At 59.6% G+C, this 56,695-nt stretch carries 53 protein-coding genes and 2 pseudogenes (1 of these 55 running past the window's edge); 27 read left to right on the top strand and 28 right to left on the bottom strand.

Annotated features, from left to right (window positions below; translation table 11 throughout):
* Positions 1–495 carry the 5' end (the start) of an acyl-CoA carboxylase subunit beta gene (locus tag SLH49_RS06400; protein WP_320268301.1) on the bottom strand. Its footprint begins 1,035 nt before the window's first position, so only the first 495 of its 1,530 coding nucleotides appear in the window; the start codon lies at positions 493–495; its stop codon lies off the left edge, out of view.
* 179 nt (positions 496–674) lie between these two features.
* Here SLH49_RS06400 and SLH49_RS06395 point away from each other — a divergent pair, with 179 nt between their 5' ends.
* The 3 genes and pseudogenes from SLH49_RS06395 to SLH49_RS06385 all read left to right on the top strand — a co-directional run bounded on the left by SLH49_RS06395 (position 675) and on the right by SLH49_RS06385 (position 3,894).
* On the top strand, positions 675–1,886 hold the full coding sequence (locus SLH49_RS06395; RefSeq protein ID WP_320268300.1) for a multidrug effflux MFS transporter: 1,212 nt from the start codon (positions 675–677) through the stop codon (positions 1,884–1,886).
* A 52-nt stretch (positions 1,887–1,938) separates the two neighbouring features.
* Entirely contained in the window at positions 1,939–3,339 is a 1,401-nt protein-coding gene (locus tag SLH49_RS06390; RefSeq protein ID WP_320268299.1) for a helix-turn-helix domain-containing protein, read from the top strand.
* A gap of 86 nt (positions 3,340–3,425) precedes the next feature.
* A pseudogene (locus tag SLH49_RS06385) lies at positions 3,426–3,894 on the top strand (CoxG family protein).
* On the opposite strand, the gene SLH49_RS06380 reads toward SLH49_RS06385, so the two are convergent.
* The 5 genes from SLH49_RS06380 to betI all read right to left on the bottom strand — a co-directional run bounded on the left by SLH49_RS06380 (position 3,895) and on the right by betI (position 9,938).
* Positions 3,895–4,134: a YdcH family protein gene (locus tag SLH49_RS06380; RefSeq protein WP_320268298.1), complete on the bottom strand. Its 240-nt coding sequence runs from the start codon at positions 4,132–4,134 to the stop codon at positions 3,895–3,897. It abuts the pseudogene before it with no gap.
* A 572-nt stretch (positions 4,135–4,706) separates the two neighbouring features.
* Positions 4,707–6,365, bottom strand: a complete 1,659-nt coding sequence (gene betA / locus SLH49_RS06375; protein WP_320268297.1) for a choline dehydrogenase — start codon at positions 6,363–6,365, stop codon at positions 4,707–4,709.
* The gene (gene betB, locus SLH49_RS06370; RefSeq protein WP_320268296.1) at positions 6,366–7,817 is read right to left on the bottom strand and encodes a betaine-aldehyde dehydrogenase; all 1,452 of its coding nucleotides are present in this window, start codon (positions 7,815–7,817) and stop codon (positions 6,366–6,368) included. It abuts the gene before it with no gap.
* A 46-nt stretch (positions 7,818–7,863) separates the two neighbouring features.
* On the bottom strand, positions 7,864–9,372 hold the full coding sequence (gene betC / locus SLH49_RS06365; RefSeq protein ID WP_320268295.1) for a choline-sulfatase: 1,509 nt from the start codon (positions 9,370–9,372) through the stop codon (positions 7,864–7,866).
* Positions 9,369–9,938, bottom strand: coding sequence for a choline-responsive transcriptional repressor BetI (betI, locus tag SLH49_RS06360; RefSeq protein ID WP_320268294.1), 570 nt, complete (start codon positions 9,936–9,938; stop codon positions 9,369–9,371). Before betI ends, betC begins: the two co-directional genes overlap by 4 nt.
* A gap of 82 nt (positions 9,939–10,020) precedes the next feature.
* Here betI and choX point away from each other — a divergent pair, with 82 nt between their 5' ends.
* A complete protein-coding gene (gene choX, locus SLH49_RS06355; protein WP_320268293.1) occupies positions 10,021–10,947 on the top strand; it encodes a choline ABC transporter substrate-binding protein in 927 nt (308 codons plus the stop codon).
* 37 nt (positions 10,948–10,984) lie between these two features.
* On the opposite strand, the gene SLH49_RS06350 is transcribed toward choX, so the two are convergent.
* Complete coding sequence (locus tag SLH49_RS06350) at positions 10,985–11,611, bottom strand: glutathione S-transferase family protein (RefSeq protein WP_320268292.1); 627 nt, start codon at positions 11,609–11,611, stop codon at positions 10,985–10,987.
* 50 nt (positions 11,612–11,661) lie between these two features.
* Here SLH49_RS06350 and choW point away from each other — a divergent pair, with 50 nt between their 5' ends.
* From choW to choV, 3 genes are read left to right on the top strand one after another with little or no spacing between them, the layout of a single operon-like run.
* A complete protein-coding gene (gene choW / locus SLH49_RS06345) occupies positions 11,662–12,495 on the top strand; it encodes a choline ABC transporter permease subunit (protein WP_320268291.1) in 834 nt (277 codons plus the stop codon).
* Positions 12,495–12,902, top strand: a complete 408-nt coding sequence (locus SLH49_RS06340; protein ID WP_320268530.1) for a GFA family protein — start codon at positions 12,495–12,497, stop codon at positions 12,900–12,902. Before choW ends, SLH49_RS06340 begins: the two co-directional genes overlap by 1 nt.
* Positions 12,899–13,915 carry a choline ABC transporter ATP-binding protein gene (gene choV / locus SLH49_RS06335; protein WP_320268290.1) on the top strand — a complete coding sequence of 339 codons (1,017 nt, stop codon included), beginning with the start codon at positions 12,899–12,901 and terminating at the stop codon, positions 13,913–13,915. Before SLH49_RS06340 ends, choV begins: the two co-directional genes overlap by 4 nt.
* On the opposite strand, the gene SLH49_RS06330 is transcribed toward choV, so the two are convergent.
* Positions 13,912–14,640, bottom strand: a complete 729-nt coding sequence (locus SLH49_RS06330; protein WP_320268289.1) for an alpha/beta hydrolase — start codon at positions 14,638–14,640, stop codon at positions 13,912–13,914. The two genes, choV and SLH49_RS06330, sit on opposite strands and share 4 nt — an antisense overlap.
* A 14-nt stretch (positions 14,641–14,654) precedes the next feature.
* Positions 14,655–15,557 (bottom strand): DMT family transporter, encoded by a 903-nt coding sequence (locus SLH49_RS06325; protein WP_320268288.1) that lies wholly within the window; start codon positions 15,555–15,557, stop codon positions 14,655–14,657.
* 86 nt (positions 15,558–15,643) lie between these two features.
* On the opposite strand from SLH49_RS06325, the gene SLH49_RS06320 reads away from it, so the two are divergent.
* From SLH49_RS06320 to SLH49_RS06310, 3 genes are read left to right on the top strand one after another with little or no spacing between them, the layout of a single operon-like run.
* On the top strand, positions 15,644–16,459 hold the full coding sequence (locus SLH49_RS06320; protein WP_320268287.1) for a TIGR00282 family metallophosphoesterase: 816 nt from the start codon (positions 15,644–15,646) through the stop codon (positions 16,457–16,459).
* Positions 16,456–17,376 (top strand): DMT family transporter, encoded by a 921-nt coding sequence (locus SLH49_RS06315; protein ID WP_320268286.1) that lies wholly within the window; start codon positions 16,456–16,458, stop codon positions 17,374–17,376. Before SLH49_RS06320 ends, SLH49_RS06315 begins: the two co-directional genes overlap by 4 nt.
* On the top strand, positions 17,369–19,150 hold the full coding sequence (locus SLH49_RS06310; protein ID WP_320268285.1) for an SLC13 family permease: 1,782 nt from the start codon (positions 17,369–17,371) through the stop codon (positions 19,148–19,150). The genes SLH49_RS06315 and SLH49_RS06310 overlap by 8 nt, the downstream gene beginning before the upstream one ends.
* Positions 19,151–19,171: 21 nt before the next feature.
* On the opposite strand, the gene SLH49_RS22315 is transcribed toward SLH49_RS06310, so the two are convergent.
* Complete coding sequence (locus SLH49_RS22315; protein ID WP_413785268.1) at positions 19,172–19,501, bottom strand: ClpX C4-type zinc finger protein; 330 nt, start codon at positions 19,499–19,501, stop codon at positions 19,172–19,174.
* A gap of 210 nt (positions 19,502–19,711) precedes the next feature.
* Here SLH49_RS22315 and SLH49_RS06300 point away from each other — a divergent pair, with 210 nt between their 5' ends.
* Positions 19,712–20,461, top strand: coding sequence for a YebC/PmpR family DNA-binding transcriptional regulator (locus SLH49_RS06300; RefSeq protein WP_320268284.1), 750 nt, complete (start codon positions 19,712–19,714; stop codon positions 20,459–20,461).
* Positions 20,462–20,480: 19 nt separating this feature from the next.
* Here the strand turns inward: SLH49_RS06300 and SLH49_RS06295 are convergent, their stop codons facing one another.
* The 3 genes from SLH49_RS06295 to SLH49_RS06285 form a co-directional block, all read right to left on the bottom strand.
* Complete coding sequence (locus tag SLH49_RS06295) at positions 20,481–21,905, bottom strand: amidase (protein WP_320268283.1); 1,425 nt, start codon at positions 21,903–21,905, stop codon at positions 20,481–20,483.
* A 35-nt stretch (positions 21,906–21,940) separates the two neighbouring features.
* Positions 21,941–22,762, bottom strand: a complete 822-nt coding sequence (locus SLH49_RS06290) for a cyclase family protein (RefSeq protein WP_320268282.1) — start codon at positions 22,760–22,762, stop codon at positions 21,941–21,943.
* A 149-nt stretch (positions 22,763–22,911) separates the two neighbouring features.
* Positions 22,912–24,081, bottom strand: a complete 1,170-nt coding sequence (locus tag SLH49_RS06285) for an iron-containing alcohol dehydrogenase (protein ID WP_320268281.1) — start codon at positions 24,079–24,081, stop codon at positions 22,912–22,914.
* Positions 24,082–24,375: 294 nt separating this feature from the next.
* Here SLH49_RS06285 and SLH49_RS06280 point away from each other — a divergent pair, with 294 nt between their 5' ends.
* The 3 genes from SLH49_RS06280 to SLH49_RS06270 all read left to right on the top strand — a co-directional run bounded on the left by SLH49_RS06280 (position 24,376) and on the right by SLH49_RS06270 (position 25,973).
* Positions 24,376–24,837: a hypothetical protein gene (locus SLH49_RS06280; protein ID WP_320240489.1), complete on the top strand. Its 462-nt coding sequence runs from the start codon at positions 24,376–24,378 to the stop codon at positions 24,835–24,837.
* Between the two features lie 193 nt (positions 24,838–25,030).
* Entirely contained in the window at positions 25,031–25,600 is a 570-nt protein-coding gene (locus tag SLH49_RS06275; protein ID WP_320268280.1) for a DUF2087 domain-containing protein, read from the top strand.
* Positions 25,593–25,973, top strand: a complete 381-nt coding sequence (locus SLH49_RS06270) for a GFA family protein (protein WP_320268279.1) — start codon at positions 25,593–25,595, stop codon at positions 25,971–25,973. The genes SLH49_RS06275 and SLH49_RS06270 overlap by 8 nt, the downstream gene beginning before the upstream one ends.
* Before the next feature lie 43 nt (positions 25,974–26,016).
* Here SLH49_RS06270 and SLH49_RS06265 read toward each other — a convergent pair whose 3' ends face one another.
* Positions 26,017–26,565, bottom strand: a complete 549-nt coding sequence (locus SLH49_RS06265) for a 5-formyltetrahydrofolate cyclo-ligase (RefSeq protein WP_320268529.1) — start codon at positions 26,563–26,565, stop codon at positions 26,017–26,019.
* The gene (mgtE, locus tag SLH49_RS06260; RefSeq protein ID WP_320240496.1) at positions 26,562–27,935 is read right to left on the bottom strand and encodes a magnesium transporter; all 1,374 of its coding nucleotides are present in this window, start codon (positions 27,933–27,935) and stop codon (positions 26,562–26,564) included. The genes SLH49_RS06265 and mgtE overlap by 4 nt, the downstream gene beginning before the upstream one ends.
* Before the next feature lie 98 nt (positions 27,936–28,033).
* Here mgtE and guaD point away from each other — a divergent pair, with 98 nt between their 5' ends.
* The 6 genes and pseudogenes from guaD (at position 28,034) to SLH49_RS06230 (ending at position 34,586) form a co-directional block, all read left to right on the top strand.
* The gene (gene guaD, locus SLH49_RS06255) at positions 28,034–29,350 is read left to right on the top strand and encodes a guanine deaminase (protein ID WP_320268278.1); all 1,317 of its coding nucleotides are present in this window, start codon (positions 28,034–28,036) and stop codon (positions 29,348–29,350) included.
* Between the two features lie 55 nt (positions 29,351–29,405).
* Positions 29,406–30,503 carry a class II histone deacetylase gene (locus SLH49_RS06250; protein ID WP_320268277.1) on the top strand — a complete coding sequence of 366 codons (1,098 nt, stop codon included), beginning with the start codon at positions 29,406–29,408 and terminating at the stop codon, positions 30,501–30,503.
* A 97-nt stretch (positions 30,504–30,600) separates the two neighbouring features.
* Positions 30,601–31,986 (top strand): annotated as a pseudogene (locus SLH49_RS06245) (IS1182 family transposase).
* 148 nt (positions 31,987–32,134) lie between these two features.
* Positions 32,135–33,121: a hypothetical protein gene (locus tag SLH49_RS06240; RefSeq protein ID WP_320268276.1), complete on the top strand. Its 987-nt coding sequence runs from the start codon at positions 32,135–32,137 to the stop codon at positions 33,119–33,121.
* 200 nt (positions 33,122–33,321) lie between these two features.
* Complete coding sequence (locus SLH49_RS06235) at positions 33,322–33,900, top strand: nitroreductase (protein ID WP_320268275.1); 579 nt, start codon at positions 33,322–33,324, stop codon at positions 33,898–33,900.
* Complete coding sequence (locus tag SLH49_RS06230) at positions 33,897–34,586, top strand: EI24 domain-containing protein (RefSeq protein WP_320268274.1); 690 nt, start codon at positions 33,897–33,899, stop codon at positions 34,584–34,586. Before SLH49_RS06235 ends, SLH49_RS06230 begins: the two co-directional genes overlap by 4 nt.
* Here SLH49_RS06230 and SLH49_RS06225 read toward each other — a convergent pair.
* Positions 34,573–34,860, bottom strand: a complete 288-nt coding sequence (locus SLH49_RS06225) for a DUF1467 family protein (protein ID WP_320268273.1) — start codon at positions 34,858–34,860, stop codon at positions 34,573–34,575. The genes SLH49_RS06230 and SLH49_RS06225 overlap by 14 nt on opposite strands.
* A 78-nt stretch (positions 34,861–34,938) precedes the next feature.
* Positions 34,939–36,225 (bottom strand): vWA domain-containing protein, encoded by a 1,287-nt coding sequence (locus tag SLH49_RS06220; RefSeq protein WP_320268272.1) that lies wholly within the window; start codon positions 36,223–36,225, stop codon positions 34,939–34,941.
* Positions 36,226–36,304: 79 nt separating this feature from the next.
* Here SLH49_RS06220 and SLH49_RS06215 point away from each other — a divergent pair, with 79 nt between their 5' ends.
* Together SLH49_RS06215 and SLH49_RS06210 are read left to right on the top strand one after the other, a co-directional pair.
* Entirely contained in the window at positions 36,305–37,060 is a 756-nt protein-coding gene (locus SLH49_RS06215; RefSeq protein WP_320268271.1) for a DUF6502 family protein, read from the top strand.
* Positions 37,057–37,257, top strand: a complete 201-nt coding sequence (locus SLH49_RS06210; protein WP_320268270.1) for a hypothetical protein — start codon at positions 37,057–37,059, stop codon at positions 37,255–37,257. Before SLH49_RS06215 ends, SLH49_RS06210 begins: the two co-directional genes overlap by 4 nt.
* A 3-nt stretch (positions 37,258–37,260) precedes the next feature.
* On the opposite strand, the gene mce is transcribed toward SLH49_RS06210, so the two are convergent.
* The gene (mce, locus tag SLH49_RS06205; protein ID WP_320240513.1) at positions 37,261–37,665 is read right to left on the bottom strand and encodes a methylmalonyl-CoA epimerase; all 405 of its coding nucleotides are present in this window, start codon (positions 37,663–37,665) and stop codon (positions 37,261–37,263) included.
* Between the two features lie 126 nt (positions 37,666–37,791).
* On the opposite strand from mce, the gene SLH49_RS06200 reads away from it, so the two are divergent.
* Complete coding sequence (locus SLH49_RS06200; RefSeq protein ID WP_320268269.1) at positions 37,792–38,505, top strand: response regulator; 714 nt, start codon at positions 37,792–37,794, stop codon at positions 38,503–38,505.
* A gap of 92 nt (positions 38,506–38,597) precedes the next feature.
* Here SLH49_RS06200 and SLH49_RS06195 read toward each other — a convergent pair whose 3' ends face one another.
* Genes SLH49_RS06195 through bchE form a run of 4 tightly spaced genes read right to left on the bottom strand, consistent with a single transcriptional unit; the run spans position 38,598 to position 43,350 of the window.
* Positions 38,598–39,089, bottom strand: a complete 492-nt coding sequence (locus SLH49_RS06195) for a DUF1993 family protein (RefSeq protein WP_320268268.1) — start codon at positions 39,087–39,089, stop codon at positions 38,598–38,600.
* On the bottom strand, positions 39,089–41,041 hold the full coding sequence (gene aspS, locus SLH49_RS06190; protein ID WP_320268267.1) for an aspartate--tRNA ligase: 1,953 nt from the start codon (positions 41,039–41,041) through the stop codon (positions 39,089–39,091). Before aspS ends, SLH49_RS06195 begins: the two co-directional genes overlap by 1 nt.
* Before the next feature lie 58 nt (positions 41,042–41,099).
* Positions 41,100–41,693 (bottom strand): bacteriochlorophyll 4-vinyl reductase, encoded by a 594-nt coding sequence (gene bchJ / locus SLH49_RS06185; protein WP_320268266.1) that lies wholly within the window; start codon positions 41,691–41,693, stop codon positions 41,100–41,102.
* Entirely contained in the window at positions 41,686–43,350 is a 1,665-nt protein-coding gene (gene bchE / locus SLH49_RS06180) for a magnesium-protoporphyrin IX monomethyl ester anaerobic oxidative cyclase (protein WP_320268265.1), read from the bottom strand. Before bchE ends, bchJ begins: the two co-directional genes overlap by 8 nt.
* Before the next feature lie 171 nt (positions 43,351–43,521).
* On the opposite strand from bchE, the gene carB reads away from it, so the two are divergent.
* Positions 43,522–46,839 carry a carbamoyl-phosphate synthase large subunit gene (gene carB, locus SLH49_RS06175; RefSeq protein ID WP_320268264.1) on the top strand — a complete coding sequence of 1,106 codons (3,318 nt, stop codon included), beginning with the start codon at positions 43,522–43,524 and terminating at the stop codon, positions 46,837–46,839.
* A gap of 362 nt (positions 46,840–47,201) precedes the next feature.
* Here the strand turns inward: carB and SLH49_RS06170 are convergent, their stop codons facing one another.
* Positions 47,202–48,470: a DEAD/DEAH box helicase gene (locus SLH49_RS06170; RefSeq protein WP_320268263.1), complete on the bottom strand. Its 1,269-nt coding sequence runs from the start codon at positions 48,468–48,470 to the stop codon at positions 47,202–47,204.
* Positions 48,471–48,791: 321 nt separating this feature from the next.
* Between SLH49_RS06170 and SLH49_RS06165 the strand changes: the two genes are divergently transcribed.
* Entirely contained in the window at positions 48,792–49,601 is an 810-nt protein-coding gene (locus tag SLH49_RS06165) for a division plane positioning ATPase MipZ (RefSeq protein WP_320268262.1), read from the top strand.
* Here SLH49_RS06165 and SLH49_RS06160 read toward each other — a convergent pair.
* Positions 49,585–49,923 (bottom strand): helix-turn-helix domain-containing protein, encoded by a 339-nt coding sequence (locus SLH49_RS06160; protein ID WP_320268261.1) that lies wholly within the window; start codon positions 49,921–49,923, stop codon positions 49,585–49,587. The genes SLH49_RS06165 and SLH49_RS06160 overlap by 17 nt on opposite strands.
* Before the next feature lie 84 nt (positions 49,924–50,007).
* Between SLH49_RS06160 and SLH49_RS06155 the strand changes: the two genes are divergently transcribed.
* Entirely contained in the window at positions 50,008–50,661 is a 654-nt protein-coding gene (locus SLH49_RS06155; protein ID WP_320268260.1) for a hypothetical protein, read from the top strand.
* Positions 50,662–50,823: 162 nt separating this feature from the next.
* The gene (locus tag SLH49_RS06150; protein ID WP_320268528.1) at positions 50,824–52,404 is read left to right on the top strand and encodes an FMN-binding glutamate synthase family protein; all 1,581 of its coding nucleotides are present in this window, start codon (positions 50,824–50,826) and stop codon (positions 52,402–52,404) included.
* A 2-nt stretch (positions 52,405–52,406) separates the two neighbouring features.
* On the opposite strand, the gene SLH49_RS06145 is transcribed toward SLH49_RS06150, so the two are convergent.
* From SLH49_RS06145 to fabA, 4 genes are all read right to left on the bottom strand, one after another.
* A complete protein-coding gene (locus tag SLH49_RS06145) occupies positions 52,407–53,372 on the bottom strand; it encodes a DMT family transporter (protein ID WP_320268259.1) in 966 nt (321 codons plus the stop codon).
* A 28-nt stretch (positions 53,373–53,400) separates the two neighbouring features.
* On the bottom strand, positions 53,401–53,865 hold the full coding sequence (locus SLH49_RS06140) for a GNAT family N-acetyltransferase (RefSeq protein WP_320268258.1): 465 nt from the start codon (positions 53,863–53,865) through the stop codon (positions 53,401–53,403).
* A complete protein-coding gene (leuB, locus tag SLH49_RS06135) occupies positions 53,862–54,965 on the bottom strand; it encodes a 3-isopropylmalate dehydrogenase (protein WP_320268257.1) in 1,104 nt (367 codons plus the stop codon). Before leuB ends, SLH49_RS06140 begins: the two co-directional genes overlap by 4 nt.
* A 1,077-nt stretch (positions 54,966–56,042) precedes the next feature.
* Positions 56,043–56,552 carry a bifunctional 3-hydroxydecanoyl-ACP dehydratase/trans-2-decenoyl-ACP isomerase gene (gene fabA / locus SLH49_RS06130; protein ID WP_320268256.1) on the bottom strand — a complete coding sequence of 170 codons (510 nt, stop codon included), beginning with the start codon at positions 56,550–56,552 and terminating at the stop codon, positions 56,043–56,045.
* Between the last annotated feature and the right edge of the window lie 143 nt (positions 56,553–56,695).

The raw sequence follows: 56,695 nt of genomic DNA, 5'->3' as shown, positions 1-56,695 counted from the left end.
AGGTCCCATGATCACGCTGATCTGGGGCACCACGCCCGACGCCATGATATTGCGCTGGAACACGTCGCCATAGGCCGCAAGGCTCGCCACACCCTCCTGAATGCGGGCGCCACCGCTGTCATTGAGCCCGATGATGGGTGCACCATTCTGCACCGCCATATCCATGATCTTGCAGATTTTCTGGCCATGGGTTTCTGATACCGACCCGCCCATGACGGTGAAATCCTGACTGAAGACATAGACGAGGCGGCCGTTGATCGTGCCCCATCCGGTGACAACGCCGTCGCCTGCGGGACGCTCCTTGTCCATGCCGAAATCGGTGCAGCGGTGGGCGACGAACATGTCAAACTCTTCGAATGAGCCCGCATCCAGCAAAAGCTCAATCCGCTCGCGCGCGGTCAGCTTGCCCTTGGCGTGCTGCGCCTTGATCCGGCGCTCTCCGCCACCCAGGCGGGCCAGTTCGCGCCGGTTTTCAAGTTCCTGCAAAACATCCATGTGATCACACCCCGATTATTTGCGTTGAACATAACGGCTCTGCCCGCATGGCTGAAGGGCAATAGAGCATATTTGCAAAACTTACAGTTCGCTAAACGGAATGATTGCAAATCTGCAAAACACGCATGACATGCATCACGGTCATGGACATGCCCCCGCACCCCGCTTACTCCTAATGCATGAGTTCTTATCCGACGATCCGTTTTTTGGATCGTACCACGCCGCCACATATTATCACGCTGGTCCTGATCACGGGCATGTCGGCGCTCAACATGTCGATCTTTCTGCCGTCGCTGACAGCGATGACCACCTATTTCAACACCGAATACGCAATCATGCAGATCGCGTTGTCAGGTTATCTTGCCGCGACCGCGATCCTGCAGATCTTTATCGGACCAATCTCGGACCGTTATGGGCGGCGCATTCTTGTGCTGGGATCACTGACGCTATTTGTGCTCGCGACATTGGGTACGCTGATCGCGGAAACGGTCGAGGTGTTCCTGTTCTTTCGCATCATGCAGGCCGCAGTCGCCACATCCATGGCGCTCAGCCGCGCGATTGTGCGCGACATCGTTCCGCAGGAAGAGGCGGCATCGATGATTGGCTATGTCACAATGGGCATGGCGCTGGTGCCGATGTTCGGGCCGATGATCGGCGGGTCGCTCGATCAGCTTCTTGGCTGGCAGGCGACATTCGTCTTTCTGGCGATCGCAGGCACTGGCACGCTTATCCTGTGTTACTTTGATTTAGGAGAAACCGTCGCCAAAGGTGGCATCGGCTTTCGCGAGCAGGTCCGCACCTACCCCGAATTGCTGCGGTCCCCGCGGTTCTGGGGCTATGTGATGTGTTCGGCCTTCAGCTCAGGAGCTTTCTTTGCACTTCTCGGGGGGACCTCGTTTGTGGGCAGCACGCTCTTTGGCCTGACACCCTTCTGGTCGGGTGTCGCACTGGGCGCACCTGCCATTGGATACGCCTTGGGCAACTTCTTTTCGGGCCGCTTCTCGGTCCGGATGGGCATCAACCGCATGGCCCTGATCGGAACAAGCGTGACCGTCATCGGCATGGCCGCCTCGCTCATCCTTACATTGGCTGGCGTCAACCATCCGCTGAACTTCTTTGGCTTCTGTACGCTTCTGGGCGTCGGCAACGGCATCGTCCTGCCCAATGTCATGGCAGGCTCCATCTCGGTCAGGCCGCATCTGGCGGGCACGGCGAGCGGGTTGGGCGGGGCCATCATGATCGGGGGCGGTGCCGCGCTTTCGCAATTTGCAGGCACGATCCTGACCGAAGAGACGGGCACGGTCCCGCTGCAAATACTCATGCTCACCGTGGCCGTGCTGGCCATGATTGCGATTCTGCTGGTGATGCTGCGCGAACGACGGCTGGCTTGACGCGCGCTTTGCAGTCGCTAAACCGGCATAGCAAATCTGCAAAGAGATCACGATGCCCGTCCAGAAACTTTATGCCGGGGCCAAGTTGCGCGAGTTGCGCGGACGCCTTTCGCTCACACAAAAGGACTTTGCTGGAAAGCTTGGCGTGTCCCTGCCCTATCTCAACCAGATGGAAAACAACAATCGCCCGGTCTCGACCGCGGTTGTTCTGGGCCTGGCGCAGGAATTCGGTTTTGACGTCACCGAACTCCAGTCGGGGGACGAGGCGCGTCTGGTCGGCGATATGCGCGAGGCCTTGGCGGACCCTGTCTTTGCGGGGGACGCCCCTGCCCTCGCGGATTTGCGCTTGACTGCAGCCAATGCCCCCGCGCTCGCGCGCGCCTTTCTCGACCTGCACGCGGCCTATCGGCAAACGCATGAACGTCTCGCCTCGCTGGATGAGGCATTGGGCCGTGAAGACGCGCGCCTGCAACCCAGCCCATGGGAAGAGGTGCGCGATTTCTTCCACTACTGCGACAATTACATCGATGCGGTGGATCGCAGCGCCGAACGCTTTTCCGCCAGCCGCCAGCCCGGCGAGACAATGGCCGAAGCCGCCATGCGCGCGCTCGATGCGGCGGGAATCAAGGTGGTGTTTTCCAACATCGACACGATCCGGCGCTTTGATCCGGAGACACGCACACTTGCCATGTCGCAACGCAGCAACAAGGCCACGCAGACCTTTCAGTTGCTGCTACAACTGGCGCTGGAGACGAAAGGCAAGCTGCTGGACGCCACACTGGATCTCGCCCGTTTTCAGTCGGATGCCGCACGTGATGTGGCGAAGGTGGGGCTCGCCAACTACTTTGCCGGTGCGGCCCTGATGCCCTACGCCGCTTTTCTGAACGCCGCGCAAAATACGCGGCACGATCTGGAGGTGCTCGCCACGCAATTCGGCGCATCGCTTGAGCAGGTGGCTCACCGGCTATCGACATTGCAGCGACCGGGCGCGAAGGGCATACCGTTCTTTTTTGTGCGGGTGGATCAGGCAGGTACGATCACCAAACGACACTCCGCCACCACATTGCAGTTCGCACGCTACGGTGGCGCTTGCCCTTTGTGGAACGTCCATCAGGCCTTTGAAGTGCCCAGCCAGTTCCTTCGCCAGTTGGCGGAAACACCTGACGGCGTGCGCTATTTCTGCCTCGCACGCGATGTCAGCAAATCGGGCGGCGCCTACGACACACCCACCCGGCGCTATGCGATCGGACTGGGTTGCGAGGTCAAACACGCCCATGCGCTTGTCTATGCAGACCACATGGATATCAGCGCCGCGCAAGCCTATGCGCCCATCGGGATTTCCTGTCGCATCTGCGAAAGACGCAATTGCCACCAACGCTCCGTCCCACCGCTCGAACGGCACCTTCGCGTTGACCCCAACCAGCGCGGGACGTTGCCCTATCAGCTGGACTAAGGCGACATCGGAAACAAGGCGCGGAAAACCATTGCCATTCAGGGATTTGCCACCGAATATCCGGCAAGATCAGGGGAGGATGAGTTATGGAATTGGCAGGCACCAAGGTGATCGCGGCCGATATTGAAACGGTCTGGGCGCATCTGAACGACCCCGACACCCTGCATACCTGCATACCTGCATACCTGCATTCCCGGATGCCAGGAACTGACAGGCTCACCAGAAGAAGGCTTTGCCGCTGTCGTCACACAAAAGGTCGGTCCGGTGTCGGCCACATTTAAAGGTGCGGTGACGCTTGAAAACGTTGTGCCGCAACAAAGCTACACGATCACCGGCGAAGGCAAGGGCGGTGTGGCCGGTTTTGCCAAGGGCAGTGCGGATGTCAGTCTTGAAACGGTGGAGGGCGGAACCGAACTCACCTATCACGTCGATGCGAAGGTGGGCGGCAAGCTCGCCCAGCTTGGCAACCGGATCATTGGTGGCTTTGCCCGCAAGACGGCCGATCAGTTCTTTGAACGCTTTCAGACCACGTTTGAGGGCAAAGACACGACCTGATCAGGCGTCCCGCAGGATTGCCGCGATCTTGTCTTTCAGCATCATGCGCTCTTTGCGCATTTCCGACATATGCATATCATCGGTCGGCTCTACATCCGTCTCGGCCCGGTGAATGGCGCGGTTGATTGTATGATAGTCATCGTACATCCGCGCGAAATGGGCATCCTCGCCTTTCAGCCGCTGCATGGCTTCCGTTTTCTCGGGGAACTCTTCCAATAACTCGTGGGGCGTATGCGACATCTGCGCTGTCCTTTGCTGTCGTTTCTTCGCTGTTTGACAGGTCGCGATGGGTTGAGCTTGAGTCAATCGCCTTCAGCACCTTCATTACCTAGCTAAGGGCACACGTATTCTCGCGCTTCAGACTGTACATCTGCAATTCTCAAGCCTGCACGGATACTGCCGCAATGGCTCTATGCTAGTCGGCCAGAAGCCGTTCGAAAGAGGCGTCGATTACGGCCAATTCCATATCAGAGACGCAGTCCACAAATGATTATCAAGCACACTCACACCAATACACCTTCACCAAACATCATATCTTTAGCACGGCACATCCATTGCCCTGTTGATCTGTATCAACCGGAAATCACTGGTTGCCACATGCATCGTGAGCCTCAAATTGTGGCGAAAAGTCACCCCAGGCATAGGTGTCGGCACCTCTCAGCTACATGGTGTTTTGGGGTACCGTCGCATCACAAATGGACCGGCAAGAAATTGGGCGAGGGCTACAGAAGAACTACGTTTGTCGCAGTTTTAGGCGCTCCTGCGCGGCAATCAAGGCACCCCTTGGGTAAGCCCGTCATAACTTTGATCCTTTAGCGCTGCGCGTCTTGCCAGTTGGGATTGATCCATGGAGTATCATTTGCTGGCGGTAGCGGGTGGCGTTGCAGGATATGATCCGCCACCTTCTCACCCACCATGATCGACGGCGCATTTGTGTTGCCGTTGGTGACTCGCGGAAAGATCGAGCTGTCGGCGACCCGCAAGCCATCAACACCGATCACTTTCGCCTGAGGATCGACAACGGCCATCGGGTCATCTGCCACGCCCATCTTGCAGGTACCGCACGGGTGATAGGCGCTTTCGGCGTGTTCGCGGATGAAGTCATCCAGCGCATCATCGCTCTGCGCCGCCGCGCCGGGCTGGATCTCGTGCCCGCGAAATTCGTCAAAGGCGGGCTGCGCAAAAATCTCGCGCGTCAGCCGGATGCATTGCCGGAAATCGACCCAATCCTGCGGATCGGACATATAGTTGAACTGGATGCATGGGTTATCACTCGGATCGCTAGAGCGGAGCGTGACCTGCCCGCGTGAGGCCGACCGCATCGGGCCCACATGGGCCTGAAACCCATGCCCCTCGGGTGCGACCTTACCATCGTAGCTGACCGCAATGGGCAGAAAGTGGAACTGGATATCGGGGTAGTCCACGCCCGCGCGCGACCGGATGAACCCCGCGCTCTCGAACTGGTTGGAACTGCCCAACCCGGTTTTCCACAACAGCCACTCTGCCCCGATCCGGGCCTTGCCGCGCAGGTTCCAGTAGGAAAAGAGCGACACCGGCTTGGTCGCCGCCATCTGGATGTAAAGCTCCAGATGATCCTGCAGGTTCTGCCCGACCCCGGCCCGGTCTGCCACGACCTCGATGCCATGTTCCGCCAGATGAGCACCGGGCCCGATCCCGGATAGCATCAGCAATTTCGGCGAGTTGAGCGAGGAGGCCGCGACGATCACTTCGACATTCGCGCCGATCACCTCGACCTTGCTGCCCCGGCTGACCTCGACCCCGGTCGCCCGTCCGTTCTCCATCACGATCCGGCGGGCAAAGGCGCGGGTCAGCGTGCAGTTGGGGCGTTTCAGTGCGGGGCGCAGATAAGCATTGGCCGCCGACCAGCGGCGCCCTTTGTAGATGGTCGCATCAAAGGGGCCGAAACCCTCCTGCTGTTCGCCGTTGTAGTCGCCGGTCACGGGATAACCTGCCTGCCGTCCCGCCTCGACAAAGGCGCGGGTCAGAGGGTTCTTTCGCGGGCCGCGCGTGACATGCAACGGCCCGTCCTTTCCGCGCCAGTCGGGGTCGCCACCATGGCCGCCATCATGCCAATGCTCCATCCGTTTGAAGTAAGGCAAGACATCCGCATAAGACCAACCTGCCGCCCCGCTCTCCGCCCAGTGGTCATAGTCGCGCGCGTGTCCGCGCACATAGATCATCCCGTTGATCGAGGATGAACCGCCGATCACCTTGCCGCGTGGGGTCACCAACTGCCGCCCGCCCAGATGCGGCTCGGGCTCTGATTTCATGCCCCAGTCATACATCCGCATGTTCATCGGATAGGACAGCGCGGCGGGCATCTGAATGAAGGGGCCACGGTCGCTGCCGCCATGTTCAATGATCAACACCTGCTTGCCCGCCTCGGCCAGGCGGTAGGCGATGGCGCAGCCGGCAGAGCCCGCCCCGATGATTACGTAATCAGCACGCATTCAGAACGGCGCCTCTACATCACCCATCGCAACGTAGACGCCTTTGAGCTGGCTGTAGTGCTCAATGGCTGCCTTGGAATTCTCGCGCCCGACGCCGGAGAGTTTCGATCCGCCAAAGGGTGCTTCGACCGGGGCCAGATTGTAGGTGTTGATGTAACAGGTCCCTGCTTCGAACCCCGCGACCATGCGATGGGCGCGGGTCAGATCGGCGGTAAATACGCCAGCGGCAAGGCCGAATTCGGTCGCGTTGGCCCGCGCTAACACCTCTTCTTCAGTCTCGAAATCGAGCACTGACATCACTGGACCGAAAATCTCATCCCGCGCGATGGTCATGTCGTCGGCCACATCGGCAAACACGGTCGGTTCCAGAAAATACCCGTCGCGGTTAACGCGTTTGCCGCCGGTGACCAGTGTGGCGCCTTCCGCGACGCCTTTGGCGATGAAGCCCTCAACGATGTCGCGCTGGCGTTCCGAGACCATGGGACCAAAATTGACCTCCGGGTCTTGTGGGTCGCCCATTTTGACCTGTGCCAGCCGTTCGGTCAGGCGGGCGAGAAAGGCATCCCTGATGCCACTCTGCACAAAGACGCGCGTGCCGTTGGAACAGACCTGACCGGAGGAATAGAAATTCCCGAGGATCGCGCCAGACACCGCGTTTTCCAGATCGGCGTCGTCAAAAATGACGAGTGGCGACTTGCCACCCAGTTCCATGGTCACATGCCGAATGCCTTCGGCAGCGGCGGCGTAGACCTTGCGACCCGTCGGGACGGAACCGGTGAGAGACACCTTATCGACGCAGGGATCGCTGATCAGCGATGCACCCACAGCACCGTAGCCCTGAATGACGTTGTAGACCCCGGCGGGGGCGCCCGCCTCATGCAGGATTTCGGCCACTTTCAACGCGCAGAGCGGTGTTGTCTCGGACGGTTTGAACACCATCGCATTGCCGCAGGCCAGAGCGGGCGCGCCTTTCCAGCAGGCGATCTGTGTGGGGTAGTTCCACGCGCCGATACCGACGCAGACACCCAGCGGCTCTCGCCGCGTGTAGACAAAATCATCGCCCAACTGGATATGTTCGCCGGTCAGAGAGCCTGCCAGACCACCGAAATACTCCAGCGCATCGGCGCCGGAGGTTGCATCGGCCACGCTCGTCTCCTGATAGGGTTTGCCGGTGTCATAGGTTTCCAGCACCGACAGGTGGTGGTTCCGCTCCCGCATGATCTCGGCCGCGCGGCGCAAAACCCGCCCCCGCTCCGTTCCGGTCCAGCCTGCCCATTCCTTTTGCGCGCGCGTGGCAGCGGCGAGGGCTTTTTCGATGATCGCCGGGGTGGCGGCGTGCAGCGTCGCGATCACCGCCCCAGTCGCGGGATAGATCACGTCAATAATGTCGCCGTCTTTGTCTTCGACATAAGCGCCATCGATAAAGTGGCTAGCTTTGGGCTGTGTGTTCATCGGGCAGGAACCTCCGGCGGAAGTATTTGTCAGAAATAAGAAAGGGTTATTCGCCACGCGGGAAGCGCTGCGCTTCTTCCAGAACGTTCAGGTCCATGTGATTGCGCATGTAGCGTTCGGACGCTTTCTGCAGCGGCTGATAGTCCCAGGGGTAGTAGTTGCCGTTGCGCAGCGCCTCATAAACCACCCAGCGGCAGGCTTGGGAGTGCCGGACATCGGCATCGAACTTCTCGAGATCCCAGCGCGCCTCGGATTTTGCACGCAACTGAGTCAACGTGCCTTGATGCGCGGGCACCTCCGCCAGGTTGGTCAGCTCGTGCGGGTCGGCCTCAAGATCGAAGAGCTGATCGGGGTCGAGCGCGCAGCGATTGTATTTCCACTTGCCGTAGCGGAGAGAGACGAGCGGTGCATATGACCCCTCGGCAGCATATTCCATCGTGACCGGCGTGTCGCGCTCCCCGCCTTGGCCCAGATGGACAAGGCTTTCGCCATCAGTCCAGGGCATGACCTCGCCCATGTCCACACCGGCCAATTCACAGAGCGTCGGTGTGACGTCGATGGTGCTGACCGGCGCGGTGTTTAGGCCAGCCGCCATGTCAGGAGCCGCGATCATCAGGGGCACCCGCGCGGAGCCCTCAAAGAAAGACATCTTGAACCATAGCCCACGCTCCCCCAGCATGTCGCCATGGTCAGAGACAAAGAGGATCACCGCCTCTTGCCGCGTATCCTCAAGCGTTTGCAAGACTTCTCCGATCTTGTCATCGAGGTACGAGATGTTAGCGAAATAGGCCCTACGGGCGCGCCGGATGTCTTCATCGGTGATGTTGAAATTGTCGCGGTCATTTGCATCGAGAATGCGTTTGGAATGGGCGTCCTGCTCTGCGTAAGGGATCGGGCCGACCTCTGGCATCAGATGCTCGCAATCTTCGTAGAGGTCCCAGTATTTCTTGCGCGCCACATAAGGATCGTGCGGATGGGTGAAGCTGACCGTCAGACACCATGGCCGGTCATCATGTCCGCGCGACAGGTCATAAAGCTTCCGCGTCGCGTGGTAGGCAACCTCGTCATCATATTCCATCTGGTTGGTGATCTCGGCAACACCGGCCCCGGTCACCGAGCCCATATTGTGATACCACCAGTCGATCCGCTCGCCCGGTTTGCGATAATCGGGGGTCCAGCCGAAATCGGCGGGGTAGATATCAGTGGTCAGCCGTTCTTCGAACCCGTGCAGCTGGTCGGGCCCCACGAAATGCATTTTACCCGACAAGCAGGTCTGATACCCCGCCCGGCGCAGATGGTGGGCATAAGTCGGTATGGAAGAGCCGAATTCGGCAGCGTTGTCATAGACGCCGGTGCGCGATGGCAGCTGCCCCGACATGAAAGAGGCCCGGCCCGGCGCACAAAGAGGCGAGGCGGTGTAGGTGTTCGCAAAGCGAGTGGACCGCGCCGCCAGCGCCTTGAGGTTCGGCGCATGCAGCCACTCTGCCGGACCATCGGGGAACAATGTGCCGTTGAGCTGATCGACCATGATGATCAGGATGTTGGGCTTGGTCATGCGGCCCCCTCTGTCAGAATCGTCAGCAGTTTCAGCGTTTTGACCTGCGCGTCGGCATCCGGGACTGCCAAGGCGGCGCGGATGTAAAAGCCATCGATCAGCGCGGCGAGCATATCGGCTGCCTCTTCCGGATTGGCCGAGATCGGACGCAGTGCATGGGTCAGGTTTCTGCGCAACCGCCGCTGGTAAAGGCGCAAGAGGCGCAGCGCATCCGGGCTGGTCTGTGCCTGGACGTAGAATGTCATCCACGCACTGACGGTCGCCGGATCAAAGCAGGATGGCGCGAAATTGGCCGCGATAATAGCGCGCGCGCGTGCTGCGGGATCGGGGGCGGCCTTTAGTGCGGCAACCACCTCTGCCCCGTAGTCCCGCAGAATCTGGCGCATCGCCGCCTCGAAAATCTGCTCCTTACCGCCGAAATAGTGATGGGCCAGCGCCGAGGACATGCCCGCACGCTTGGCAATCTTGCTCACCGTCACGTCGAGCGTGCCCGCCGCCCCAATCTCATCAATCGTGGCTTTCACTAGGGCGGCGCGGCGGATAGGTTCCATCCCAAGCTTTGGCATTTTCTCCTCATGGGTGGTTGCCACAGCAGATAAATCGTTCTTTATTGACTCGTCAATCAAGAAAAACTGGGAGAGTACATTCATGTTGAAAACAACGATATCCACGCTGGCGATCTGCGCGGCATTGCCTGCCTTGGCCGATTGCGACACGGTCACATTCTCTGACGTGGGCTGGACGGACATCACCGCGACAACCGCAGCCACTTCCACCGTTCTGGAAGCGCTTGGATATGAGACGGACATCAAAGTGCTGTCCGTCCCCGTCACCTATATCAGCCTGGCCGAAGGCGATGTGGACGTGTTCCTGGGCAACTGGATGCCCACGATGGAGGGCGACATCGCCGCCTATCGTGAGGCTGGTACGGTCGACACGGTCCGGGCCAACCTAGAGGGCGCCAAATACACACTCGCCGTCAATAGTGTGGCCGCCGAGATGGGCATCGCCGATTTCGCTGATCTCGCCGCGAATGCCGATGCGCTGGAGGGCAAGATTTACGGCATCGAACCCGGCAATGACGGCAACCGGCTGATCATGGACATGATCGCGGACAATGCGTTTGGCCTTGGGGATGCGGATTTCGAGGTCGTCGAAAGCTCCGAACAGGGCATGCTCGCGCAGGTCGACCGCGCCTCTGGCCGGGATGAGCCGATTGTGTTCCTCGGCTGGGAGCCACATCCGATGAACGCCAATTTCGAGATGTCCTATCTGACCGGCGGCGATGATTGGTTCGGCCCGAATCTGGGTGGTGCGACCGTATTCACCAACACAACAGCCGGGTTCGTTGACGCCTGCCCAAATGTCGGCAAGCTCCTTACCAATCTGGAATTCTCGCTCGCCATGGAGAATGAGATCATGGGCGCGATCCTGAATGACGGCAAGGATCCTGCCGATGCCGCTAGCGCGTGGCTTGCGGCCAACCCTGACGCATTTATGGGGTGGCTTGACGGTGTGACCACGAAGGATGGCGGCGACGCGGTTGCGGCCGTCAAGACATCATTGGGCATGTAACCCATTGCCCAACCGTCAAAACATGCGACGGGGCCCCTTATCCGGCCCCGTCCTGCGGCATCAACGCATTATCCTTTTCTGTGGCGCGCTGCTTGGCAGGACGCGCATCAAGGCGGGCCGCGTAATCGGCGAAGCCGGGCCGTGCCTCCATCGTGCCAAAGGCCAGCCCCCAGCCGATCTGGGATCCGACATGGACGTCGGCGGCAGAGAACTCCTCGCCCAGTACATAACTACGCCCATCGGCGAGCAACCCTTCCAGCGCATCCAGCACGCGGGTCAGGGCACCATATCCAACAGTCGCCTCCTTCTCAGTGGGCAGGTCGAAGCCCATCGCCGCATTGGTCACCGCGGCCTCAACCGGTCCCGCACCAAAGAACATCCAGCGATAGTAGGCACCGCGCCGATCAGCCGGCGGTGCCAGCCCAGCTTGCGGAAACGCATCGGCCAGATAGGCGCAGATCGCCGCACATTCGGTTACAACTTGATCATCATGCTTGATGGCAGGCACCTTGCCCATAGGGTTGATCGCGAGATATTCCGGCGCCTTCATCGTCGTAGCGTAGTCCAAAACAACGGTGTCATAATCGCAACCCACCTCCTCCAGCATCCAGCGGACGATCCGCCCGCGCGACATCGGATTGGTGTAGAACGTCAGATCGGCCATGGCCGCCTCTCCCCTCACAATTTCCAAGGCATTACAATGAAAGCATATCCATGGATTGGCTGACCGAGAACAAGATTCCCATCGGTGACTGGGCCGAGATCGGGTTTGATTGGATGAACGACAATCTGGCGTTCTTCTTTGATTGGCTGGCTGATGCGATGGAGGCGCTGATTGACGGTATTCTCTGGGTCCTTGAAACGCCGCATCCCTTGATTGTCATCGCGGGTTTTGCCGCACTCACCTGGGCGCTTCAGCGTAGCTGGAAGACCCCGCTTTTCGTCGTGATCGGCTTTCTGTTCATCCTCAATCAGGACTATTGGGAGGAGACGATGCAGTCGCTCACGCTTGTCCTGTCCGCCTGCGTAGTCTGCATGGGGATTGGTGTGCCCATCGGGATTGCTGCCGCCCATCGGCCCCGGCTTTATCGCGCGATGGTGCCGGTGCTGGACTTGATGCAGACGCTGCCGACCTTTGTCTATCTCATCCCCGCAATCGTATTCTTCGGCATCGGCATGGTCCCGGGCCTGATCGCCACGGTGATCTTTGTGCTGCCAGCGCCGATCCGGCTGACCCATTTGGGCATCTCATCCACGCCAAAGGCGTTGCTCGAAGCGGCTGAGGCCTTTGGGGCCACGAAAACGCAGGTTCTGTTCAAGGTCGAATTACCCTCCGCCTGGCCGCAGATCATGACGGGCCTCAATCAGACCATCATGCTGTCACTGTCGATGGTCGTGATCGCGGCCCTTGTTGGGGCAAGCGGGCTGGGCGTGCCGGTCATCCGCGCGCTGAATACCGTGAACACATCGCTGGGCTTTGAGTCCGGCTTCGTCATCGTTGTCGTCGCCATCATGCTCGACCGGATGCTGCGGGTGAAACAGAAATGATTAGGGGAAGCTGTCATTGTGGTGCCGTGCAATTCACGGTGCAGCTGAGCGACGGGATCAACACCGCGTCCCGCTGCGATTGTTCATTCTGTGCTAAACGCGGGGCGGTCGCGGTGACTGCGCCCAAGCACGGGATCACCTACACCGCCGGGCAGGAATATCTCACGCTCTATCAATTCAATACCGGTGTGGCGAAGCACTACTTTTGCAAGATCTGCGGTATCTACACCCACCACAACCGTCGCTCAAACCCCGATGAGATCGGGGTGAACCTAGCCTGTCTGGAGGGGCAAACGCCTTATCTGCCAGAAATTCCGGTGCATGACGGGCAAAACCACCCTTCCGATGTCGGTGAGGAACAGCTTGCGGGAACTTTGCGGTTCGCGGCACAGGAGAGATCGTCATGAACGCCGTTGAGTTTGACAATGTCTCCATCGTCTTCGGCAGCAGACCCCAGACTGCCTTGCCCCTCATGGATGAAGGACAGGAGCGGCCAGAGATCCGCGAACAGACCGGGCAGATCCTTGGCGTGCACGATTGTTCTTTGAACGTTAAAGTGGGCGAGATCTTGGTGCTGATGGGTCTGTCAGGATCAGGAAAATCCACGCTCTTGCGCGCAGTGAACGGGCTGAACCCCGTTATTCGAGGCGAGGTGCGCATCAACGATGGCGACTGGTCCTGCAATGTCGGCCAAAGCTCTGCACAAGACCTGCGGCGGGTCCGGCGCGAATGTGTGTCGATGGTTTTTCAGCAATTCGGGCTGTTGCCTTGGCGCAGCGTCCGCGACAATGTCGGCCTCGGGCTAGAACTGGCGGGCCTCGGCAAGGCCGAGCGTCTGAAACGTGTGGATCATGAGCTTGAGATGGTGGGGCTTGCCGACCGCGCCGACGCGCTTGTGGGCGAGTTGTCCGGCGGGATGCAACAGCGCGTGGGCCTCGCGCGGGCCTTTGCCACAGATGCGCCGATCCTTTTGATGGATGAACCCTTTTCGGCGCTCGACCCCCTGATCCGCACAAGACTGCAGGACGAACTGCTGGACCAGCAAAAGGAACGCAACAAGACGATCATCTTCGTGAGCCACGATCTGGACGAGGCGTTCAAGATCGGCAATCGCATCGCCATCATGGAGGGCGGGCGGATCGTGCAATGCGGCACGCCGCGCGAGATTTTCACGGATCCCGCCAATGATTATGTCGCAGACTTCGTGGCGCATATGAACCCGCTGGGTGTCCTGACAGCACGGGATGTCATGATCGAAGGCGCAGGAACCGGCCCCAGCATCGATGTTGAGACGCCATTGCATGAGATAATGCAAAAGATCGATGCCCAAGCGTTGCAGGTCACCGAAAACGGCCAGCACATCGGGCAAATCACGCAAGGCTCGCTTCTCGCACGGCTGACACCGCTCGACGCAGATTAGGTCCTTGTGATGTTGCGCAAGAAGTCGTCAATCGCGCCGCGCAAGCCCTGCGGGTTGTCAGTGTGCAACATATGCCCACCATCGAGTTCGAGCAGCATGGCGCCGGGGATCGTCTCGGCCATCAGCTTTGCGCCGTGATGCGTGGCCTTGTTTTTGCGTCCGACTATCGCCAGCGTCGGCGCGGCAATCTGCGATAGATGCGGTCGCCCATCGTAGTTCGCGGCGGCGTCCAATGCTGCCCCAATATGCTGCCGGTCAAGCCGCGCGAATTGTCTTTGAAGTTCAGCGCGTGTTGCAGGACACTCTCCCACACCAGAGAGGCTGGCAAACCAGGACGCGGGAAGTCTCTTGAACAGCGCCACTGCAATGCCCGCAGCGATCCTGCTCGAAAGGCGGTCGCGGACCGTCGGCACGGCCTCAATCATGATCAGCGCGGTCGCATCCTTACCGAGTTGTGCTCCAAGTTCCAATGCCACCATGCCGCCTAGAGAGTGACCGATCAGCACTGGGTCGGGCGGCAGATTTTCTTTTAGCGCCTGAGCATAGGCCTCCACCCTTGGAGGCTCCACCATTGGCGCACCTCCATGCCCGGGCAAGTCAGGCCGTTGCGCATTCGGAAGATCTTTGGTGAGCGTATCCCATGTATCACCGGCCAAACTCGCCCCGTGAAACCAGACGCTGTTGCAGCGGGCCAAATGAGAAACCGGCTTAATCGAATGACCCATCCCAGCAACCCGTTCTAGACTTTTGTCTCCGAAGCCGTTGGTGTCAAGGCACGTCGCGCCACGGCTTCGCGCCACGTGATAAAGCTGACCGACGCCATGATCACCGCGCCACCAAAGATCACCCAGCCGTCCACGGCCTCACCAAAGACCAGTGCACCCAAGAGCACGGCCCAAACGAGTTGCAAAAACGTGACCGGCTGCGTCACCGTCAGGGGTGCCGCGGCAAAGGCGAGCGTCATCGAATAATGGCCCGCTGTGGCAAAACAGGCGACGAGGAAGAGCCATCCAAGGTCTTGCCAGCTCGGTGTCACCCACACGGCCAGCGCAAAGGGCGCCAAACCGATTGTCACCGTGATCGACAACATCCCCACCACGACGGCGGCAGACACCTCCCCCGACAGCTGCTTGGCAATAAGATACCCGGCCGCAAAACAGATCGCGGTACCCAGCATCGCGATGTGTCCGGGCTCGATTGCCTTCACGCCGGGCCGCAGGATGATCATCGCGCCGATGAGCGCCAGGATCACCGCTGCCAATCGCCGGGGCGGCAGACGCTCCCCCATGAACAGGGCCGCACCCAGCGAGACATAGACAGGTGAGAGATAATTCATCGCCGTCACCTCGGCGATGGGAATGCGGGCCATGGCGTAAAACCACAGAATCACCGCAATCGTATGGACCAGGCCGCGCCAGCCGAAAAGCTTGATCTGTCGCCTGGTCAGTCGCGCCGCAAGGATCGGTTTGATCATCGGGAGCAGGAATACGAGGCCCAGCACGTAACGCAGAAATGCGGCCTGTGCGGCGGGCACATCGTCGCCCACATGTTTCACAATTGCCGTGACGGCAACAAAGTTGAACCCCGTCATGATCATCCAGAAAATGCCGACAATAGGCCGCGATGTGTTGGGTGGTTCCATGCCCCATCCGTCGCACCTTGCCCCGCCAAAGGCCAGCCCTGAAATTGCCACTGGTGCACCCGCCCGCAAGCGCATACGAAAAGGCCATGAAGATACTCTTTCTTGGCGATGTCATGGGGCGTGCGGGCCGCGCCGCGATCAGCGAGCACCTGCCGCGTTTGCGCGAGGCGTGGCGGCTTGATTTCGTGGTCGTCAATGGCGAGAACGCCACGTCCGGTGTGGGACTATCAGGCGATCACGCAAAGGTATTGCTGGATGCCGGGGCGGATGTGATCACGCTGGGTGATCATGCGTTCGATCAGAAGGATATGCTGACATTCATCGCAAACGAGCCGCGCATCATCCGGCCCCTGAACTTCTCCAAGGCGGCACCGGGTGCCGGTGCGCGCGTTTTCAAAGCACCCGGTGGGCGCAAAGTGCTTGTCGCCCAGGTGCTGGGGCAGGTCTTCATGAAGCGTCCCTTCGACGATCCCTTCTCGGCCCTTGATGCGCTTTTGCGGCAATACCCCCTTGGCGGCCAGATCAGCGCGAGCCTGATCGACATCCATTGCGAGGCCACGTCCGAAAAAATGGGCGTCGGGCATTTCTGCGATGGGCGCGCAAGCATCGTTGTTGGCACACATACCCATGTGCCGACGGCTGACGTGATGATCCTGCCGGGTGGCACAGCCTATCAAAGCGATGCAGGCATGTGCGGTGACTACAATTCAGTCATCGGCATGGAAAAAACCGAGCCGATGCGACGCTTCGTGACCGGCATGCCCAAGGGGCGCTTTACCCCCGCAATGGAAGAGGCCACCTTGTCGGGCCTCTATGTCGAAACCGATGACCGCACGGGCAAGGCGCTGCGGGTGCAGATGGTCCGACAAGGTGGAAGGCTCAGCCCTGCGGGGCCTGAATGATCCACGAACGCGCGCGTCTGACGGCGCTATTGCTGCTTCTGGGCTGCGGCTGGGGGCTGACGCAGCCGCTGATCAAAATCACGGTCACCGCGGGTTACCAGCCGCTCGGGCTGGTCTTTTGGCAGCTTCTCATCGGCGCTGTCCTGTTGGGCATCTTGCGTTGGCGCCAGATGGGGCGGCTACCCTTCACGGCGAGGACCTTTGCCGTCTGGCTGATGATCGCGACCATTGGCACCCTGATCCCCAATACGACAGGCTATCGCGCGGCGTTCCATCTGCCGTCGGGCATCATGTCGATTGTCATTGCGACGATCCCGATGATGGCCTTTCCCATCGCTCTTGCCCTTGGCAATGACAGGTTTTCCTTGCGGCGTCTTGGCGGGCTGGCATTGGGACTGATTGGTGTCAGCCTGATCGCCTTGCCAGAGGCGAGCCTGCCCGACCGCGCCATGATCGCCTTCCTGCCTTTGGCGTTGGTGGCACCCTTTTGTTACGCTTGCGAGAGCAATATCGTGGCCCGCTGGGGCACGGCCGGGCTTGATCCGTTTCAGGTGCTCTTCGGCGCCTCTGCGTTAGGGACCGTCATAGCATTGCCACTTGCCCTTGGTTCGGGCCAATTCTTCATCCCCCGCCCACCGTTTATCCTCGCCGATCTGACCATGACGCTGAGTGCCATCATCCATGTCCTCGTCTATTCTGGCTATGTCTGGCTGATCGGGCGGGCCGGTGCGGTCTTCGCTGGGCAGGTCAGCTATCTGGTCACCGGTTCAGGTGTGCTTTGGGCGATGTTTCTGCTTGGCGAAAGCTACAGCCTTTGGATCTGGCTCGCCCTGCTTTGCATGGGTGCAGGTCTTGCCCTTGTCCAACCTCGGCTTGCGCCAGCGCTAGCGCTCAGCAAAACTGGCGCGCATGGATAATTGGCTGGCCCTCACGCAAACGCAAAGCGCGGTGATCACGATGTTGGTTGTCGTGGCCATGTTCCTGATGTTCCTGCGCGAGGCATTCCCAACCGAAGTCGTGGCAATGATCGGCGTGTCGTTCCTGCTCGCCATCGGCATCCTGCCTTACGAAGACGCTGTCATGGCGCTGGCCAATCCGGCGCCATGGACCATTGCCGCGATGTTTATCATCGTGGGCGCTCTGGTGCGGACCGGGGCTTTGAATGCGATGACACAACTGGCAGAGCGCCAGGCCAAGGTTAGCCCGGCTCGGGCCATCGGCGGCGGCCTTGTCTTCGTAGCCTTTGCAAGTGCGATCATGAACAACACACCACTCGTGGTTGTGATGATCCCGGTTTTTGTGCAATTGGCCCGCACATTGGGGACATCCGCCTCAAAGCTGCTGATCCCGCTGAGCTATGCGGCCATCGTCGGCGGTACGATGACGTTGCTGGGGACCTCCACCAACCTGCTTGTTGATGGCGTTGCAAGGGCATCGGGGCTGGAACCGTTTGGCATCCTTGAGATTCTTCCCGTCGGCCTCATCGTCGTCGCCTGGACCTTCACCTATCTCTATTTCATGGCCCCACGACTGCTGCCCGACAGACAAAGCATGGCGACGATGCTGTCGGATCGGTCCAAGAAAAAGTTCTTCTCCGAAGCCGTCATCCCCCCGGACAGCAACCTGATCGGTCGCGAGGTGACAGGTGTACAGCTTTTCAAACGCGACGGTGTGCGTCTGATCGACGTTGTGCGGGGCGACACCTCGCTGCGGCGCAACCTCAAAGGCGTGGAACTACAGGTGGGCGACCGCGTTGTGTTGCGCACCGAGATGACCGAGCTTTTGTCTTTGCAAGCGAACAAGGAGCTGCGCCGTGTCGATCAGCTTTCGGCGGTTGAAACGACCACGGTCGAGGTGCTGATCACGCCGAACTGCAAGATGGTCGGGCAACGGCTCGGCGCCATGCGGTTGCGCCGCCGCTATGCGGTCTATCCGCTGGCCGTGCACAGGCGGGACGCCAATATCAGCCAGCAGATCGACGATATCATGGTGCGCGTGGGTGACACGTTGCTTCTAGAAGGCGCGCCCGAAGACATCGGACGGCTCGCCGAAGACATGAACCTAGGCGATGTGTCAAAACCCTCGCAACGCGCCTACAGACGCGCGCATGCCCCCGTGGCGATTGGGGTACTGTTGGGCGTGGTGATCCTCGCCGCTTTGGGCATCGCACCGATCCTAATGCTCGCGATGATTGGCGTCACGATCGTGCTCATGACCGGCTGCATCGACGCGGATGAGGCGTTTTCCTATGTCGAGGGCCGCTTGCTTGCGCTGATCTTCGCGATGCTGGGAGTTGGCTCCGCCCTGCAATCCTCCGGCGCCGTCGCCCTGATCGCGGATACGCTCTCGCCGGTAATGCTGGTGCTACCTGGGTTCTTCGTGGTGCTTGCGGTGTATCTCTTATCGAGCATCCTTACCGAACTGGTGTCCAACAATGCCGTGGCCGTCGTGATGACGCCTATCGCCATCGGTCTTGCCGGCGCATTGGGTGTCGACCCCCGCCCTTTGGTCGTCGCAGTGATGATCGCAGCCAGCGCCAGCTTCGCCACCCCCATCGGTTATCAGACCAACACTCTGGTGTACGGACCCGGCGGATACCGGTTTTCTGACTTCCTGAAATTCGGGATACCGCTCAACCTGTCGCTGGCACCCATCGTATCGTTCGTGATTCCGTTCATCTGGCCGCTTTAAGGCCCTGATGACCGCCCCGCACTATTTGAAGCGTTCCCAGGCTGATTGACGCGATATCCCGAGGGGCTCGGCAATCTTGGCCCAACTCACATCACGATCCCGTAATGCATCCACAGCGCGGGCGAGATGCTCTTTGTAAGCCTCCGCCGTTGCATCCAGCGCAGCTAAAGCGTTGATCAGCCGTTCAGTTGGCCATGTTACGGGGTCAAAAGCCTTTGGAGGCACATCAGCACCGTCCATCAGAACCCGGCACGTTTCGACACATTCGTTGCAGATATGCAAACCACCCGGACCTGCCGCCAATTTCTGAACCTCTTGGTCCGTTTTTCCACAGAAAGAACAATTCAGCATATGCAAATCAACACCTTTGGTCAGGTTATCCCTGACAGTCAGGTAAAACCTGACAATACAAATTGCAAGAGACTGCGTTGTGTGGTCAAAGCATGCTGCAAGATACAGCCAATCAGACGAGCGATTGTGATGCATTCACGCAGGCTTGCGGCCCGCGCCCGCCTTGCCTTATAGAGGCGCAGATTTTCACGACAGATCACGAGGGTTTCGATGGCTGGCCACTCCAAATGGGCAAATATTCAGCACCGTAAGGGACGGCAGGACAAGCTGCGCTCCAAGCTGTTTTCCAAGCTCGCCAAGGAAATCACCGTCGCCGCTAAGATGGGCGACCCCGATCCTGACAAGAACCCGCGTCTGCGTCTGGCGGTGAAAGAGGCGAAATCGAACTCTGTTCCTAAGGATGTGATCGACCGCGCGATCAAGAAATCCCAAGGCGGCGATGCGGAGAACTACGACGAAATCCGCTATGAAGGCTACGGACCTGGCGGCGTTGCCGTGATTGTCGAGGCGATGACCGACAACCGCAATCGCACCGCCTCAACCGTGCGCTCTACCTTTTCAAAGAACGGCGGAAACCTTGGCGAGACAGGCTCGGTTGGTTTCATGTTCGACCGCAAGGGCGAGGTCGTCTATCCGGCATCCGCGGGTGATGCCGACACGGTGATGATGGCAGCGATCGAGGCCGGGGCCGAGGATGTCGAAAGTGATGAGAACGGCCATATCATCATCTGTGCGGATACGGACCTCAACGATGTGTCCACAGCACTTGAAGCGGAACTGGGCGAGTCGGAGTCGACCAAGCTGATCTGGAAGCCCAACATGACCACCGAGGTTGATCTGGATGGGCTGACCAAGCTGATGAAGCTGCTTGATACGCTCGAAGAAGATGATGACGTGCAGCGCGTGACGGCCAATTTCGAAGCACCGGACGAGGTAATGGCGGCATTCGCCGACGAATAAGCCAGCCCCCCATCCGCGCCTAGGGCAGTTTACTCCAAAGCGTTCCGCAGGCCGATGGAATGCGTACCTCAATCGCTTGCATCGCGTCGACGATCAGGTCCTCGCGCCAGCGCCGTCCGGCGATCTGCACGCCGATGGGCTGTGGGCCCTGTGGTAGGTCGGCGATATGTGTGGGCAGGTTACCTGCGGGCAGGCCGGTGAAATTCATGATGAACGACCAGTGTGAGGTGCCAAGCGCGTCTCTGACGCCTTCAGCGCCTTCCGCATCGCGCCCCGGTGCGAAGAAGGGCTTGAGCATGAACGGCGTCAGCACCAGCGGGTAGTCTTCCAGAAACAGCGACCAGGCCCGCGCGTAGTGGCTGCGCTGCGCCAGCATTGTCAGCAGTTCTGTGCCTTCGTAAGGCGGGAACTGTCGGAAGTATTCATCGAAGATCGTATTCAGCTCTGCCGAGCCATAGCGCTGGATGTCCGGGCCAAGCAGCGCTTTGACCTCGCCCAAAAGCGTGCGGTAGCCGATTTCGCCGGTCTCTTGTGCGAGTGGCGGTTCCACCATCTCCACGGCATAGCCCGCGTCTGACAATGCAGAGGCGGCCTTGTCCAGAGCGGTCGCGACCTCGGGATGCAGGCCAAATCCGAAATCGTCACGGGCGACGGCGACGTGGATGGGCCCCGCGAGCGGTTCACCACGCCAAGGGAGGGGTGCATGGAACGGGTCCCGCGCATCCGGCGCGATCATCGCTGGCATGGACAGATGCAAATCCGCCGCATTGCGGGCGAGCAATCCCTGCACCGACATGGACTGGGCGAGCAAACCCCGCTCCACCTTTTGGCTGGGGTTGAAGGCAGGCACGCGGCCCAAGCCGGGTTTGACGGTCACAGCCCCGTTGGCTGCAGCCGGAAACCGTAGCGAGCCGCCGATATCGTTGCCATGGGCCAGCGCGCCGATCCCCGCCATCACCGCCGACCCGGCCCCGCCCGATGAACCGCCCGCCGAGACATGGCGCCCCCACGGGTTATGCGTGCGCCCGAAAAGCGGGTTGTCGGTGTCGGCGCGGAACGAGAATTCGGGTGTGTTGGTGCGCCCAATGACAATCGCGCCCGCCGCTTTGAGGTTGCACACGACCGGCGCGTCCGCGGGCGCGATCATGTCCTTGAAGGCCGCCACGCCGTTCGACGTGGCATGCCCTTGCTGGTCCACATTGATCTTGATCGAGACAGGCACGCCATGCAGCGGACCCTTGGGCGCATCGCTGGCATCCAATGCTGCGGCCTCGGCCCGCGCCTCGTCTGCGAGGCTTTCGACCACTGCGTTCAGCGCCGGGTTTGCGGCCTCCATCCGGGCAATCGCCGCCTCGGTCACCTCCAGCGCAGTGAGTGACCCGTCATGCGTCGCCGCCGCAATCTCTGCCGCGCTCCATTGCCAAAGCGGCGCCTCGCCCGTCATGTCATTGCCGCTCCCGTTGGTGAGTCCTTGCGACCCTATACCAACGCGATCAACCGGCAAGGCCCCCCGGTGCCACCCTGATGCTTGGGCGCGCCAACAATCAGGGTTGCCCCCGTCGCGGGCAATTCATCGAGGTTCGCCATGTTCTCCACCGCCCAGCGGTTTGCGGGCAGCCATGTGTAGTGGGTGATGAAGTCTGCTGAGAGGCCAAAATCAATGGAAAGCGTGTCCACGGCCACACCCGCCACATCGGCCTCTTCCAGAAGCATCGTCACCGCCTCAACATGGAAACCCGGAAAATGCATCTTGCCGTCCGCATCCGCATTGCGGAACCCTGGCGTGCCGAGCCGTGACTGCCAGCCAGAATTCTGCGCCACGCAGGCACCTTGCGGGATCGGCCCATTGGCGCTGATCCAGGCGGTCAGGTCATCGGGTGTGACCTGCGCATCCGGGTCTGCATCCGCCTTTTCGCGGATATCGACAATGGCCAGCGGGCAGACGAGCGATTCAACTGGCACTTCATCAATCGTCGTTCCGCCATCGGTGAAGTGCAGCGGCGCATCGATATGCGTGCCTGTATGCTCGTTCACGCGGATGCTTTTGAGGTTAAAGCTGTGCTCGGCGTATGTGAACACATCCTCATCAAAGAACTGCTGTTCGCCGAAATAGGTCGGAAAGTCGTAGGTCAGCGTATGGGTCAGGTCGACCACGCGACTGGCCCCCTGCGCCATCAGCGGTCGTGGTGCGACGGCAGCAGTTGCCGCAATCGCCGCCCCGGCAGCCGCAGACCCGCTAAAGAACTCACGCCGGCTGAGCGCGCGGCCTTTGACATATTCCATGATGATCGGATGACACATCGCAATTCCCCTGTTCTCGCAACATTGAATGTGACGAGTATCAGGGGGTCATGGCCGTTCTGGCCACAGGTTTTTTGGATTTGCCGTTTTGGGTGGGTATTCCCGCGCGGATGCGCCGGGAATGCCCAAGGATCAAGCAGAAAGGGTCGTTATGCCGCCGCCGATGCGATGGGCAGGGTCATCATCCGGCCTGCCATCTCGTCCAGATCGGCGTCGCCGACGGCGCAGGCAGCGTTCTGGGCCATGCCGATATTGGCGGCATTCTTCATCTCAACCGCCAGTGCGGCCGATGTCACCCCGGCGCACTCCACAGGCAGCTCCGCAGGAATCTGACAAGCGCGCATCAGGTTCGAAAGCGCTTCTGGCAAGGCGGCAGCCGACGCCTCTGCCCCCATTGCTAGAGCTGCACGCGCGTAGTTCTCAGCCCCATCGGGGCGTTCAACCAGCCAGGGCAGGCTCACTTCCAGCGCCAGGCCAGTGGCCAGCCCATGATGCACCCGCGCCAGTGAGCCGAGCGCGTGGCTGATATTGTGCCCCATATGCGTGTTGCAGTTATGCAGGGCGAGTCCCGCAACCGTACTTGCCCAAAGAACGCGCCCACGCGCTTCGAGGTCGGCCCCGTCGCCGACCGCACGTGGCAGAGCGTCCGAGAGCAAACGCAACGCCTCAAGCCCGTAAAGCTGCCCTGCCGGGCTGCTGCTGCGCGAAGTCACCCCTTCCAGCGCGTGGGCGACGGCATCAATCCCGGTCCAGGCGGTCAGATGCGACGGCAGGCTCAGCGTCAGTTCCGGGTCCAGCACCGCCTGCGCGAACATCAGCTCTTCGCCCCAGAACCAGATCTTGTGCCCGTCATTCTTTGAAATGACAGAGGTACGGGTGACCTCTGATCCGGTGCCGGCGGTGGTGGGGATGGCGATCGCGGGCATGCCGTCAGCGGGCAAGGGGCGGGCGGCAAGGGCGTAATCCTCGGCAGGGCGGTTGGTATGGGCGATGGCCGCCACCAGCTTGGCCGCATCCATCGCGGCACCGCCGCCAAGGCCGATCACCAGCTTGGCGCCCGCGTCGCGCGCCCTTGCGCAAAGATCGTCAACCAGCGCCTCTTTCGGTTCACCAGCGACGTCGGCGGCCACTTCAGATGCGATGCCTTCGGCGGCCAGACCCTGGCTCAGCCGTTCAGTCACGCCCAGCTCTGCCAGAATGCTGTCTGCCACAATCAGAACCGGGCCGCCGCCCAGCTCTTTGGCGATGTCGGGCACTTTCGCTATCCGCCCCGCGCCAAAGGTCAGCGGTGGCACTTGCCCCATATTGAACGTCTTCATTTCATCCCCTTTGAAGTCTTCTTCTGCACAATCTGCGCTGTGCGGCGTGGGTTTTGGCGAAGGAACGCGACACCGCGTGCGGCGCGACCGACCTCGTCATGTTCGGCACCGCCTAATCGCGCAATCTGACCAGCGCAAGCAGGGTTTTACCGTCCCCGACGCGACGACACAGACTGCGGCAAGGCAGTCGCATCCACGCACCATGGAAACGATGCGCCTTGTCTGATGGCGGCCTCCGCTTTACGCAGATCAAAACAAGCGCGCGGGATCGCGCCAAGGAAAGGGAGCCACGCGATGTCCGAACGCAATTTTGAACCCATGACCAAGGCAGAGGTCGTTGCCGCACAGCGCAACTGGGCCAAATGCGTGACCGAACAGGATGTCGATGGCCTTCTGGAGCTCTACGATTTTGATGACCCGGAGGCGCCTGTTCTGTTCAAACCGACTTTGGCCGATGTGATCCGGCTCGATCGGGCGGGTGCGCGGGCCTACTTTGTTGGCGGAGATGCCGATTATCCGCAGGATCAGGGTTTTCTCAATCGCGGATGGAAAACGGTGGAGTTCCAAAGTGCGGTTGGCCCGATCCTGAAGGCCGGGGGCCTTGGTTACAAGGACATGGGTCACTACACATTCGTTGATGGCGAAGGCAACGCTACCCGCGCCGACTACACTTTCGCCTATCACAAGCTTGACGGGCGTGTGCTGATCTCACTGCACCACTCGTCGCTCACTTGGTTCCCGCCTGTCGGGGGCTGAGCCCGCTGCCCTGTTGCAGAAAAGGCCGGATTTGCGTATCCCATTGCTGAGGTCGACAGACACCTAGGCGTCACTGCTCCGGGTCGGAGTGCTAAACCTGTCCATGAATGAAACGTTCCACCGCATCAAGCAGGGCGTCGTTTCGTTAAGCCAGTGACCGACGAACCGGTATCGCGCCCGACTTGGATGCATCATGACGAAAACCCCTATCCCCCTTCGCGCGGACGACTTGACATCGTTTGCGCGCGCCTTGTCACAGCAATTGGATGAGGCAAGCCCCTCTCATCTGACCCTGATGAACATGATCGCCCGCGCAGCCGGGTTTCAGAATGTGCAGCACATGCGCTCTGCCAGCGCCGCAGAGCGGCGTTTGGCGAAACCGGATGACAGCGCACTTACCAATGCACGTTTGGTTGAGCGGACGTTGCACCAATTCGATGATCTCGGACGCCTGCAGCAATGGCCCTCAAAACAGGCGGTGCAGACGCTAGCACTATGGGCATTGTGGTCAACACTTCCAGCAAACACGCACCTCAACGAGCCGACCGTCAATGCGCTCCTTGATGCCGAGCACCTGTTCGAAGACGTAGCGACCCTGCGGCGCACCATGATTTCTTGCAATCTGCTGACCCGTGACAGAGATGGGACGAATTACCGTCGGATCGAACAGAAGCCGCCTGCGGATGCCATTGCCGTGATCCATGTTCTGACCGCGCGACGGCGCAGGCGTCGGACCGCCAACGCGGAAATGGATCATGCATAACGGATCATGCCTCTGTGGTGCCGTCAAAATCGCGGTCAGCGTCGCTCTACCACAACCAAATGCATGCCACTGCACAGCGTGCCGCAAACAAACCGGCCATTATGGCGCCTCGGTTGACTTGCCCCGTTCCGCTGTACGGGTCACTGGCGAGGACCATGTGAGGTGGTACCAGTCGTCCGACAAAGTGCGGCGTGGCTTTTGTGACATCTGCGGTTCAACCCTGTTCTGGGACCCGGTGCATCACGACTGGACAGCGATCGCAATGGGCGTCTTCGATGGACCAACAGATACCAGCCTCTCATTGCACATTTTTGTGGCCGAGAAGGGGGATTACTATGCCATTGCCGATGGGTTGCCACAAAACGAGCGGTAAGGCGCAGGTGCCCATGCGCTTGGGGCCTGCCCAATGAGTGGCGTCATGATTGCGGCGTGATTACTTCGTGTTCGGTGACGATCAAGTCAAGCGGCTGATCGGTCGGTTCCAGTGGCAATCCCTGATCCTCTTGTGCGGAGTAAGCAAAGCCAATTGCGAAGGTTGGGCGGGCGGCGCGGAGTTTTTGGAGTGTGCGATCATAGAACCCGCCGCCATAGCCGAGGCGACCGCCGTAGCGGTCGAAGGCGACGAGTGGCACGATAACGATCTCAGGCACCATCCAGTCACCAGCCTCGGGGATCATCGCGCCAAACTCGCCCTTGATCATCCTGCATCCCGGCTCCCATTGCCGAAACTTCAAGGGTTGTTCCGCGCCCATGATGACCGGTACCCCGACGGGGCCATGGGCGGCGGCCTCTTCCATGGCGGCGATCGGGTCAATCTCGGTGCGCATCGCCATGTAGCCTGACAACGGGACACCGCGATATCCGGCGAGAACTGAGCTGAGATGCCCGGCATTCCCCTGCCCCAGCGCATGTGCCGCTTTCCGCCGGGCAAAGGCGGCCTGGCGTGCGGCGGATTTGTCGATCACAGCAGCCACAGCGCCGCAAGGCCAAGGAATGCAAAGAAACCAACCACATCCGTGACAGTGGTCACAAACGCGCCGGATGCGAGTGCCGGGTCAACGCCCATCTTCTCCAAGGCCACGGGGATCACCGTGCCTGCGAGGCCGGCCACAACGAGGTTGATCACCATCGCCACAGCAATCACGACGCCGAGCATCGGCGAGCCGAACCAGACGATGCCCACCGCCCCCATCACGACCGCGAAGATCAATCCATTGATCAGGCCCACCAGCACCTCGCGCCTGATCACGCGCCAGAGGTTCGCGGTCGTCAGATCGCGCGTGGCGAGCGCGCGCACGGCCACGGTTAGCGATTGCGTGCCCGCATTGCCGCCCATGGAGGCGACGATGGGCATCAGCACAGCCAGCGCGACGAGACCCGCAATCGTTTCTTCAAAAAGCGCTATGACAAGGGAGGCGAGGATCGCCGTCACAAGGTTGACGGCCAGCCAGGGGAAACGGCGCTTGGTCGTTTCAATCACCTTGTCAGACAAACGCCCTTCGCCCACACCGGCAAGGCGCAGGATGTCTTCCTCGGCCTCTTCTTCGAGAAACATCATCGCGTCATCGATGGTGATGACACCGACAATGCGGTCGTCGTCATCCACAACCGGCGCGGTGATCAGGTGATAGTGGTTGATGGCCTGCGCGACCTCCTCCACATCTTGCGCAACGTGAAAGGTGCGGAACGTATCCTCGGTCAGGTCTTTGAGCGGTGTGTCGCGCGGGTGGCTGAGGATGCGGCCGAGCGTGACATAGCCCACTGCCTTCAATCGCGGATCGATCAGGATGATGTGGTAGAATTGATCGGGCAGCACCACATCAGACCGCAAATAATCGATGGCCTCGCCGACGGTCCAATGCTCTGGCGCACGGACGAGTTCGGATTGCATATGCCGCCCGGCGGATTCCTCGGGGTAGGACAGCGCCTGCTCAACAACCACCCGGTCGCCCGCATCGAGGGCATCCAGCACCGCCTCTTGCTGCTCTTCATCGAGGTATTCGACAAGATCAACAACGTCGTCGCTTTCGAGGTCCCGGACGGCTTCGGCGAGTTCAGCCGGTTCGAGCTGCTCAATGACCTCTTCGCGCAGGCTCTCATCCAGTTCGGAGAGAACGTCGCCTTCAAGGCCGCCTGACCAAAGCGACAGCACATCCGGGCGATACTTTCCATCGATCTGTTCTAGAAGGTGCGCGACGTCGGCGGGGTGCAGCGGGTCCAACAGCGCATCCATGGACGCGGTATCGCGGGCTTTGACGGCGTCCAGAACGCCGGTCAGCAGCTTGTCGGTGACGCCAAAGGCTTCGTCGGTGTTGTCGTCCTGTTGCTCTGCCATCATGCGCCCTCACTTGTCCGCAACATAGTGGATCGGCGCGCTTCTACAACGCGCATTCGGCGATTTACCCCTCTCTGCCAGCGCCATATGGTAAGGGCATGACAAAGCAGCTTCTTTTGGGCCAAACCCTTGGGTTTTCGGGCAATCCTTTGACGTCGGATTGGGCGGATATCGTGGAGTTCGACAGTGCGGGCGGTGTGCTGATTGACGGTGACCGGATCAGTGCAGTGGGCAATGGTGCCGCGCTCAAGGCGGCTCATCCAGAGGCAGACATAACCGACTATGGCGACGCGCTAATCAGCGCGGGCTTTGTTGACGCCCACATGCACTATCCCCAGACCGGCATCATCGCGAGTTGGGGCAAACAGCTGATTGACTGGCTGAACACATACACCTTCCCGGAAGAGGCGCGTTTTGGTGATCCGGCTTATGCGGCAGAAGCAGCCGGACTGACGCTCGACCTCGCGCTTGCCCATGGCACAACGACGCTCACCAGCTTTTGTACGATCCATCCCGAAAGCGTCGATGCCTTCTTTGCGGCGGCGGCACATCGCAACATGGAGGTGGTTGCCGGCAAGACCTGTATGGACCGGAATGCGCCCGGCAATCTGCTTGATACGGCGCAATCAGCTTATGACGACAGCAAAGCACTGCTGGCGAAATGGCATGGGGTGGGCAGGGCGCATTACGCCATCACCCCGCGCTTTTCACCCACGTCCACACCAGAACAACTGATGGCATTGGGTGCTTTATGGGCTGAAAATCCATCATGCCTGATGCAGACGCATCTGAGCGAGCAGCTTCCCGAAATCGCATGGGTCAAGGAGCTATTCCCGGACGCGCGCGATTATCTCGATACATATGAGCGCTTTGGCCTTTTGGGCGCGAGGGGCCTTTACGGCCATGCGATTCATCTGGAAGATCGGGAAATTGCGCGTTTGGCCGAGATTGGGGCCGCCGTTGTTCATTGTCCCACGTCGAACACCTTTATCGGGTCGGGCCTGTTTGATCTGATGGCGCTTGCTCGCGCGGGTCTGAGCATCGGGCTCGCCACCGATACGGGCGGCGGCTCGTCCTTTTCGATGCTGCGAACAATGGCGGCGGCCTATGAGATCGGGCAATTGCGCGGAATTGCGCTCCACCCCGCACAGCTGATGTGGCTCGCCACCGAAGGGTCCGCACAGGCATTGCATATGCAAGGGCAGATTGGCGCGCTGCGCCCGGGTGCGACGGCCGATATCACGGTGCTTGATCTTGCATCCACATCTGCCATCGCGCAGCGCCATGACAAGGCCGGAGACATCTGGGACGCGCTTTTCCCCACGATCATGATGGGCGATGACCGGGCGATCAGGGATGTTTGGATCGCAGGTAGACGACGGCACGGCAAGTCCGCGTCTAAAGCTGCACAATGACAGATCATGCAGCGCCGGTTTTCGGCGCGAGAGTTACAAAGGATCGAGACAGATCATGACAACAGGTTTCTTCTGGGACGAACGCTGTTTCTGGCACGGTGGCGGCAATTATGCGGGCATACTTCCCGTTGGCGGGCTTGTGCAGCCCCTGGATGGTGGCCTGCCCGAAAACCCCGAAACAAAGCGGCGGTTGAAGAACCTGATCGAGGTGACGGGCCTTGCCCACGACCTCTCTTTCCAGGGGGCGGACCCGGCCAGCCACGAAGACCTACTACGTGTGCACCCCGCCAGCTATCTGAGCGAATTCAAGGCGCTCTCAGATGCAGGCGGCGGTGAGTTGGGTCGCCGTACGCCCTTCGGTCCAGGCGGGTACGAAATCGCGGCCCTCTCCGCGGGTCTCGCCAAATCCGCCCTCGCGGCGGTGCTGCAAGGCAAACACAAGAACGCCTACAGCCTGTCCCGCCCACCCGGCCACCATTGCCTGCCGGACTACCCCAACGGGTTCTGCCTCCTCAACAATATCGGCATCGCGATTGAGACCGCAAAGGCCGCCGGGCTTGCCGACCGCTTTGCGGTGCTCGATTGGGACGTGCATCATGGCAACGGTACCGAGGCGGTGTTTTACGACCGGGACGATGTGCTGACAATCTCTCTGCATCAGGACCGGAACTACCCAATGGATACGGGTGCCTTCGCTGATCGGGGCAGCGGGGCGGGCGAAGGCTGCAACCTCAACATCCCCCTCCCCCCCGGCACCGGTCACAAAGGATATCTGGTGGCGATGGAGCGGCTCGCCCTACCCGCCATCCGCACCTTCAAGCCGGATGTTCTGATCATCGCCTGCGGCTACGATGCCGCGGCCAACGACCCGTTGGGGCGGATGTTGGCCACGGCAGAGACGTTTACACAGATGACGCGACAGGTCATGGCATTGGCCGGCGATATTTGCGGCGGCAAGCTCGTGATGGTCCATGAAGGCGGCTATTCGGAAACCTATGTCCCCTTCTGCGGGCATAATGTGCTGCAGGAAATGTCGGGAAGCGCGATCCATGCCCCCGACCCCTTTGCCGAGATCTTTCCATTGCGCCAACCGGATACCGAGTTCGATGCCTACTTGGACGGTTTGATAGGCAAAATGGCAGATGCGCTTTGACGCAACAAAGGTCGGCTTTGCGGATATTTCGTTGAAAAACTCTGGATTGACCGGGAGTAAGTCGCTGATTCAATTCGTCCTGTAGGGAGAATTGGCGATGATGGGACCAAGGCAAGAAGCACAAGCTGCGCTGTTCTACGAGTTTTCCTTGGAAGTTCACGTCCCTCAAGATCATCTCTTGCGTTCGATTGATCTCTTAGTCGATTTGAGCAGCATTCGGCCCCATCTGTGGGAGTTCTACAGCCACACCGGTCGACCGTCCGTCGATCCCGAACTGCTGATCCGTATGCTACTGGTGGGCTACTGCTTTGGCATCCGTTCCGAACGGCGGCTCTGCGAAGAGGTGCATCTGAACCTGGCCTACCAGTGGTTCTGCCGTCTTGATCTGAACGACCGGGTTCCTGACCATTCGACGTTTTCAAAGAACCGCCATGGCCGTTTCCGTGAGAGCGAGTTGCTACGCCACTTGTTCGAGACGACCGTGGCGCAATGCATCGCTGAAGGTCTAGCTAGCGGCCAGCGCATGGCTGTTGACGCCAGTCTGATCGAGGCTGACGCGAACACACAATTCTCTGCGTCCAAGGACGAATGGGACACCAGGCGCATCGATGTCGAAGCTGCACCACGCGCTGTGAAGGAGTATCTCGACACGCTGGATGAGGCCACCTTCGGCGCAGTCAGTGATGTAAAGCCCAAGTTTACATCCTTTTCTGACCCTGCCAGCCAGTGGACGGCAGCGCGCAAAGGCCCTGCATGCTTTGCCTACTCTGACAACTACCTCATAGACACCGATCACGGTGTCATCCTTGACGTCGAGGCGACACGGTCGATCCGACAGGCCGAAGTTGGCTCAACAAAGACAATGCTGGGTCGCGTGAGGGCCAGGTTCGATCTACACCCCGAACGGCTGATCGCCGATATTGCTTATAGCTCTGGGCCAATGCTCGGTTGGTTGGTGGATCGCAATATCGCGCCGCACATCCCAGTCATCGATAAAGCGGGGCGCAGCGATGGCACCTAGGCTCGCGCCGACTTCGAATAGGACGCCGAGAATAACCAATACATCTGCCCAGAGGGTGAAGCCTTGAAGCAGTTCCGCCGCAACTACTCGGATCCCAATCGCGGCCCCACGGGCAAAGGCGTCGCCAAGTACCGCGCACTTAAGAATACCTGCCAAGCGTGTCCGTCCAAAACCAAGTGCTGCCCAAACATGGACTTCCGTTCCATCACCCGCGAAGAGCACGAAGACGCACGTGATGTTGCGCGCGCCATCCGAAAAACCAAACAGTACAAAATATCGGCCAAGCTCAGAAAGAAGGTTGAGATGCTCTTTGCCCACCTGAAGCGCATACTCGGGCTGGGACGGCTGCGACTACGCGGCGCATGCGGCGCAAATGACGAATTCCTCCTCGCCGCCACCGCCCAGAACCTCCGCCAACTCGCGAAGATCTTTCCTGCACCGCAGCAAACGCAAAAAGCCTGATCACAAAGACGCTCGCGCCGCGTTCAGAACGCAACTTTCTGCGCCCGCAACACGTTGTTTTTCAACAGAATCCGGACTGAGCTGACCTTCGCTGCGGCTACGCCAAAGTCAGCTTCGTGGATTTCAATCCTCTCTTGAAAACGCAAGATTGGCAGAGTTGCTGTTTGTTATGCCACCAGCCATACAGTCAGGACACAAGCCTTATCCGAGACTAACCATGGGCAATGACCAACAAAACTGGCGCAACGACGTCGCCCATTTCCTTGCAGAAACTTTGCCCAAGGCAACGGATCGGCCAGGCTGGAATGATATGGCGTCTACGGCCTACCAAATCGGATGCATGGCCTTGGTGAAGCTTGGTTTTGCAGATGCAAAAGATTGGGGAGCAGTACCGAAAGATGTTCCTGAACTTCCTGCGACTATGCCGCGATGGGATGATATCTGCATTTCTGTTCTTTGGCTTGCGAACCAACAAAACAAGCTTTCATTCCGCCTACCAGACAGAAGTCTCCCCCCAACTCGCATAGGAAATGGTTTTGTGATCGCCATGAAAGATCCACCGCGACCTCCGACCCCAAATCTTGCAGCTCGTTTTGGATTGGGCTGCGCACTCTGTAATGATGACGTTTTGCTTTTGCTTCAGCAACTTGGCCTTGTCTCAAACGGCGGCTGGACACAAAAGGCAGAGTTCATTCTGTGGAGGACTTCGCCGAAGAATTGGGGCCTAGAGTTCCTGCGAGACGAGCGTTTTTTGGATGCGGTTCAAAAGGCTACAGCTACAATTCCCGATGACATTGCGGCAGAGATTTCGGAGTTAACTGAGATCAGCAAAGAACACATCGACGAGCTAATAGCTTGGCATGAAGAGAAGCTCGCTGAACGGAGAGAGAAGTACGGGCCGAAGGCGAGACTTGGTGAGGTTCCAACAAGAGAGCAAGCACAACGCTCTCTCGAATTCTCGCGCAGAAACGCAATAGACTGGGTGTTCTTTCGCCGTTGGAGAATGGACGATGCGTGGCTCTCTGCGAAAGAGGCTGAAGCAGCTCTGGACATCTTTCATGACAGGCTAGCGATTTCGATGCGCAGAGAAGTTGTTAAGCGTTTGCACCCCTCAAAGCCTCAGTTTTTTGAATAACCCTCGTATCGTGCTAAAGGCTCGATCAATAACTCTCATGATTGCAGACCTTTGGTCACTTTGCAGCATCGGTCAATTTGGGTTCAAACCAGATGTTGACCTCTTGGCGTTACAAAGACAGTCCTTGCAACCTGAGGCACGTCGGTTGTCATCCCGCTCAGGCCCGCATATCTGGAATCAAGTCGTATTCAGGATGTTCCATGCCCGCCCCAAATCACACAGCGCTCGATTTCCTTCTGACCCGCCGTTCGCGCCCCGCCAAGACGCTGACGACACCGGTGCCAGACAAAGCCACGATCGAAACCCTACTGACCGCCGCCGCGCGCACGCCCGATCATGGTAAGCTGGAACCATGGCGTTTTATCGTGTTGGGTAAGCCTGCGCTTGCTCGGCTGGCTGATTTCGTAAACGCACGGGGTGACGCGCTTGGGATGGAGACCGAGAAGGTCTCCAAGGCGCGGGATCAATATGCCAATGCTGATCTGGCAATTGCAGTCATCAGCGCGCCGAAACCTTCCGACAAGATCCCGGAAATCGAACAGATCTATTCCGCCGGAGCCGTCTGTCTGGCGCTGCTGAATACGGCACTGGCGGCGGGTTGGGGCGCCAATTGGCTTTCCGGTTGGCCCAGCCATGACCGCGATTTCGTCCGCGATGGGCTGGGGCTCGCCGATCATGAGACTGTCGCCGGATTGATCCATATTGGCACCGAAACCAGTGCTCCACCCGAGCGCCCCCGCCCCGATCTGGCGGCCATCACGACGTGGCTCGATACATGATCCTGACCGCGTTTTTCGCGGCATTGGCGCAAATGCCGGATCGGCGCTTTCGCAGCGTGCTGTGGCGCGGCATTGTCCTGACCATCGCACTGCTTGTCGCCATCTATGCGGGGCTTTTGTGGCTGATCGAATGGCTGACCGCTGAACCCATCACCCTGCCCGGTGTGGGCGAGGTGACATGGGTCGGCGATCTTTTGGGCTGGGGATCGCTGGGGCTCATGCTGATCCTCTCTGTCTTCCTGATGATCCCGGTCGCCTCCGCCATCACCTCTCTCTTTCTTGATGAGGTCGCGCAGGCGGTTGAGGACAAGCACTACCCGGACCTGTCGCCCGTGCCGCCGGTCAGCTTCAGCGACGGGCTGCGCGACACGATCAACTTTCTTGGCGTGCTGATCGGCGCCAATATCCTCGCCTTTGTCGCCTATGCCATTTTCCCTTTTGCCGCGATTGCCATTTTCTATGCGCTCAACGGCTTTCTGCTGGGGCGCGAGTATTTCCAGCTGGCCGCGATGCGCCGGGAAGGACGCGCGGGCGCGAAAGCGCTGCGCAAGCAGCACAATGGCACGATCTGGGCTGCGGGCTGCCTGATGGCTTTGCCGCTGTCGGTTCCGTTACTGAACCTTTTCATTCCGATACTGGGTGCTGCCACCTTCACCCATCTTTATCACCGGCTCAGTCCCGGCTGACCTCTGGCGTCGACATGCGTTCGAACCAGTCGATGTCACGCACGGTAATCGCACCCGAAAGGATCGTGCCTGCAATCACGGCCCAGATGGGCACAGCCCAAAGCGTCGTAACCTTTGCCTTGCGCCCCAGATTGAAATCTGCGGGCGCGGAGGCATGTGTCCCCGCCACGACCTCGCCATCTTCGCCTTGCGTGGTCAAGCGAAGGGGCAGCACGACGAAAAAAACCATGGCCCAGACCACGGCAAACAGGACGATAGCAGATACGGGGCCCATGCTCCCTCCTCTCGCATACTCCGCTGACAGATACGCCGTTTGTGCGGCGGAGCAAGCCCCGCCGACGCAACTGCGACATTAATTCAGACAGCGCCCGTTCTGATAGCTGCCCACGCTGCGGATCACATCGAAGGAGGCCGCCTCAATCCGCCGACCGCTAAGCTCAGACCGCAGGATGCGCCCCAGAAGCGTATTCAGGCGCGTGACCTGATAGCACGAGATCGTGGGCTCTGCATGGGCCAGCCCAACCCCGCTGTCATCGGTCAGGAACAGATAACGCCCGCCCGTCATCGCCGCCCCCTGCCGCATCAGGAACTCCAGATGCGGGTCCACACCGCTTGCGGTCACGCTGAAGACTTGGATGCCCTCCGCGGCAGCACGTGCGGCTGCGCGATAATAGAGCTCCGTCTTGACTTCGGTCGGCGGTTCATCCCCGATCTGGAACAAGAGCCGCTCTCCCTTTCCGCGCCGCCAGTTCATATCCACCGCCGCCATCAACGCATCGGCCAACACCTCTGGCCCGCCCGCGCCACCAGATGCCCGTTCGGACCGGACCCAGCGGGCAAATTCACGCGGGCTGCGCGTGAACCCATAGGATCTAACGACATAAGGATCGGCAGGCGCCTTATAGACGATCAGTCCCAGCCGAATATCGACATCCGGCGCAGACTGCCGTACGTCGCGCGTGATCTGCCGGATTTCCTGCGCCAGCCAGTCAAGCTCATCTTGCATGCTGCCGGTCGTATCAACCGCGAAAACGAGGTCCAGAAAGTCCGGCGACCATGTGCCTGCGAAAGGAAGATCAACCGATTTCCGCTGGAAACCGGTAGGCAATTGTAAAACAAACGGCTCTGCTCCGTCGCCCGCGAAGGCGCGCAATTCGACCGAATTCAAGCGGCCTTGCCCCAATGCCTCTGGAAAGACAGTGACAACGCCGTCGACGCCTGAATAGCCATCATAGAAGGCATTATCCGCACCCGGTCTGCGAAGTGTGACTCGGATACCCGGAGCCGGCACACCGCCTGGCCCGCGTAACCGTGCGAGAAGAGGACGCTGGAGCGCGGCGACAGGCAGATCAAGTTCGCGCGCTGCTGCGGCCTGATATCGCCGGAAATCGGACAGGTTCAGCGTGTCATCCACATCACCTGCAGTCACAACACCTGCCTGTGGTGCAGCGCGCGATATAGGCGGTGGCGCGTGAACGATGGGCGCTGCGATGGCGGCCTCTGCTGCCACAGGCGCCAGGCTTGGCGACGGCAACACGGCCGCGCCGTGATAGGTTCCGCTGCCAGGGCCCGTCGCGGAACAGGCGCTCAGCGCAAAGGCCACAACCGACCCCAACAATATCTTCCTTGGTTCTAACATAGGTCTCTCCAAAAATGTGCAATTTACACATATTTTGATTCCAATGGACCGGTCAAGAAAAATGTGCATATTGCACATCATGCTGAACCTGCTTGACAGACTACTTGCTCCGCTGGCCCGCTTGCTGGTGGCACGGGGCATCCCGTTCCCAGACCTGGCCGAACGGCTGAAGGTCCATTACGTCAACGCGGCCAAGGGGATGGCAGAGGGGAAAGTGACCGATAGCCGCTTGTCAGTCCTGACGGGGCTGCAACGGCGCGACATCGCGCGGCTGCGCGCCCTGCCCCAGCCGGAACAGCGCACCCATCACCTCGCCCGTCTTCTGGCACTCTGGCAGACGGAACCGGACTTTATGGGCAGCGATCTGCCCAAGAACGGCCCCGCCCCTTCATTCGAGGCGCTGGCCTGGCTGGTCCGCAAGGATATCCACCCGCGCACAATGCTTGATGCGCTCGAAGCTGCGGGTGCTGTGGCTGTCGACATTGAAACCCAGACGGTGCGCCTCCTGCAGGCTTCTTATCAGCCGCTGGCGGGCTCGGATGACCAACTCGCCTACCTAACCCAGAATATCGGCGATCATTTCGATGCGGCCACAGATAACGTTCTGGGTGCCGATCCGGCGCATTTCGAACGCGCGGTTTACTATGGCGAACTGACGGTGGATCAGGTTGCGGAATTGCGTGCCATGCACCAAACCGGGCAAATGGACCTTTTCAACAACCTGAGCACACGCGCGGCCGTCATGAAGAAAGAAACAACAACAGACCCAAGCGAAAAATCCCATCGCTTCCGGGCGGGCGGCTACTTTTACACGACAAAGGATAACGACGCATGAGAGGCATTTTCATCAGCCTGGCCCTGATACTCGCCGCCTGCAGCCCAGTCATTGAGGCGCGCGCGCCTGCCGGACCCGCATCCGAGATCGCCCTTGAAGAGCCGATACTGGCCGCTCCGATGGCACCCGTCGTCACCCCCTGCCCGGCAGATACGCTCGCCAGTGATGATGGCATCGGCGGCACGGGCTGCAAATAGGTCTCAGACCTCTTCCAACTCCACCAGACAGCCGTTGAAATCCTTGGGATGCAAGAACAGAACAGGCTTGCCATGGGCGCCGATCTTGGGCTCACCCCCGCCCAGAACGCGCGCACCTTCGGCCAGCAGATGATCGCGTGCCGCCAGAATATCATCGACCTCATAGCAGACATGGTGAATGCCACCTGACGGATTCTTGTCCAAAAACCCTTGTATCGGAGAGCCTTCGCCCAAGGGATAGAGAAGCTCAATCTTGGTATTGGGCAAAGTGATGAAAACGACAGTTACACCATGATCCGGCTCATCTTGCGGATCACCCACATCAGCGCCCAGCATGGTGCGGTATTGCGCGCTCGCGGCCTCAAGATCAGGCACAGCAATCGCGACGTGATTTAAGCGTCCAATCATCAAATTCTCCCTTTGGCGCACTCTGCCGCGCTGCAGCAAAAAGTGCAACGCATGATCCGCTTAAGGAACTGTTCACCTTGTGATGCTTTCAATGAGTAGGGGCTGCAACCAAAGGGAAGAATCGCGATGGATGCTTTGACAGGTTTGATTGGGGCGCGTGCGCCAACGGCACACCGGCCACTTTTGGGTATCACCGTTCTGGTGGTCGAGGATAGCCGCTATGCCAGTGAGGCGATGCGCCTGATGTGCCTGCGATCCGGCGCCAGGATCAGGCGGGCCGATAGCCTGCAAACCGCCCGACGGCATCTGGCTGTCTATCGACCAACGGTTGTGCTCGTGGATGTGGGCCTGCCGGACGGGTCGGGACTTGCCCTGATTGAAGCGCTTGCACAGGCGACCCCGCGGATCGAGGTCATTCTTGGCATCAGTGGCGAAACAACGGCCGAGGAAGATGTACACGCGGCGGGTGCGGATGGCTTTATCGCCAAACCAATCGACAACCTGTCGGCCTTCCAGCACGCGATCCTCACCCATTTGCCTGCGGACCGGCAACCACCGGGACCGCGACTGATCAACGATGAGGTTATTCGCCCCGACAGCGTCGCTTATCATGACGACCTGAACCACATCGCACAGGTCCTCAGAGACGAAGATCAGGACAATATCGACTACGTCACACAATTCCTCGGTGGCGTTGCGCGCAGCGCAAATGATGAAGATTTGGATCGGGCCGTGCGCGACCTCGTGGCGCAAAAATCGAAAGGCGGCAATCTCAAGCCCGGCGTGGCGGCTTTGTCGGAAATGGTGCAAACCCGGATCGCGGCGGCAGGGCCACTTTAGGCCGAAATGGCCGGAGGGGCGTGCTGACCTAAGCGCCGGGATCGCATGAATTGCGATGCAAGCCCGTTTGGATCACTTATTTGACCCGAAAACTACTTCACCCAGGAAAAACCGGGTGGATAGACATGCAAGCCATCGAAGTCAGCCTTGCTAACGGGCGCGCCTTCAGCCCGGAGGATCGCAAATGCCATTGACAGATGAAACCAAAGGTTTGGGATGGCGAAGTGCTGCAGATATTCCTGCGCGGACTGATCAAGATCGGCAAAACCCGCGCGATGGACGATCCTGCGATCTTCCACTCCGGCAAAGTCCTCAGGCTTTAGCGCCTTGATCTCGGACTGTGCTGCAAGCAAATGCACGCGTAACGCTTCGCGATCATGCAGCGTTTCTTGCTCAGTCACCGCACGGCCGATCAGTGGCAATGTAGCGCGCAGCGCAAATCCGGCCGTGATTTCAAATTGTTCGGCACAACTGAACATATCCGGATGCAGCCGCGCTGCCAGCATCGCGGGCGTCGCGTGATCCAGTAGAGCAAGCGCGCGGTCGAGCGCTTGCAGCGCCACCGGAACCGCGGCGTCATACATCAGCTTTCCGGCGGCAGCACCCGCAGCCGCAGCTCACGCAATTGCTCATTCTGCGGCTCGGAGGGCGCGTCCATCATCAAATCTTCGGCACGCTGGTTCATCGGGAACATGATGACCTCGCGGATATTCGCCTCATCCGCCAACAGCATCACGATCCGGTCAATCCCTGCCGCACAACCGCCGTGAGGCGGCGCGCCGTATTGGAACGCGTTGACCATGCCGCCGAAGAGTTTGCGCACTTCGTCTTCACCATAACCAGCGATTTCAAACGCCTTGAACATGATCTCGGGCTTGTGGTTCCGGATCGCGCCCGACACCAGCTCATAGCCGTTACAGGCGAGGTCATACTGGAAACCCAGGACCTCCAGCGGCTCGCCGTCCAGCGCCTCCATCCCACCCTGCGGCATGGAGAACGGGTTATGCTCAAAGTCGACTTTGCCCGTCTCGTCATCCTTCTCGTAAATGGGGAAATCCACGATCCACGCAAAGGCAAACCGATCCTGCTCGGTCAGGCCCAGCTCATCCCCGATGGCCACACGCGCCTTTCCCGCGACGGTCTCAAACGTTTTCGGTTTCCCACCAAGAAAGAATGCCGCATCACCGACCCCAAGACCAAGTTCCTTGCGGAGCGCCTCCGTCCGTTCCGGCCCAATGTTCTTTGCCAAAGGGCCTGCACCAGCAAAGTACGTGAAAGAAGCAAAAGGCCACTGTTCCGGCGACTGTGGTATGGGTCTCGTCAAGAAGGCGCGCTGTTCTTCATTCAACTCACTATCATCACGTTCCACCAACTCAGAAAGCTGTGCAAACCACACTTTGAAAAGCGGATGCGACGGATCCGTTGTCACCTCCGCTGGCAGATCCTCCTCGCGCCAGAAGATATAGCCCATCCCCGGCAGCCCTTCCTTCTGCGCGAAGGCGTTCATCCGGTCACAGAACTTGCGTGATCCACCACCCGGCGCTGGGATGGCGCGAATTTCGGTGCCATCCTGCTCCAACAGCTTTGCGAAAATCGCAAAGCCAGAATCGCGGAAGTGGTCGGAGACCACTTGCATCTTAATAGGATTGCGCAGGTCAGGCTTGTCGGTGCCGTACCACAAGGCGGCATCGCGATAGGAAATCTGTGGCCAATCGGCAGGCGCATCGACCTTGCGCCCGCCGCCAAACTCCTCAAACACGCCCGCGAGGACCGGCGCAATCGTATCGAACACATCCTGCTGCTCGACAAACGACATCTCCATGTCCAGCTGATAGAAATCCGTGGGCGAACGGTCGGCACGCGGGTCCTCATCCCGGAAACAGGGTGCGATCTGGAAATATTTGTCGTAACCCGACACCATGATCAGCTGCTTGAACTGCTGCGGCGCCTGCGGCAGGGCGTAGAATCTCCCCGGATGCAGCCGCGACGGCACCAAAAAGTCGCGCGCCCCTTCCGGCGAAGAGGCTGTGATGATCGGCGTCTGATACTCGCGGAAACCGCTATCCCACATCCGCTTGCGCATCGATGCGACAACATCAGACCGCAGCTTCATATTCTCCTGCATCGCCTCGCGGCGCAGGTCGAGGTAGCGGTATTTCAGACGCGTCTCCTCCGGATATTCCTGATCGCCAAACACCATCAGTGGCAATTCGGCGGCATGGCCCAGCACCTCGATCTCGCGAACAAAGACCTCAACCTCGCCCGTGGGCAGCTTGGGGTTCACCAGCTCCGGATCACGCGCCTTCACCTCGCCATCAATGCGGATGCACCATTCGGATCGCACAGCCTCGACGGCGGAAAACGCCGCCGAATCCGGATCACAGAGCACCTGCGTGATCCCGTAATGATCGCGCAAATCAATAAACAAGATCCCACCATGATCGCGCACCCGATTGACCCAGCCCGACAAACGGACAGTTTTGCCAACTTGGGCGGCAGTCAATTCAGCGCAGGTATGCGAGCGGTAGGCGTGCATGCGTGTATCCTCAAGGCGTCAATCAGTCCGCCCCGTACACCCCTTTGCACACGTCGTGTCAACCCATCCGGGTCAGTTCAAACCGACACGCCGACGCACCCATCGCACAACAGGCCGTTTCTTCACAACGTAACCTCGGATCAACCAATTCCGTAAAGAGCTTTTCAAAGACCGCCGCGTGCCAATGGCAAAGCGGGCGATCGCTATACTCACCGCGGACAATCGGGTTGTCGGCGATCTCGAAAACCAGCTTTCCCGCCACCGAAAACCCGCCAGATCCTGCAAAGGTCCAGGCATGCTGCGCAATGGCCCAACTCAGCATCGGCGCGGCCATAGGGGCGGGCAACAATCGCAAGAGACCTTGCGCCAATCTGGGAATGCGGTGCGCCATAATGTATTCCGCCGTCCGCACACCCGCAGCCCAGGCCAAAGACGATGCCATCTCTGGCTCAATCTCACGCAGGGCCTGATGGATACGCGCCGCAGGCGCCTCAGGCATCAGCCCCGCATCGCTTGGCGGATCGAAAACGCCCGCAGCCCACATGATCTGATCGCGTAACCGAGTGCCGCCGGCCTGTTCCAGCACCGGCAGCAATTGCAGTATCGCGTTTGGCCCGATCAGACCCGGTGTGCTGCGGACATCCTCAGGCATCCTCCATTTGATCAGAGCCACCGCCGCACACCTTCACCTCCGCCCCGTTAGGCATCTTGAACGCTGCATTCCTTTGGACAGCGCGCGCTTTGCCTTGCGCCCGGATGGCCTCGCGCCGTTCGGCGGCCTTTGCCGCGCGATCCGCCGCGGCCTCCCAATCCTCCATCTGCGCCTCGGCAATCTGGCGGGTCTCATCAAAGTGGAAATCAAGCCGGTTCTTCGACTGCGGCCCGGTATAGCCAACCTTGCCGAGATCGTAGAATGTGCGCGCAAATCCGGCCTTCATGAAGGCCTTCAGGCACCCCAACAGATAGCGCCTGCGGAACCCCGTCCCACGCCACGGGTAATGAAACAGCGCCTTTTTCATGTAAAACCGGCGATAATTGTTCATCACACCGTCCAAGAGCTCCCCCCGCTCCATCGCTTTGGGCTTCATGATCGGGGTCACGAAGTTGTAACGGCTGAAGTCAAACACCTCGACCTTGTCCTTGAGCTCCTGAAACAGCGGCGTGAAGGGCCAGGGCGTATACATCGCCCAATTGGCGAGGTCCGGCTGCCAGTCCCACGCCATCTCGTAAGTCTCGTTCAGCGTTTCCGGCGTCTCATTATCAAGGCCCACGATAAACTGTGCCTCCACCAGAATATCCGCCTCACGCAGCAGACGGATCGCGGTTTTGTTCTCCTCGACCTTCGTTTCCTTGTTGAATTGGTCGAGCTTCATCTGCGCGGCGGCCTCGGTGCCCAGGCTCACATGCACCAACCCCGCCTCGCGGTAGAATTTCAACAAATCGCGGTCACGATAGATATCCGTCACCCGCGTATTGATCCCCCATTTCACCCGATCCGGCAGGCCCCGCGCGATCAGTTCCTCGCAGAACTGAATGAATTTCTTGCGGTTAATCGTCGGCTCCTCATCGGCGAGGATGAAGAACCCGACCCCCTGCTCATTCACAAGTTCCTCGATCTCATCGACCACCTTCTTGGGGTCACGCACGCGGTAGTCGCGCCAGAACTTCCACTGACTGCAGAATGAACAGGTAAACGGACAGCCGCGCGCCATATTGGGGATCGCGACACGGGTGTTCAGCGGGATGTAGATGTATTTCTCCCATTCCAGAATGGTCCAATCCGGGGTGATCCCATCCAGATCTTTCACCGTGCTCGCGGCCTGCGTCGCGACAATCTCGCCGCCGTCAACAAAGGCCAGCCCATGGATCTTGCGCTTTTCCGCAGGCCAGCGGCCATCGCGGACGGCGCACATCAGCTCGGTCAGGATCTCCTCCCCCTCACCGCGCACGATCACATCGACCCAGGGTGCCTCGGACAGAACCTGTTTATACATGAAGGTCGCATGGACGCCGCCTAGCATCCGTAGCGCATCTGGCACCCGCTCCTGCGCCAGTCGCAGAACCTCCTCGGCCTTGTAGATCGACGGCGTAATCGCGGTCACACCCACCACATCCGGAGCAATCTCGGCAATCTGATCCGCCAGATCGGCATCCGCGATGTCATTGGTCATCGCATCGATAAAGTGGATATCGTCGAACCCAGCGCGCCGCAGCGAACCAGCCAGATAAGCCACCCAGGCAGGCGGCCAGCTCCCCGCAATCTCCGCCCCGCCAGAGCGGTAATTCGGGTGAACAAACAGGATGCGCATGGCCAGACCTCCGTTATGTCAATTAAAATTGACACAATTAATGTCAGGTTAACTTGACATAGATCAAATCGCGCTTCCGATATCAAGTTTCCAGAAATCCAAAGCCCCCCTTGCGCATGACCGCGCCATGCCTATAACCCCCAACAATTTGCAAGTTTGAGGGGCGCTGCCATGCCAAAACGTACCGACATCCAGTCGATCATGATCATTGGCGCGGGCCCTATTATCATCGGCCAAGCCTGCGAATTCGACTATTCCGGCGCCCAAGCCTGCAAGGCACTCAAAGAGGAAGGCTACCGCGTCATCCTCGTCAACTCCAACCCCGCCACCATCATGACAGATCCGGGGCTGGCAGATGCGACGTATATTGAGCCGATCACCCCCGAAGTGGTCGCCAAAATCATCGAGAAAGAGCGGCCCGACGCCCTACTGCCCACCATGGGCGGTCAGACCGGGCTGAACACCTCTCTGGCGCTGGCCGATATGGGCGTGCTCGAAAAGTTCGAGGTCGAGATGATCGGCGCAAAGCGCGAGGCCATCGAAATGGCCGAAGACCGCAAGCTTTTCCGCGAGGCGATGGATCGCTTGGGCATCGAAAACCCCAAAGCAACCATTGTGACGGCGCCGGATGGCGACCTCGACGCTGGCGTGAAGCTCGCACTTGAAGCCCTCGAAGACATCGGCCTGCCCGCCATCATCCGCCCTGCCTTCACGCTTGGCGGCACCGGCGGTGGCGTCGCCTATAACCGCGAAGAGTACGAGTATTACTGCCGCTCTGGCATGGATGCCTCGCCCGTCGGCCAGATCCTCGTCGATGAAAGCCTGCTCGGCTGGAAAGAGTTCGAGATGGAGGTCGTGCGCGACAAGGCCGACAACGCCATCATCGTCTGCTCCATCGAAAACGTCGACCCGATGGGCGTGCATACGGGTGACTCGATCACCGTCGCGCCCGCCCTGACCCTGACCGACAAGGAATACCAGATCATGCGCACGCACTCGATCAATGTGCTGCGCGAGATCGGGGTGGAAACGGGCGGGTCCAACGTGCAGTGGGCCGTCAACCCCGATGACGGGCGCATGGTGGTGATCGAGATGAACCCCCGCGTCTCTCGGTCCTCGGCGCTGGCCTCCAAAGCCACTGGTTTCCCCATCGCCAAGATCGCGGCAAAGCTGGCCATCGGCTACACGCTCGACGAACTCGACAACGATATCACCGGCGTCACCCCTGCGTCCTTCGAGCCGACCATCGACTACGTCGTCACCAAAATCCCCCGCTTCGCCTTCGAAAAATTCCCCGGGTCGGAGCCTTATCTGACCACCGCCATGAAATCCGTAGGTGAAGCGATGGCCATCGGGCGCACCATCCACGAAAGCCTGCAAAAGGCGCTCGCCTCCATGGAAACCGGCCTCACCGGTTTTGATGACATCGCCATCCCGGGCGCCCCCGATACAGCCGCCATCACCAAAGCCCTCGCCAAACAGACACCCGACCGGCTGCGCGTTATCGCCCAGGCCATGCGCCACGGGCTGTCAGACGACGACATCTTCGCCGTCACGAAATTCGACCCATGGTTCCTCGCCCGCATCCGCGAAATCATCGATGCCGAGGCCGGCATCCGCAAAAACGGCCTGCCCGTCGACGAAACAAACCTCCGCCAGATAAAAATGCTCGGCTTCACCGACGCCCGCCTTGCCACGCTCACCGGCAGGGATGAGGACCAGATCCGCCGCGCCCGCCACAACCTGGGCGTGAACGCCGTCTTCAAACGCATCGACACCTGCGCCGCCGAATTCGAAGCACAAACGCCCTACATGTATTCCACCTACGAAACGCCTGTCATGGGCGACGCGGAATGCGAGGCGCGGCCATCGGACCGCAAAAAGGTCGTCATCCTCGGCGGCGGCCCCAACCGGATCGGGCAAGGGATCGAGTTCGACTATTGCTGCTGCCACGCCTGTTTCGCCCTGACCGATCAGGGCTACGAGACGATCATGATCAACTGCAACCCCGAAACGGTCAGCACCGATTATGACACCTCCGATCGGCTCTATTTCGAACCGCTGACCTTCGAACACGTGATGGAAATCCTGCGGGTCGAGCAGGAAAACGGCACGCTGCACGGGGTTATCGTCCAGTTCGGCGGGCAGACGCCGCTGAAGCTCGCCAATGCGCTCAACGATGCGGGCATCCCGATCCTCGGCACCACGCCCGACGCGATCGACCTTGCCGAAGATCGCGAACGCTTCCAGCAACTCGTGCAGAAACTCGGCCTCAAGCAGCCCAAAAACGGCATCGCCTCCACCGACGCCGAAGCGCTTGAAATCGCCAACGAAATCGGCTTCCCCCTCGTCATCCGCCCCTCCTATGTCCTCGGCGGACGGGCGATGGAAATCGTCCGCGACCAGACCCAACTCGAACGCTATATCTCCGACGCCGTTGTCGTCTCGGGCGACAGCCCCGTTCTGCTTGACAGCTACCTATCAGGTGCGGTGGAGGTCGATGTCGACTGCCTCTCTGACGGCGAAAACACCCATGTCGCCGGCATCATGCAACATATCGAAGAGGCCGGCGTGCATTCCGGCGACAGCGCCTGTTCACTGCCCCCCTACTCGCTCTCCGACGCGATGATCGCCGAGATCCGGACGCAGACCGAAGCACTTGCCAAGGCGCTCAACGTCGTGGGCCTGATGAACGTGCAGTTCGCGGTCAAGGACGAGGTCGTCTACCTGATCGAGGTCAACCCCCGCGCCTCCCGCACCGTGCCCTTCGTGGCCAAGGCGACGGATTCAGCCATCGCCTCCATCGCCGCGCGGCTGATGGCGGGCGAGCCGCTCTCAAACTTCCCCCTGCGCGACCCCTACCCGGTCACCGACAACCCGATGGAGATCCTGCCCCTGGGCGATGCCTTCACCCTCGCCAACCCGAACACCCCGTGGTTCAGCGTGAAAGAGGCCGTGCTGCCCTTCGCCCGCTTCCCCGGCGTCGACACGATCCTCGGCCCCGAAATGCGCTCAACCGGAGAGGTCATGGGCTGGGACCGGTCCTTCCCCCGCGCGTTCCTCAAGGCGCAGCTGGGCGCGGGCACCAACCTGCCTGACGCTGGCACGGTGTTCATCTCGATCAAGGACGCGGACAAGACCGCGGATATGCTGGAAGCGGCGCAAATGCTCCTGAAACTAGGTTTCGCCATCGTGGCCACCCGCGGCACCGCTGCCTGGCTCAGTGAAAACCAGATTGATTGCGAAGTGGTGAACAAGGTCTACGAGGGCGGGCTGACCATCGTCGACCGGCTGAAAGACGGGCACATCGCCCTGGTCTTCAACACGACCGAGGGCGCGCAGGCAGTTGAGGACAGCCGCGACATCCGCGCCGTCGCCCTCTACGACAAAATCCCCTACTTCACGACCGCCGCCGCCGCCCACGCTGCCGTGCTGGCCATGCAGGCACGGGAAGAGGGGGATGTGGGCGTGAGGGCGTTGCAGGGCTAAAGTGAGAAACTGGATGCTTCTTGTTGCCCGGTGAACGAAGGACGCCATGACATCCATTGCGAACGCAACCCCAGAACATAAACGTGCGATGTCGGTGTATCTCTCGCTCTTGCTCTCCGTTAGTCCAGTGCCAATTATTTGGCAGATTTCCTTCTAAGAACCCGGTCCAACGTACAGGAAAGAGGCTAGCAAAGCTCAAGAACAAGCGAGCCGGGATCAGAAAACTGAGTGAGGTCTCGACGGCGATCATCGACGACTCTTACGGCATTGGTGGCCTGGGCCCAAAGCAGACCGTGTCCACCTTTAATGACATTCTTAAGGCGGCGTTTGCTGCCTTCGGACCCGCAGCAGTGCTCGAGCCCTTAAGCCGCTGATTTCCTGCGCGATCTACTACCGCGTCTACGTTTGTCGCCGTACTTGCTCGAACTGCCCCCGCGTTTGACTGCCTGCGGGCCGCCACGACGCGGGCCGCCGTTCGGTCGCTTTTTCTGGCCCGGCTGAACCTCCCAACGCCGTCCGGAGGCTGTGGGGATTGTTTCCTTCATCGTCTTTTCGATGTCCTGCAGCTCGATCATCTCGTCGGGCGCGACAAGCGCCACTGCGCTGCCATCTGCGCCAGCGCGGGCGGTGCGTCCGATCCTGTGCACATAGTTCTCAGCCACGTTGGGTAGGTCATAGTTGTAGACGAACCGCACATCAGGAATGTCGATGCCGCGAGCGGCCACATCCGTGGCGACCAGTACCCGTACTTTACCTTCCTTGAACGCCTTCAGCGCGCGATCCCGCTGCCCTTGCGATTTGTTGCCGTGGATTGAATCCGCTGCAAAACCTTTCTTGACCAGCACCTTGGACAGTTTCTCGCACCCGTGCTTGGTGCGACCAAAGACGATGGCGCGGTCATCGCGGTGGGCGTCGAGGAGTTCGACCAGAAGGTCGAGCTTCGCCGCCTGTGCAACGAAATGGGCACTCTGATTTATCTTGCGCGCGGCCTGCCCGGGTGGGTTCACCTGCACGCGGACAGGATCAGTCAGATAGGTTTGCGCCAACTCGTTCATCAGCTTTGGCATAGTGGCCGAAAACATCATGGTCTGGCGATATTTGGACAAAAGCGGTGCGATCTGCCGAAGCGCATGGATAAAGCCCATATCCAGCATCTGATCGGCTTCATCGAGCACCAAATAGATCGTCTGGTCGAGCCGCACGGCGCGCCGGTCCAAAAGATCGATCAGTCGGCCTGGTGTCGCGACAAGCAGGTCAACACCGCCCGCAAGCCGCCTGGTTTGGCCTACGATCCCGGCACCGCCAACTACCAGCGCCACTTTCAGATGGCTGCCTTTGGTATAGGCGGTCAGGTTTTCAGAGATCTGTTTGGCCAGTTCACGGGTAGGGGCGAGGATCAACCCGCGCGCCGTTTTGGCCTGTGGCTTCACGCCAGCCTTTAAGAGCGCGTGGATCATCGGCAGGCCGAAGGCCGCCGTTTTCCCGGTGCCGGTCTGGGCGAGACCCATCACGTCGCGCCCGTTCATCGCGTGCGGAATGGCCTGTTTCTGGATCGGGGTCGGATCGGTAATGCCTTGTGCTTTCAAGGTCTTGGTTAGTCGGGGCGCGAGGCCCAGCATGTCAAAATCCATAATGGATATCCTGTTCTTGCGGGCAAAGCGCCCACAGCAAAAATGACCCATCTGTCGATGGGTGGTGGCAAGGTAGCGCCCGGTCTCTGCCCGGCGCGGCGCCCTCGCGTGATGATGGGAACCTGAGTGGTCGATGTGGTGCGGATGACGGTGACGTCCCGCGCTGCTCACGCGGCAGCCTGCATCGGTTGGGGGTGACATGATGGGCCTGCCGCCCCATGTCAAGGCAAACGCCACGCAATTTCCTGATGCTGGCGCTTCCATGCCGCAATCAGAAGCCATATAGAGCTTTTCGGCAAACCAGATCACAAGGACATTGGCGTGGCGCATATCATCGTTGTCGGCAACGAAAAGGGCGGGGCTGGCAAATCGACCGTGTCGATGCATGTGGCGACGGCACTGGCGCGGATGGGCCACAAGATCGGCACGCTGGATCTGGATTTGCGGCAGCAGACCTTGGGGCGGTACATCGCAAACAGGCGGGGGTTTCTGGCGAAGGAGGGCCTTGATCTGCCCACGCCCGATTACGTCGACCTACCCGAGATTGGGTCGGGCGATCTTCAGCCCGGCCAGAATGCCGACGATCAAGCTCTGGGTCGCGCGGTCGAGGCGATGCATGACGCATGCGACTTTATCCTGATCGATTGCCCGGGCTCACACACGCGCCTGAGCCAATTGGCCCATGCGATGTCCAACACGTTGATCACACCGCTGAATGACAGTTTTGTCGATTTCGACCTGCTTGCCCATGTCGATGGCGAGGGGGAACAGATTATCGGGCCTTCTGTCTATTCCGAGATGGTCTGGGCCGCGCGCCAGATGCGGTCAGAGGCCCGCATGAACCCGATTGACTGGGTGGTCGTGCGCAACCGGCTGGGCACCACCGCGATGATCAACAAGGAGAAGATGCAGCGCGCAATCGACAAGCTTGCCAAGCGGATCGGGTTCCGTCCTGCACCCGGCTTTTCCGAGCGCGTGGTCTTTCGCGAGCTTTTCCCGCGCGGACTGACCCTGCTCGATTTGCGCGATATCGGGGTGACCAGCCTGAGCATGTCAAACCTCGCCGCGCGTCAGGAACTCCGCGACCTGATCAAGGCGCTCAACCTGCCCGGCGTCAGCCCGGATTTCTAAGGTCCCGCGCGCCCCAATCCCGCATCGCGTCGATGACGGGTAGGATCGTGCGGCCACGGTCCGTCAGGGCGTAGTCCACACGCGGCGGCACTTGCGGAAAGACGGTGCGTGAGATCAGACCGTCCGCCTCAAGCTCGCGCAATTGCTGGGTCAGCATCTGCTTGGTAATCGCAGGGATGGCCCGTTGCATCGCGCCGAATCTGTCCACCCCATGGGTGATGCAGAACAGCAAAAGCGGCTTCCACTTGCCGCCAACCACCGACAGGCAATGGGTCACGGGGCAGTTTTCGTCCTTATCCGGCACCATAAGTTCCGTTTTCATGACTACCTCAGAAAATGATGACTAGTTGCCACAACCAATTCTATGCGCAGATTAGGAAGCATCGTCAAGCAAATGGAGATTACGATGCGCCTTTCCATCCTGTCCGCCCTTGCCCTTTTGGCCAGCCCGTCCTTTGCCGAAGACACCAGCCTTGCCGGTCTGCAGAACCGGATTGTCGGCCAATGGACCTCGATCAGTTGCGAAATCCGGCCGCAGACAAACGCGGCCAATCCCAACGCCGTGCCGACCACGACTTATCTGACACGCGACTTTACCTATGACGAGACCGGAGGGTTTGCGGCAAGCATCACGGTTTATGCTGATCCGGCCTGTGCGATCCCCGCGATCACTTATGATTTTGCCGGCGACATTGTCTGGCATGGCCCCAATCCTGCGGCCAACGGGGCATGGTCGCAGGATTACGTGCTGAATGAGAAACTGAACCTCACGGTTCTGGCAGCGCCAATGGTCGATCAGTTGAACCAATTGCCCGCAGGTGCTTGCGGAGCGGGTCCGTTTGAACTGGGCGTGGATCGGGATATCCTTGGCCAGCCTTGCGTCCTTTTGAAGTTCGTTGAAGGCAGCGATTTCGTCATCGACCACGACTTCCTTTATGTCCGCGAGGACACGCCAAACATGCTTTTCATGGGCGGCAAACATGTTGACGGCACAGGGTTCTACATTCCCGAGAACCGTCCGCAGGTCGGGCTGCAGCAACCACTGATCAAGGTGAACTGAGCCGGTCCGGGCCCGCTCATTCGGCGCGCCCATCACATTCGCTGTGAACCACCTTTCGTTAAGCATATCGCGGTTCTAATGTAGCCTCAGGCAGGGGAGGATTCTGTTGTGCGTGCATTGATCTCATTACAGCGCTACGCGACTTTCGTGTTTGTGGCGCTGATGACCGTGATTTGTTTTGTGATCGGGTTCTGGGCGCCTTGGGTTTTCATTCTGGCCGCTATCTTCGCTATCCTGACGGCGATTGGTATTCACGACGTCACCCAAAACCGGCATGCGGTTTTGTGGAATTATCCGGTTCTGGGGAATATCCGATTTCTGTTTGAAAAAATCCGTCCTGAGATTCGGCAATACCTGATTGAAAGCGATCAGGAAGAGCAACCTTTTAGCCGCGAACAGCGCTCACTGGTCTATCAGCGCGCGAAGGGTGCCGAAGACAAGCGGCCCTTCGGCAGTCATGAAATGATCTACGAAGCAGGCTATTCCTGGCTAACCCATTCGGTCGTGCCCACGCATTTTGAGACGAGTGATTTCCGAGTGAAAGTCGGCGGGTCGAAATGCAAGCAACCCTATATGGCGTCGCTTTATAATATCTCGGCGATGAGTTTCGGGGCGCTTTCGGCGAATGCCATTCTGGCACTGAACAAGGGTGCCAAAATGGGTGGATTTGCCCATGATACCGGCGAAGGCGGGATCAGCCGCTATCATCGCGAAGGCGGCGGCGATCTGATTTACGAGATCGGTTCGGGCTATTTCGGTTGCCGCAATGACGACGGCACGTTCAACCCCGACAAATTCGCCAAACAGGCGGGCAATGATCAGGTCAAAATGATCGAACTGAAGCTGAGCCAGGGGGCGAAACCCGGCCATGGTGGCATGTTGCCAGCGGCCAAGATCACACCCGAAATTGCCGAGGCGCGCGACATTCCGATGGGAGTGGATTGCGTCTCGCCCGCGGCGCATTCTGCATTCTCGAACCCGATGGAATTGATGCAATTCATTGGCCGGCTACGTGACCTGTCGGGGGGCAAGCCGGTCGGCTTCAAGCTTTGCATCGGGCACCGGCGGGAATTCATGTGTACCGTTAAGGCGATGCTGGAAACAGGCATCATCCCCGATTTCATCGTGGTGGATGGCAGTGAAGGCGGCACCGGAGCGGCTCCACTCGAATTTGCCAATCACGTCGGCATGCCCATGGTTGAGGGGCTGACATTTGTCCACAACACGCTGCGGGGCGCTGGCATCCGGGATGAGGTCAAGCTCGGCGCGGCGGGCAAGATCGTCAGCGCCTTTGACATTGCGCGCGCCCTGTCGCTGGGGGCTGATTGGTGTAATTCGGCACGAGGCTATATGTTCGCCATCGGCTGCATTCAGGCGCAGGCCTGCCACACGAACCACTGCCCGGTGGGTGTGACCACGCAAGACCCTTTGCGGCAGAAAGCACTGAACGTGAACGACAAATACAAGCGTGTCGCGCGCTTTCACAACAATACGCTCAAGGCACTGGGCGAAATGGCTGGGGCGGCGGGCCTCGATAATCCCTGCGGTTTCCTGCCCTATCATTTCATGACACGGCGCGGTGATGGACAGATGACAGAGGCGGCAGATGTCTACACCTATCTGCGCGAAGGGTTCCTGTTGGATGATGGCGACGACAACCCGATCTATCGCGAGCGCTGGGCGCGGGCGAACCCGCACAGCTTTGCCCCGCCGGAGGCGCAACAGCAGATGGCGGCGCAGTAGCTTTACTCTTTGCGCGGGGGAGTCTTGCCGGCAATCCGCATGAAGAGTGACACGCGCGGGGTCGTGGCCGTCTCAGACCGCGACCGGGTGCGCAGGACGGGCGTATTCTCGGACGCGCCGCTGCGGCTTTCGCGCAGCACGATGTAAAGGCCGCTTGCGATGATGATCGCGGCACCTGCCCCCGTGGCCGTATCCACGGTCTCATCAAAGAAGAAAAATCCAAAGAGCGTGGCCCAGACGATCTGGCTATATTGCATTGGCGCGATGATCGCGGCTTCACCCGATTGATAGGCGGCGATGACAAGGCGGCTCGCCGTCCAGGCAAAGACCGCGATTACGCCTAAGAGCCCCAGATGCTCAATCGGCATTGGTTGATAGACAAACGGCAAGGCGCAGGCCATCAGCACGAAATTCACGACCATGGGGTAAAGTAGCATCACCGCAGGCCGCTCATCGGCGCCGATCTTGCGGACGATAATTGACGCAACCGATCCGCCAACTGCAGCGCTCAAGGCCGCGAGATGGCCCAGTGAGAGCTCCGTTTGCCCAGGGCGCAGCACGACCAGCACACCCACCAGGCCCACAATGACCGCAAGCCAGCGGCGTAGCCGGACGGTTTCCCCCAGAACGGGAATGGCCAGAACCGTGATCAGCAGGGGCGAGGCGAAGAGGATCGCATAGGTCTGCGCGAGCGGTAGGACTGAAAATGCGTAGAAGGCCGAAACACCTGTGATCACCGCCGCCACCGTGCGCAGGGCCAGCCACCATGGATGGACAGGCACCAGTGTCCCCGGTTTGGCGTCGCGCATGAGCATGATCGTGGCGAGGGGGAAGCTCAGGAGCACGCTGAAAAAGACGATCTGGATCGGGGAATAGGTGCCCCCCAGCACCTTGACGACCACGTCATGGGTCGAAAAGACGCCAAAGGCGAGAAGCGCGAGAACGGCACCTTTGGCATTGGGGGACATGATCTTTCCTTTGCGTCGTGGCGCCTTGCTACCGGCTGAACCTGTCAAAGTCAGCCGCCGTCACGCGATAGCTGACCTTGTCGATGACCGGCGCGCCCATGGCACCATAAAACGCCTGCGCGCCGGCATTGTCACCATCTGTCTGCCAGTCGATGCGCTTGCAGCCCTCATCCCGTGCGATCCGGGCCAGATGCGCCATCAGGGCTTTGCCCACGCCTTGGTCCTGAAAACCGGGCGCGACGAAAAGCTCTTTCATGTAAAGCGCGGTGCCCGTACCCGCCGGAAAGGTCAGCACCCAGGTGGCAAAACCGGCAGGCCGCCCATCGACATAGGCCAGTTCGCAAGACAGATGCCGCCTGCCATCCAAGAGCGCGATCAGCCGCTGCTCTTCCTGATCAGTGGCTGCGTCCAGATTGTAGTATTTCAGCACGTGCCGGTTCAGCTCAAGCATGTCGGGCGCATCGCTTGGGGAATACGCCCGAATTTGGATCACAGGCTTGCGTCCAATGCTTCGATGATCACATCGCCCATTTGCGTGGTGCTGAGCGGCGTACCGCCCTCTGGCCCCATCAGATCACCTGTGCGGGCGCCTTCGGCGAGGACTTTTTCGATGGCCGCTTCGAGGCGGTCCGCCTCTGCCCCTTCATCAAAGGAATAGCGCAGCGCCATCGCAAAACTCAGGATACAGGCAATCGGGTTGGCCTTGCCCTGCCCCGCGATGTCCGGGGCCGAACCGTGTACTGGTTCATACATCGCTTTGGGTCGTCCATTGGCCATCGGCAGGCCGAGCGAGGCCGAAGGTAACATACCCAAGGACCCCGTCAGCATGGCCGCGCAGTCGGACAGGATATCGCCAAAGAGGTTATCGGTGAGTATCACGTCAAACTGCTTGGGCGCACGCACCAGCTGCATCGCGCCGTTATCGGCATACATATGGCTCAGTTCGACTTCCGGATAATCGGCATGCACCTCGGTCACGACCTCGCGCCAGAGGATCCCGCTTTCCATCACGTTGGCCTTCTCCATCGAGCAGACCTTTTTGTTCCGCTTCATAGCCAGATCGAAAGCGGCGCGGGCGGCGCGTTCAATCTCGGCCTCGGTGTAGCGCTGGGTGTTGATGCCGACGCGCATGTTGTCCTCGGTATGAATGCCGCGTGGCTCGCCGAAATAGACGCCGGAGGTTAGTTCGCGGACGATCATGATATCAAGGCCCGCGACAACATCGCGCTTGAGCGATGAGAAATCGGCCAGCGCGTCAAAGCATTGCGCGGGGCGCAGGTTGGCGAAAAGGTCCATCTCCTTGCGCAGGCGCAGAAGGCCCCGCTCAGGCTTCACGCTGAAATCGAGATCATCGTATTTCGGCCCACCCACAGCGCCGAGCAACACCGCGTCCACCTCTTGTGCCTTGGCCATCGTGTCGTCATGCAAGGGCACGCCATGCGCGTCATAGGCTGCCCCACCCACAAGATCTTCGGAGACATCAAAGACCAGATCCCGCTTGTCACCGAACCACGCGATGATCCGCTTCACCTCATCCATGACTTCGGGGCCGATACCGTCACCGGCAAGGATCAAAAGGGACGGGTTGGGCATGGCAGAGTTCCTTTACTGACGATTTGGCATGGGGCTAGCCTGCCCTTGGCGAATGTTCAAGCCATCCCAGGGCAACTTGAAACGCGATGGCCAAGCGAAATAGTGCGTCGGCAAGGACTGTCCGCAAAGCCCGATTATTTGCCACAATCTCCCCGGTTAAGGAAGTCGGGGCTACAGTGAGCGTTTCGAAAGGGCAAACAATGAAAAGCTTGGATATGACGTCCATCTGATCGCCGTGTGATGTGCTAAACCACAACCCTTCTGCAATGTTTGCCATATCGCGAGCTGTAGACGTTCTCATCTTCGCCTTAAGTGTTTCATATTTCTTTGGATATTGAGTTCAAAGCTTCGCCGCTGAGAATTCGCAACGACTGGGCAAGCTCGACAATGTTGAGCTCTTGCGGCTCGACGTTACTGATCCGATGTCTGCTAAGACAGTTGCTGCTTCAGTTCTGGATTGATTCCACGGGCTTCATGGAATGACCAACAATGCAGGCTTTAGATGGCGCGGAATCTTTGAAGAATTCACTGAATTTAACATCCGAGACATGTTCCACACCAACTTTTTTAGAGCGCTCAATATCTCCCGTGCTGTGTTGCTGGTTTTTTGCCTAACGCGTATGCACGCCTTCGTGGAGGCTCAATCAAGCGATTGTATGCCAATACATCGGTCATCCGGCGCTTATTTGATGCATGCTATGACCTCAGGGCCAATTTTTGCAACAACACAAGCGACAGTACTTTGCGAGGGCATTCGAACCGTGGCACGGAGCAACCAACAAGGCTCACAGCCAACATCTCAGTTTTGTGATGCGGTTCGGCACCCAAGCCCCTTACTACAGATATAATTGGCAGGTCCGATGGATCTGGCGAGACTTTCCAAAGTTTTGCAATCATTTACTCAAGCGACAATCATCCGATCGGGGCAGTCTCCATCGGCCTCGCTCACCTGTATCTTTGGCCGCAGCATGCAATCAATCGTGCTTAGTCACTCCACAAACCCCGCCAGCCGGTTGCGCACGAACGTCCGCAGAATAATTGGGTGATTGGTGTTAGCAAAAATTACCCAGCACCTCTTCAGCTCTCGCTCAGCGCGACCTTCATGTCCTTGACCTGATAGATCACCTCGCCATCGGCCTCGACCACGCCGTCGGCGACGCCCATGGTCAGGCGCCGGGTCTGGACGGCCTTCGTGAAGTCGATCTTGTAGGTCAGCATCTTGCGGTCGGGGCGGACCATGCCGGTGAGCTTTACCTCGCCCACGCCCAGCGCGTAGCCACGCCCTTGCCAGCCGCGCCAGCCGAGGTTGAAGCCGGTCAATTGCCACAGCCCATCCAGCCCCAGGCAACCCGGCATGATCGGATTGCCGGGAAAATGGCATTCAAAGAACCACAGATCGGGCGTGATATCGAACTCTGCCAGGACATGCCCCTTGCCATGGGCCCCGCCATCGCCCGAAATGTCCGTGATCCGGTCCATCATGAGCATAGGCGGCGCGGGCAATTGCGCATTGCCGGGGCCAAACAGCTCACCACGGGCACATTTTAACAGGTCGTCCTTGTCAAAGCTGGTGGGATAATCCGCCATATATCTGGTCTCATTCTTGACTGCTACGATCGCCGTTCTCTAGCATTACAGGCTTTCCAAGGGCAAGTAACTGCCGGATTCGGAAGGTTGAGAACGATTTGCAATTGATCCGCAACACATTTCCCCCATATTAAAGGGGAGCG

This window comes from Cognatiyoonia sp. IB215446 (genome assembly GCF_033963825.1).
Lineage (GTDB): Bacteria > Pseudomonadota > Alphaproteobacteria > Rhodobacterales > Rhodobacteraceae > Yoonia.
Note: the sequence above shows the minus strand (reverse complement) of the source record. Positions and strands in the feature narration are given on the sequence as shown.

Bases quoted from the DNA above. Each gene is read 5' to 3' on its own strand.
- SLH49_RS06160 (WP_320268261.1), bottom strand. From the start codon at position 49,923: ATGAAAACGGAACTTATGGTGCCGGATAAGGACGAAAACTGCCCCGTG.
- SLH49_RS06330 (WP_320268289.1), bottom strand. From the start codon at position 14,640: ATGGGTCATTCGATTAAGCCGGTTTCTCATTTGGCCCGCTGCAACAGC.
- betC (WP_320268295.1), bottom strand. From the start codon at position 9,372: ATGACCAAGCCCAACATCCTGATCATCATGGTCGATCAGCTCAACGGC.
- SLH49_RS06390 (WP_320268299.1), top strand. From the start codon at position 1,939: ATGCCCGTCCAGAAACTTTATGCCGGGGCCAAGTTGCGCGAGTTGCGC.
- guaD (WP_320268278.1), top strand. From the start codon at position 28,034: ATGACAAAGCAGCTTCTTTTGGGCCAAACCCTTGGGTTTTCGGGCAAT.
- SLH49_RS06225 (WP_320268273.1), bottom strand. From the start codon at position 34,860: ATGGGCCCCGTATCTGCTATCGTCCTGTTTGCCGTGGTCTGGGCCATG.
- carB (WP_320268264.1), top strand. From the start codon at position 43,522: ATGCCAAAACGTACCGACATCCAGTCGATCATGATCATTGGCGCGGGC.
- aspS (WP_320268267.1), bottom strand. From the start codon at position 41,041: ATGCACGCCTACCGCTCGCATACCTGCGCTGAATTGACTGCCGCCCAA.
- SLH49_RS06210 (WP_320268270.1), top strand. From the start codon at position 37,057: ATGAGAGGCATTTTCATCAGCCTGGCCCTGATACTCGCCGCCTGCAGC.
- mgtE (WP_320240496.1), bottom strand. From the start codon at position 27,935: ATGGCAGAGCAACAGGACGACAACACCGACGAAGCCTTTGGCGTCACC.
- SLH49_RS06380 (WP_320268298.1), bottom strand. From the start codon at position 4,134: ATGTCGCATACGCCCCACGAGTTATTGGAAGAGTTCCCCGAGAAAACG.
- SLH49_RS06275 (WP_320268280.1), top strand. From the start codon at position 25,031: ATGACGAAAACCCCTATCCCCCTTCGCGCGGACGACTTGACATCGTTT.
- SLH49_RS06200 (WP_320268269.1), top strand. From the start codon at position 37,792: ATGGATGCTTTGACAGGTTTGATTGGGGCGCGTGCGCCAACGGCACAC.
- SLH49_RS06230 (WP_320268274.1), top strand. From the start codon at position 33,897: ATGATCCTGACCGCGTTTTTCGCGGCATTGGCGCAAATGCCGGATCGG.
- SLH49_RS06155 (WP_320268260.1), top strand. From the start codon at position 50,008: ATGCGCCTTTCCATCCTGTCCGCCCTTGCCCTTTTGGCCAGCCCGTCC.
- SLH49_RS06300 (WP_320268284.1), top strand. From the start codon at position 19,712: ATGGCTGGCCACTCCAAATGGGCAAATATTCAGCACCGTAAGGGACGG.
- SLH49_RS22315 (WP_413785268.1), bottom strand. From the start codon at position 19,501: ATGCTGAATTGTTCTTTCTGTGGAAAAACGGACCAAGAGGTTCAGAAA.
- betI (WP_320268294.1), bottom strand. From the start codon at position 9,938: ATGCCAAAGCTTGGGATGGAACCTATCCGCCGCGCCGCCCTAGTGAAA.
- SLH49_RS06220 (WP_320268272.1), bottom strand. From the start codon at position 36,225: ATGTTAGAACCAAGGAAGATATTGTTGGGGTCGGTTGTGGCCTTTGCG.
- SLH49_RS06315 (WP_320268286.1), top strand. From the start codon at position 16,456: ATGATCCACGAACGCGCGCGTCTGACGGCGCTATTGCTGCTTCTGGGC.
- SLH49_RS06280 (WP_320240489.1), top strand. From the start codon at position 24,376: ATGTCCGAACGCAATTTTGAACCCATGACCAAGGCAGAGGTCGTTGCC.
- leuB (WP_320268257.1), bottom strand. From the start codon at position 54,965: ATGCCCAACCCGTCCCTTTTGATCCTTGCCGGTGACGGTATCGGCCCC.
- SLH49_RS06150 (WP_320268528.1), top strand. From the start codon at position 50,824: ATGACCGTGATTTGTTTTGTGATCGGGTTCTGGGCGCCTTGGGTTTTC.
- mce (WP_320240513.1), bottom strand. From the start codon at position 37,665: ATGATTGGACGCTTAAATCACGTCGCGATTGCTGTGCCTGATCTTGAG.
- SLH49_RS06195 (WP_320268268.1), bottom strand. From the start codon at position 39,089: ATGTATGACGCCGCGGTTCCGGTGGCGCTGCAAGCGCTCGACCGCGCG.
- SLH49_RS06170 (WP_320268263.1), bottom strand. From the start codon at position 48,470: ATGGATTTTGACATGCTGGGCCTCGCGCCCCGACTAACCAAGACCTTG.
- betB (WP_320268296.1), bottom strand. From the start codon at position 7,817: ATGAACACACAGCCCAAAGCTAGCCACTTTATCGATGGCGCTTATGTC.
- SLH49_RS06310 (WP_320268285.1), top strand. From the start codon at position 17,369: ATGGATAATTGGCTGGCCCTCACGCAAACGCAAAGCGCGGTGATCACG.
- SLH49_RS06215 (WP_320268271.1), top strand. From the start codon at position 36,305: ATGCTGAACCTGCTTGACAGACTACTTGCTCCGCTGGCCCGCTTGCTG.
- SLH49_RS06395 (WP_320268300.1), top strand. From the start codon at position 675: ATGAGTTCTTATCCGACGATCCGTTTTTTGGATCGTACCACGCCGCCA.
- choV (WP_320268290.1), top strand. From the start codon at position 12,899: ATGAACGCCGTTGAGTTTGACAATGTCTCCATCGTCTTCGGCAGCAGA.
- SLH49_RS06295 (WP_320268283.1), bottom strand. From the start codon at position 21,905: ATGACGGGCGAGGCGCCGCTTTGGCAATGGAGCGCGGCAGAGATTGCG.
- fabA (WP_320268256.1), bottom strand. From the start codon at position 56,552: ATGGCGGATTATCCCACCAGCTTTGACAAGGACGACCTGTTAAAATGT.
- bchJ (WP_320268266.1), bottom strand. From the start codon at position 41,693: ATGCCTGAGGATGTCCGCAGCACACCGGGTCTGATCGGGCCAAACGCG.
- SLH49_RS06285 (WP_320268281.1), bottom strand. From the start codon at position 24,081: ATGAAGACGTTCAATATGGGGCAAGTGCCACCGCTGACCTTTGGCGCG.
- SLH49_RS06145 (WP_320268259.1), bottom strand. From the start codon at position 53,372: ATGTCCCCCAATGCCAAAGGTGCCGTTCTCGCGCTTCTCGCCTTTGGC.
- betA (WP_320268297.1), bottom strand. From the start codon at position 6,365: ATGCGTGCTGATTACGTAATCATCGGGGCGGGCTCTGCCGGCTGCGCC.
- choW (WP_320268291.1), top strand. From the start codon at position 11,662: ATGGATTGGCTGACCGAGAACAAGATTCCCATCGGTGACTGGGCCGAG.
- SLH49_RS06320 (WP_320268287.1), top strand. From the start codon at position 15,644: ATGAAGATACTCTTTCTTGGCGATGTCATGGGGCGTGCGGGCCGCGCC.
- SLH49_RS06250 (WP_320268277.1), top strand. From the start codon at position 29,406: ATGACAACAGGTTTCTTCTGGGACGAACGCTGTTTCTGGCACGGTGGC.
- bchE (WP_320268265.1), bottom strand. From the start codon at position 43,350: ATGCGCATCCTGTTTGTTCACCCGAATTACCGCTCTGGCGGGGCGGAG.
- SLH49_RS06350 (WP_320268292.1), bottom strand. From the start codon at position 11,611: ATGGCCGATCTGACGTTCTACACCAATCCGATGTCGCGCGGGCGGATC.
- choX (WP_320268293.1), top strand. From the start codon at position 10,021: ATGTTGAAAACAACGATATCCACGCTGGCGATCTGCGCGGCATTGCCT.
- SLH49_RS06270 (WP_320268279.1), top strand. From the start codon at position 25,593: ATGCATAACGGATCATGCCTCTGTGGTGCCGTCAAAATCGCGGTCAGC.
- SLH49_RS06290 (WP_320268282.1), bottom strand. From the start codon at position 22,762: ATGTGTCATCCGATCATCATGGAATATGTCAAAGGCCGCGCGCTCAGC.
- SLH49_RS06325 (WP_320268288.1), bottom strand. From the start codon at position 15,557: ATGGAACCACCCAACACATCGCGGCCTATTGTCGGCATTTTCTGGATG.
- SLH49_RS06235 (WP_320268275.1), top strand. From the start codon at position 33,322: ATGCCCGCCCCAAATCACACAGCGCTCGATTTCCTTCTGACCCGCCGT.